This is a genomic window from Segatella copri, assembly GCF_019127135.1.
Taxonomy (GTDB): domain Bacteria; phylum Bacteroidota; class Bacteroidia; order Bacteroidales; family Bacteroidaceae; genus Prevotella.
Window position 1 is genome coordinate 57,672 of sequence record NZ_JAHOEA010000002.1, and the last position, 57,671, is coordinate 115,342.

48 protein-coding genes and 1 tRNA gene (1 of these 49 only partly in view) are annotated in these 57,671 nt (G+C 46.7%); 19 read left to right on the forward strand and 30 right to left on the reverse strand.

Annotation, left to right across the window (positions count from 1 at the left end; genetic code table 11):
• Positions 1–126 precede the first annotated feature (126 nt).
• From cydB to KSW37_RS00830, 3 genes are all read right to left on the reverse strand, one after another.
• The gene (gene cydB, locus KSW37_RS00820) at positions 127–1,263 is read right to left on the reverse strand and encodes a cytochrome d ubiquinol oxidase subunit II (RefSeq protein WP_217313068.1); all 1,137 of its coding nucleotides are present in this window, start codon (positions 1,261–1,263) and stop codon (positions 127–129) included.
• 53 nt (positions 1,264–1,316) lie between these two features.
• Positions 1,317–2,852 carry a cytochrome ubiquinol oxidase subunit I gene (locus KSW37_RS00825; protein ID WP_217313100.1) on the reverse strand — a complete coding sequence of 512 codons (1,536 nt, stop codon included), beginning with the start codon at positions 2,850–2,852 and terminating at the stop codon, positions 1,317–1,319.
• A gap of 80 nt (positions 2,853–2,932) precedes the next feature.
• A complete protein-coding gene (locus KSW37_RS00830; protein WP_228112315.1) occupies positions 2,933–3,193 on the reverse strand; it encodes a DUF4492 domain-containing protein in 261 nt (86 codons plus the stop codon).
• 422 nt (positions 3,194–3,615) lie between these two features.
• On the opposite strand from KSW37_RS00830, the gene KSW37_RS00835 reads away from it, so the two are divergent.
• Complete coding sequence (locus KSW37_RS00835; protein WP_217313067.1) at positions 3,616–3,984, forward strand: MmcQ/YjbR family DNA-binding protein; 369 nt, start codon at positions 3,616–3,618, stop codon at positions 3,982–3,984.
• Positions 3,985–3,987: 3 nt separating this feature from the next.
• Here KSW37_RS00835 and KSW37_RS00840 read toward each other — a convergent pair whose 3' ends face one another.
• Positions 3,988–4,437 carry a cupin domain-containing protein gene (locus KSW37_RS00840; protein ID WP_022121689.1) on the reverse strand — a complete coding sequence of 150 codons (450 nt, stop codon included), beginning with the start codon at positions 4,435–4,437 and terminating at the stop codon, positions 3,988–3,990.
• A gap of 344 nt (positions 4,438–4,781) precedes the next feature.
• Between KSW37_RS00840 and KSW37_RS00845 the strand changes: the two genes are divergently transcribed.
• Both KSW37_RS00845 and KSW37_RS00850 read left to right on the forward strand, forming a co-directional pair.
• Complete coding sequence (locus KSW37_RS00845) at positions 4,782–5,150, forward strand: winged helix-turn-helix transcriptional regulator (protein WP_217313066.1); 369 nt, start codon at positions 4,782–4,784, stop codon at positions 5,148–5,150.
• A gap of 187 nt (positions 5,151–5,337) precedes the next feature.
• Entirely contained in the window at positions 5,338–7,128 is a 1,791-nt protein-coding gene (locus tag KSW37_RS00850; protein ID WP_217313065.1) for a 1-deoxy-D-xylulose-5-phosphate synthase, read from the forward strand.
• Between the two features lie 172 nt (positions 7,129–7,300).
• Here KSW37_RS00850 and KSW37_RS00855 read toward each other — a convergent pair whose 3' ends face one another.
• Positions 7,301–7,879, reverse strand: coding sequence for a hypothetical protein (locus KSW37_RS00855; RefSeq protein ID WP_217313064.1), 579 nt, complete (start codon positions 7,877–7,879; stop codon positions 7,301–7,303).
• A 396-nt stretch (positions 7,880–8,275) separates the two neighbouring features.
• Here KSW37_RS00855 and KSW37_RS00860 point away from each other — a divergent pair, with 396 nt between their 5' ends.
• From KSW37_RS00860 to KSW37_RS00870, 3 genes are read left to right on the forward strand one after another with little or no spacing between them, the layout of a single operon-like run.
• Positions 8,276–9,346, forward strand: a complete 1,071-nt coding sequence (locus KSW37_RS00860) for a metallophosphoesterase (protein WP_217313063.1) — start codon at positions 8,276–8,278, stop codon at positions 9,344–9,346.
• A 41-nt stretch (positions 9,347–9,387) separates the two neighbouring features.
• Positions 9,388–12,189: a TonB-dependent receptor gene (locus KSW37_RS00865; protein WP_217313062.1), complete on the forward strand. Its 2,802-nt coding sequence runs from the start codon at positions 9,388–9,390 to the stop codon at positions 12,187–12,189.
• 33 nt (positions 12,190–12,222) lie between these two features.
• Positions 12,223–13,611, forward strand: a complete 1,389-nt coding sequence (locus KSW37_RS00870; RefSeq protein ID WP_217313061.1) for a hypothetical protein — start codon at positions 12,223–12,225, stop codon at positions 13,609–13,611.
• A 460-nt stretch (positions 13,612–14,071) separates the two neighbouring features.
• Here the strand turns inward: KSW37_RS00870 and KSW37_RS00875 are convergent, their stop codons facing one another.
• From KSW37_RS00875 to lysS, 7 genes are all read right to left on the reverse strand, one after another.
• Positions 14,072–15,274, reverse strand: coding sequence for a uracil-xanthine permease family protein (locus KSW37_RS00875; protein ID WP_117691623.1), 1,203 nt, complete (start codon positions 15,272–15,274; stop codon positions 14,072–14,074).
• Between the two features lie 15 nt (positions 15,275–15,289).
• Positions 15,290–16,498 (reverse strand): GDP-L-fucose synthase family protein, encoded by a 1,209-nt coding sequence (locus KSW37_RS00880; RefSeq protein WP_006847208.1) that lies wholly within the window; start codon positions 16,496–16,498, stop codon positions 15,290–15,292.
• 33 nt (positions 16,499–16,531) lie between these two features.
• On the reverse strand, positions 16,532–17,641 hold the full coding sequence (gene gmd / locus KSW37_RS00885; protein ID WP_217313060.1) for a GDP-mannose 4,6-dehydratase: 1,110 nt from the start codon (positions 17,639–17,641) through the stop codon (positions 16,532–16,534).
• Positions 17,642–17,705: 64 nt separating this feature from the next.
• On the reverse strand, positions 17,706–18,431 hold the full coding sequence (locus KSW37_RS00890) for an HAD family hydrolase (protein ID WP_217313059.1): 726 nt from the start codon (positions 18,429–18,431) through the stop codon (positions 17,706–17,708).
• Between the two features lie 123 nt (positions 18,432–18,554).
• Entirely contained in the window at positions 18,555–19,910 is a 1,356-nt protein-coding gene (locus tag KSW37_RS00895) for a glucose-6-phosphate isomerase (protein ID WP_217313058.1), read from the reverse strand.
• Positions 19,911–19,994: 84 nt separating this feature from the next.
• On the reverse strand, positions 19,995–20,993 hold the full coding sequence (locus tag KSW37_RS00900) for an NAD(P)H-dependent glycerol-3-phosphate dehydrogenase (protein WP_217313057.1): 999 nt from the start codon (positions 20,991–20,993) through the stop codon (positions 19,995–19,997).
• Between the two features lie 124 nt (positions 20,994–21,117).
• Positions 21,118–22,848: a lysine--tRNA ligase gene (lysS, locus tag KSW37_RS00905; protein ID WP_217313056.1), complete on the reverse strand. Its 1,731-nt coding sequence runs from the start codon at positions 22,846–22,848 to the stop codon at positions 21,118–21,120.
• A gap of 272 nt (positions 22,849–23,120) precedes the next feature.
• On the opposite strand from lysS, the gene KSW37_RS00910 reads away from it, so the two are divergent.
• From KSW37_RS00910 to menB, 4 genes are all read left to right on the forward strand, one after another.
• Positions 23,121–23,561, forward strand: a complete 441-nt coding sequence (locus KSW37_RS00910; RefSeq protein ID WP_119229393.1) for a PaaI family thioesterase — start codon at positions 23,121–23,123, stop codon at positions 23,559–23,561.
• A gap of 3 nt (positions 23,562–23,564) precedes the next feature.
• Complete coding sequence (locus KSW37_RS00915; RefSeq protein ID WP_217313055.1) at positions 23,565–24,743, forward strand: chorismate-binding protein; 1,179 nt, start codon at positions 23,565–23,567, stop codon at positions 24,741–24,743.
• Positions 24,744–24,850: 107 nt separating this feature from the next.
• Positions 24,851–26,659: a 2-succinyl-5-enolpyruvyl-6-hydroxy-3-cyclohexene-1-carboxylic-acid synthase gene (gene menD, locus KSW37_RS00920; RefSeq protein WP_217313054.1), complete on the forward strand. Its 1,809-nt coding sequence runs from the start codon at positions 24,851–24,853 to the stop codon at positions 26,657–26,659.
• Positions 26,660–26,762: 103 nt separating this feature from the next.
• Positions 26,763–27,584, forward strand: a complete 822-nt coding sequence (menB, locus tag KSW37_RS00925) for a 1,4-dihydroxy-2-naphthoyl-CoA synthase (RefSeq protein ID WP_153086387.1) — start codon at positions 26,763–26,765, stop codon at positions 27,582–27,584.
• 68 nt (positions 27,585–27,652) lie between these two features.
• On the opposite strand, the gene queF is transcribed toward menB, so the two are convergent.
• From queF to KSW37_RS00940, 3 genes are all read right to left on the reverse strand, one after another.
• Positions 27,653–28,108 (reverse strand): preQ(1) synthase, encoded by a 456-nt coding sequence (queF, locus tag KSW37_RS00930; protein ID WP_217313053.1) that lies wholly within the window; start codon positions 28,106–28,108, stop codon positions 27,653–27,655.
• A gap of 40 nt (positions 28,109–28,148) precedes the next feature.
• On the reverse strand, positions 28,149–28,841 hold the full coding sequence (locus tag KSW37_RS00935) for a queuosine precursor transporter (RefSeq protein WP_006847220.1): 693 nt from the start codon (positions 28,839–28,841) through the stop codon (positions 28,149–28,151).
• A 335-nt stretch (positions 28,842–29,176) separates the two neighbouring features.
• A complete protein-coding gene (locus tag KSW37_RS00940) occupies positions 29,177–31,423 on the reverse strand; it encodes an inorganic phosphate transporter (RefSeq protein WP_217313052.1) in 2,247 nt (748 codons plus the stop codon).
• Between the two features lie 504 nt (positions 31,424–31,927).
• On the opposite strand from KSW37_RS00940, the gene KSW37_RS00945 reads away from it, so the two are divergent.
• From KSW37_RS00945 to KSW37_RS00975, 7 genes are all read left to right on the forward strand, one after another.
• The gene (locus KSW37_RS00945) at positions 31,928–33,880 is read left to right on the forward strand and encodes a hypothetical protein (RefSeq protein ID WP_217313051.1); all 1,953 of its coding nucleotides are present in this window, start codon (positions 31,928–31,930) and stop codon (positions 33,878–33,880) included.
• A gap of 14 nt (positions 33,881–33,894) precedes the next feature.
• Positions 33,895–34,908, forward strand: coding sequence for a hypothetical protein (locus KSW37_RS00950; protein ID WP_153072725.1), 1,014 nt, complete (start codon positions 33,895–33,897; stop codon positions 34,906–34,908).
• Positions 34,909–34,919: 11 nt separating this feature from the next.
• Positions 34,920–35,360, forward strand: coding sequence for a DUF805 domain-containing protein (locus KSW37_RS00955; protein ID WP_153072726.1), 441 nt, complete (start codon positions 34,920–34,922; stop codon positions 35,358–35,360).
• A gap of 109 nt (positions 35,361–35,469) precedes the next feature.
• Positions 35,470–35,781, forward strand: coding sequence for a hypothetical protein (locus KSW37_RS00960; RefSeq protein WP_217313050.1), 312 nt, complete (start codon positions 35,470–35,472; stop codon positions 35,779–35,781).
• Positions 35,774–36,478 (forward strand): hypothetical protein, encoded by a 705-nt coding sequence (locus tag KSW37_RS00965; RefSeq protein ID WP_217313049.1) that lies wholly within the window; start codon positions 35,774–35,776, stop codon positions 36,476–36,478. The genes KSW37_RS00960 and KSW37_RS00965 overlap by 8 nt, the downstream gene beginning before the upstream one ends.
• Positions 36,478–36,627, forward strand: coding sequence for a hypothetical protein (locus tag KSW37_RS00970; protein WP_217313048.1), 150 nt, complete (start codon positions 36,478–36,480; stop codon positions 36,625–36,627). The genes KSW37_RS00965 and KSW37_RS00970 overlap by 1 nt, the downstream gene beginning before the upstream one ends.
• Positions 36,628–36,909: 282 nt before the next feature.
• On the forward strand, positions 36,910–37,608 hold the full coding sequence (locus KSW37_RS00975; RefSeq protein ID WP_118415608.1) for an HAD family hydrolase: 699 nt from the start codon (positions 36,910–36,912) through the stop codon (positions 37,606–37,608).
• Between the two features lie 999 nt (positions 37,609–38,607).
• On the opposite strand, the gene miaA is transcribed toward KSW37_RS00975, so the two are convergent.
• The 11 genes from miaA to KSW37_RS01030 form a co-directional block, all read right to left on the reverse strand.
• Complete coding sequence (gene miaA, locus KSW37_RS00980; protein WP_217313047.1) at positions 38,608–39,507, reverse strand: tRNA (adenosine(37)-N6)-dimethylallyltransferase MiaA; 900 nt, start codon at positions 39,505–39,507, stop codon at positions 38,608–38,610.
• A 99-nt stretch (positions 39,508–39,606) separates the two neighbouring features.
• The gene (gene lpxA / locus KSW37_RS00985) at positions 39,607–40,377 is read right to left on the reverse strand and encodes an acyl-ACP--UDP-N-acetylglucosamine O-acyltransferase (protein ID WP_022120462.1); all 771 of its coding nucleotides are present in this window, start codon (positions 40,375–40,377) and stop codon (positions 39,607–39,609) included.
• 15 nt (positions 40,378–40,392) lie between these two features.
• The gene (locus KSW37_RS00990) at positions 40,393–41,775 is read right to left on the reverse strand and encodes a bifunctional UDP-3-O-[3-hydroxymyristoyl] N-acetylglucosamine deacetylase/3-hydroxyacyl-ACP dehydratase (RefSeq protein WP_153080826.1); all 1,383 of its coding nucleotides are present in this window, start codon (positions 41,773–41,775) and stop codon (positions 40,393–40,395) included.
• Between the two features lie 100 nt (positions 41,776–41,875).
• Positions 41,876–42,907 carry a UDP-3-O-(3-hydroxymyristoyl)glucosamine N-acyltransferase gene (gene lpxD / locus KSW37_RS00995; RefSeq protein ID WP_153080825.1) on the reverse strand — a complete coding sequence of 344 codons (1,032 nt, stop codon included), beginning with the start codon at positions 42,905–42,907 and terminating at the stop codon, positions 41,876–41,878.
• Between the two features lie 202 nt (positions 42,908–43,109).
• The gene (pyrF, locus tag KSW37_RS01000) at positions 43,110–43,952 is read right to left on the reverse strand and encodes an orotidine-5'-phosphate decarboxylase (protein ID WP_006847232.1); all 843 of its coding nucleotides are present in this window, start codon (positions 43,950–43,952) and stop codon (positions 43,110–43,112) included.
• Between the two features lie 43 nt (positions 43,953–43,995).
• Positions 43,996–45,105 carry a peptide chain release factor 1 gene (gene prfA / locus KSW37_RS01005; RefSeq protein WP_022120458.1) on the reverse strand — a complete coding sequence of 370 codons (1,110 nt, stop codon included), beginning with the start codon at positions 45,103–45,105 and terminating at the stop codon, positions 43,996–43,998.
• A 17-nt stretch (positions 45,106–45,122) separates the two neighbouring features.
• The gene (locus KSW37_RS01010) at positions 45,123–46,271 is read right to left on the reverse strand and encodes an AIR synthase-related protein (RefSeq protein WP_203068705.1); all 1,149 of its coding nucleotides are present in this window, start codon (positions 46,269–46,271) and stop codon (positions 45,123–45,125) included.
• 59 nt (positions 46,272–46,330) lie between these two features.
• Positions 46,331–47,077, reverse strand: coding sequence for a shikimate dehydrogenase family protein (locus tag KSW37_RS01015; protein ID WP_203068690.1), 747 nt, complete (start codon positions 47,075–47,077; stop codon positions 46,331–46,333).
• 12 nt (positions 47,078–47,089) lie between these two features.
• Positions 47,090–47,824 carry a bifunctional demethylmenaquinone methyltransferase/2-methoxy-6-polyprenyl-1,4-benzoquinol methylase UbiE gene (ubiE, locus tag KSW37_RS01020; protein ID WP_022120455.1) on the reverse strand — a complete coding sequence of 245 codons (735 nt, stop codon included), beginning with the start codon at positions 47,822–47,824 and terminating at the stop codon, positions 47,090–47,092.
• Between the two features lie 11 nt (positions 47,825–47,835).
• A complete protein-coding gene (locus KSW37_RS01025) occupies positions 47,836–48,786 on the reverse strand; it encodes a phosphoribosylaminoimidazolesuccinocarboxamide synthase (RefSeq protein ID WP_022120454.1) in 951 nt (316 codons plus the stop codon).
• 79 nt (positions 48,787–48,865) lie between these two features.
• Positions 48,866–49,852, reverse strand: coding sequence for a PhoH family protein (locus KSW37_RS01030; RefSeq protein ID WP_022120453.1), 987 nt, complete (start codon positions 49,850–49,852; stop codon positions 48,866–48,868).
• Positions 49,853–50,084: 232 nt separating this feature from the next.
• On the opposite strand from KSW37_RS01030, the gene KSW37_RS01035 reads away from it, so the two are divergent.
• The gene (locus KSW37_RS01035; protein ID WP_217313046.1) at positions 50,085–50,960 is read left to right on the forward strand and encodes a DUF5715 family protein; all 876 of its coding nucleotides are present in this window, start codon (positions 50,085–50,087) and stop codon (positions 50,958–50,960) included.
• Between the two features lie 244 nt (positions 50,961–51,204).
• Here KSW37_RS01035 and KSW37_RS01040 read toward each other — a convergent pair whose 3' ends face one another.
• The 3 genes from KSW37_RS01040 to KSW37_RS01050 all read right to left on the reverse strand — a co-directional run bounded on the left by KSW37_RS01040 (position 51,205) and on the right by KSW37_RS01050 (position 54,849).
• Positions 51,205–53,460 (reverse strand): cation:proton antiporter, encoded by a 2,256-nt coding sequence (locus KSW37_RS01040; protein ID WP_217313045.1) that lies wholly within the window; start codon positions 53,458–53,460, stop codon positions 51,205–51,207.
• A 57-nt stretch (positions 53,461–53,517) separates the two neighbouring features.
• Positions 53,518–54,741 (reverse strand): peptidase T, encoded by a 1,224-nt coding sequence (gene pepT / locus KSW37_RS01045; protein WP_217313044.1) that lies wholly within the window; start codon positions 54,739–54,741, stop codon positions 53,518–53,520.
• A gap of 34 nt (positions 54,742–54,775) precedes the next feature.
• A tRNA-Arg gene (locus KSW37_RS01050) sits at positions 54,776–54,849 on the reverse strand.
• A 256-nt stretch (positions 54,850–55,105) separates the two neighbouring features.
• Here KSW37_RS01050 and asnA point away from each other — a divergent pair.
• Entirely contained in the window at positions 55,106–56,143 is a 1,038-nt protein-coding gene (gene asnA / locus KSW37_RS01055; RefSeq protein WP_217313043.1) for an aspartate--ammonia ligase, read from the forward strand.
• A gap of 819 nt (positions 56,144–56,962) precedes the next feature.
• Here asnA and KSW37_RS01060 read toward each other — a convergent pair.
• Positions 56,963–57,671: the 3' portion of a DNA polymerase III subunit gamma/tau gene (locus KSW37_RS01060; protein ID WP_217313042.1), read on the reverse strand. Its footprint extends 1,205 nt past the window's final position; the window shows 709 of its 1,914 coding nt (coding positions 1,206–1,914); the start codon falls outside the window, past its right edge; the stop codon is at positions 56,963–56,965.

The window sequence follows — 57,671 nt, forward strand, 5'->3', positions numbered from 1 at the left end:
TGAGAAATTAATATTTATTCGTTTGTACCGCTAGGCGTTAGGGAGATACGCCTAACGGACTTGCAAACCAGTATTACGGACTTATACCACAGCACCTTCTGCCTAGTTAGGGCGTGTGGCGCATATTTAATACGCTTCTCCCTGCTCTATTTCTTCCTGCGTGATGCGCTTGCGGTCGATGGCGCGCCAGGCGAAGACGATGTAGGCGAGCACGAACGGGATGAGGAGAGAAACTATCGCCATGGTGCGGAGCGTGAACTCGCTGCTACAGCTGTTGGCGAGGGTGAGCGAACTCTGAAGGTCGATGTTCGACGGATAGTAGGCGGTATTGTTCCAGCCGGCTATCAGCAGCAGAACCAGCACGGAAAGCACGGTTCCGGTGCCCGTAAACCAGATTCCCTTTCTGTACTGCACGCTCCTCGATGACTTGTAAATTCCGAAAAGCACGAGCACTATTCCTATTAATAATATTACAAGCAAGATTGGCATCTCCAGGAGATTGTGAAGATACTTCATGCTCTCTATCGTAATGCCGGAAGAAGAAGTGCTGAATCCGTCCTTTACCAGCAATCTGATGAGGAATGGCAGGAAGAACAATAGGAAGAGCAGGGCATTCCATGGCAACTGGCGGGTGCAGCGCTCCTGAATCTGCTGGTGCTCGATGTTGTTCTTGATGTAGAGCATGCCCAGAATGCGGGCTAGCATCAGTACGGCAAGTCCCAGCACCACGTTCCATGGGTCGAGTAGGGCATCAAGACCATGACTGGCGTTTGCCCATCGGCTGATAACGGGTTGCAGACTGTTGGTAATATTCCCCTTGTCTATCAGAAAATTGCTGCCGTTGAAGAAGGTGGCTACGGCTCCGCCAAGAAGCAGCGGACCCACGATGCCGTTGATGATGAGGCAGATCTGAAAGGTCTTCGGTCCTAGAAAATTACCTATCTTGTTCTGGAATTCATAGCTCACGGCTTGAATCACAAACGAGAACAGGATGATCATCCACAGCCAGTAGGCTCCGCCGAAACTGGTGCTGTAGAACAATGGGAACGAGGCGAAGAAGGCTCCGCCGAAGGTGACGAGCGTGGTGAAGGTGAACTCCCACTTTCTGCCCGTAGAGTTGATGATGAGGCGACGCTCTTCTTCCGTTTTTCCCAAACAGAAAATCAAGGTGTTGGCTCCCTGTACAAACATGAGAAACACCAGCAGGGCTCCTAATAATGATACGAGGAACCACCAGTATGATTGCAAAAATTCGTATGTCATAATGCTAATGTCATAAAGTTAATTCATAATCTTAAGTTTATCATCTTAAGTTTTTATTCATATTCCGGTCCTTTCTTAATCTGCTTCACCAGGATGCTGATTTCTACGGCGAGCATGGTGGTGAAGAGTGCCAGGAAGATGAAGAAGGTGGTGGCCACGCTGCCTGCCTCGATGTCAGAGATGGCGGCGCTTACTGGCAGCAGGTCTTGGATGGTCCAAGGCTGGCGACCGATTTCTGCTACTATCCAGCCCGATTCTGAGGCGATGTAAGCCAGCGGAATCATGATGATGGCGAAAATGAGAAACCATCGGTATTGGGCGATTTCCTTCTTATAGACCAAGAATAGGCTGAGGGCGAAGAAGAGGATGAGCAGGCAGCCTACTCCCACCATCAGGCGGAAGGCGTAGAAGCAGATCGGGATGCTCGGTACCAGTTCCTTAGCGTCCTTGATGTAACCATATCCGAAGTATTTCATGTTCTCCCTGAGGATAGGAAGCTGGTCTTGCGCCTTGGTTTCGCGATAGGTTTTCAGGGCAACAATCGCCTTCTTGCCCCGGGCAATCTTTTCCTGCACGGATGGTTCCCGGGTGCCATTCTCGTGGGTGTAACCCTTGATAATATCGTTCACGCCTGGCACGTAGCCATCGGCTGTGCGGGTGGCTAAGAACGAGAGCATGTTAGGGATGGCGATGCGCATGGCTGGCTCCTGCTCGTTTTCGTAATCGGGCTGCTGGAAGGGGTGAACGGCTGCTATCGCCGTAAGGCTCTCGCCGTTTCCACCATTATATAATGCTTCCATCGCAGCCAGTTTCATCGGCTGCACCTGTGCCACCTGATAGGCGGAGTTGTCGCCGGTCATCGCAGCCAGCAGGGTGGCGATGAGTCCTACTCCGGCACCCATCTTGATGCTCGCCTTGGCAAGTTGGGTTTCTCTCTTCTTCAGGAGATACCAGCAGCTTACGGCTACCACGAAAGTGGCGCCGATGATCCAGGATGAAGTGACGGTATGGGTGAACTTGTTGATGGCGAATGGCGAGAGTGCCACATCCATAAACGAAGTCATCTCGAAGCGCATGGTGTCGGGATTAAATTCCTGCCCTACAGGATATTGCATCCAGGCGTTGGCTACGAGAATCCACCAGGCAGAAATGGTGGCGCCAAGTCCCGTGAGCCAGGTGGAGGCAAGGTGGAAGCCTCGGCTCACCTTATCCCAGCCGAAGAACATCACGGCCACGAAGGTGCTCTCCATGAAGAATGCCAGGATGCCTTCGATGGCGAGGGGAGCGCCGAACACGTCGCCCACAAACCAGGAGTAGTTGCTCCAGTTGGTGCCGAATTCAAATTCCAGGATGATGCCTGTGGCAACGCCCATGGCGAAGTTCACGCCAAAGAGTTTTTGCCAGAAACGGGTTACGTGCTTCCAGAACGGCTTGTTGGTGCGGTAGTAGCATGTTTCGGCGATGCCCATGATTACTGCCAGTCCCAGGGTGAGCGGCACGAACAGCCAATGGTAGATGGCCGTGAGTGCGAATTGCGCCCTCGACCAGTCGATGGTGGCTGATGTAATGTCTAACAATAGATTTGTCATCATAGTTGAATGGTTTTAAAATTGTTATTATATAATGTTTTTGTATTTCTTCTGATAATATAGGATTGAAATTCAGAGTCTTATCTGTTGAGAATTTCCTTGGATACGAAGCCAGCCTTGTCTCCGTTCTTGGCATTCGTATTGATAAAATCTGGAAAGAAAAAGAGCTTGAGCACCAGGAAGATGATGGCAAGCTTGATGAGGATGACAGCCCACAACGTCTTGCCCAGGGTCATCGTCCTGAAACCATCGTAATAGAGATGGAAAATCCGGGACAGCAGTCCTTGTTTCATCGGTTTTACATCCGTTTTCATCAGGTTTTTATCCTTTTTCTTCTGCATAAGCACTCCTTCTTAAAAAATCTGCTGCAAATCTACAATAAAATTATGTAACTACCAAATGTTTTCTTGAAAAAGTTACAAAAAAAGTTGCTTTTAGATATCCCATAAGGGAGTTCTTTTAAAGTTTTTCTTTTTAATTTCATCTGTTTATCCATCAAAAAGTAATCTATCTTCTCTAAAAACTCTCGTTTTATTCCTTTATGTTAAAATCTTCTCCACAAAAATCGCCTATCTTTGCAGTCTCATTACAAGAAAAAAGTTCTAATAATCTTTGTGCTTTAAAGAGAAAACATCGTAGAATTCGTTGTGCTGGAAAATCTGATGTTTTTTTATGGAATAAGTCTTGCCGTTTCATCAGAATTTATTATCTTTGTCCCCTAAAACATAGAAAACATATTAATCAGGAATAATCAGAAGAAATAATGAATATAGAATCTGTTAGAGAGTATTGCCTCTCGCTCCCCCTCGTAACCGAGGCTTTTCCTTTTGATGAGCGGACCTTGGTGTTTCGCATTTTGGGCAAGATATTTGCCTGTGTTGACCTGGAGCGCCCCGAGTGGGTTACGATGAAATGTAATGCCGATTACGCCCTCGAACTCCGGGAAGTGCATCCCGAAATAGAAGGCGCATGGCATTGGAATAAGAAATACTGGAATCAGGTAAACCTTTATGGCACGCTGGAAGATGATTTCGTCCAGGCCCTGATTCGCCACAGCTATTCCGAAGTGGTGAAGAAGCTCAAGAAACAGGAAAGGCTTGAGCATCCTGAAATCATGGAGGTGGTGGAGTAGTTTCTACCACTCCACTTTATCGTTGAGAATCACGCCGTCGGTTGCATCTTCGGCTGTAAAGGTTTCGGCCTTATACTGCACGCAGAGCATCACGAGTGGTTCTGTACCGTTGTTGCGAACAGAGCGCTTGCCGGCTGGTGCTACTCTCACCACGCTTCCCTCCTGAATAGGGAATACCTTGCCATCTACCTGGAACTCGCCCTTGCCGCTGAGGAAGAAATACAGTTCCTCGTGGTTCTTGTGGGTGTGGAGGAATCCTGTCTCTGTGCCAGGAGCAAAGCTTTGGAATGAGAACTCACCACCAGTAGCGTTCACGCTCTGACCTCCGAATACCTTTCCGGGAATCTTAATCTCAGGACCCATCTCTAAGGTGTAATCCTTGATTTCACTCATCTTGCCAAAATCTGTGGCTGTGAAGTTTTCAGCCTTTGCAATAATCTTTGTTTCTTTCATCTTGTCTGTTATTTTTAAATGTTTATATTTCTTTTTTTATTTCACTTTATGTTATTTCTTTTTGTGAATTTGTGAATACTTCTCCTTTCAGTTTTAATTTCTGAATTGCGCTGCAAAGATACTGCAAAAAACTGGTTCCTGCAAGAGGGCACTTGGGGGTAAGATGGTTACTGGGAGGTAACTATTGCGTGGGAATGGGAGTAAGAAAAATGAAGCGTTAACTTAGATTAACTTGGTATGTTTGGTATCTTTTCGGATATTAGTTACTTTTGTAGCCTATTGCAGAATATTGTAGAGTTTTGCAGAACATTATAGATTATTGTAGAATATAAAGAAGATAGATTATGGGAAGAATGATAAAAGAAATGGTAGTACAGGACTGTCCCATCCGTAACGTTCTGGCGCGCGTTTGCGACAAGTGGTCGCTACTGGTAATCTACACCCTGAAATATCATCAGGATGGCCCCCTCCGGTTTAATGCCCTGCGTAAGCAGATTCCAGATATTTCGCAGAAAATGCTTACCAGCACGTTAAAATCGTTGGAGGTTGATGGCTACGTTACCCGCAAGGCTTATGCCGAAGTGCCGCCAAGAGTGGAGTATTCTCTCACACCCCGTGCTGAAACCCTTATTCCTATTATGGATCATCTGATAGAATGGGCGCTGGATAACATGGCTGTGATTCTGAAGGATAGGGATAAGGCAGCAGGCTGATTTCCAAGATGAGTTTTCCTGAAGAATATTCCAAGATGAGTTTTCCTGAAGAATATTCCAAGATGAGTTTTCCGGAAAATCATTCATTTTTTCTGTAGTTGGGGTAATGCGTGTTTTCGGGAATTTTCGTATCTTTGCACTCGGAAATCATGATCATCATATAATCATAACTATAAGTATAAAAAATATGTATATTGAGAAAATAAAGTCGCCAGCCGACTTGAAGAAGCTGGATTTGAAGGAACTGCAGGTGGTGGCTGATGAAACCAGACAGGCTGTGCTGAACCGTGTAAGCAAGCATGGCGGTCATGTGGGACCAAATCTCGGATTCGTGGAGGCTACCGTGGCGCTTCACTACGTTTTTAATGCGCCAAAGGATAAGCTCGTGTTTGACGTAAGCCACCAATGCTATCCGCATAAAGTACTCACCGGACGAGCTGCGGGATTCCTCGGCGATGTGGATGACATGAATGCCATTTCTGGCTATTCTTCTCCTGCCGAATGTCCGGAGTATGACAATTTCGAGGTGGGGCATACTTCCACTTCCGTGAGTCTTGCCACCGGTTTGCAGAAGGCGCGCGACGTCAAGGGTACCGATGAGAACATCATCGCCATTATCGGCGACGGATCCCTTTCTGGCGGCGAGGCTTTCGAGGGACTGGATGAGGCTTCGGAACTCGGTACGGGCATCATCATCGTGGTGAACGACAACGAAATGTCTATCGCCGAAAATCATGGCGGAATCTACAAGAACTTGCGTGCCCTGCGCCAGAGCAACGGTACCTGCGAGCACAACTGGTTCAAGGCGTGGGGCTTTGAATACAAGTATCTGGAAGAGGGTAACGACATCGAAAAACTCATCCAGGTTTTCGAGAGCGTGAAGGATACGGATAAGCCTACCGTGGTTCACATTCATACAGAGAAAGGTCATGGATTTGCGCCAGCCGTAGCCAATAAGGAGGCATGGCATTGGGGAATGCCTTTCAATCTGGAAGACGGTTCGCGACCAAGAAGGAATGCCGATGGAACCCTCCCGGAGGTTGCTCCAACAGAGGATTACGGCACTTTATTCTCCGACTGGATGCTGGGCGAGATGAAGCAGGATAAGACCCTCATCGCCGTAACCGCCGGTACTCCTACCGCAGGTGGCTTTACTGCCGATAAGCGCCAACTGGCTGGCAAGCAGCACATCGATATGGGAATCGCCGAAGAGCAGGCGGTGGCGATGATTTCGGGAATGGCAAAGGGTGGACTGCATCCGGTTTGGACCGTTTACAGCACCTTCATCCAACGTACCTACGACCAGATTGCGCAAGACCTCTGCATCAATTCCAACCCAGCCGTAATCAACGTGGTAGGAGGCGGAGTGAATTCGATGAACGACATCACCCACATCTGCCTTTTCGATATTCCGATGCTCTGCAGCATTCCGGGGCTCATCTATCTGGCTCCAACCACCTGCGAGGAGTATTTCGCCATACTCCGCTGGAGCATTCTGCAGGATAAGAAACCTATCGCCATCCGCGTGCCAAGCAATGGCGTGGTTCATACGTCAGAAGCTGTTGATGCTGAGTATGGTTACGAGGCAAAGTATAAGGTGATGCACCAGGGCGAGAAGGTGGCAGTCATCGCCGCCGGTTCGTTCTATCAGAAGGGCGAGAATGTAGTCCGCCTGTTGGCTGATAAGGGCATCGATGCTACGCTCATCAATCCCCGTTATCTGAATGAGGTGGATGCCGAAGTGCTGGATAGCCTGAAGGCAAACCATCAGTTGGTGGTAACCTTGGAGGATGGTTCGAAGGATGGCGGATTCGGCGAGCGTATCGCCTCTTACTATGGCACTTCAGAAATGAAGGTGATGGTGGGCGGCATCAGGAAGGGACTCTACGACAGATACGATGTGCAGCAGTTGCTTTCGGATAATCGCCTGCTCGATGAGCAGATTGTGGAAGACGTTTTGTTAGTGATTAATGATTAGTAATTAATGATTGGTAATTAATTATTCATGATTAGTTATTAGTTAGTCGGCATAGTTAGTTTTTATTTAACGAGAAATCCAAGCCGGAGAATGAACTCTAGCTTGGATTTCTTCTGTTTTATCATCGAATGTTTGTCTTAATCTCATCTTAATCTTCATCCCAGTCATTATCTCAATCATCGTCATCGTCATCATCGTCATCATCCCAATCTCTATCGTGCTTCCACTTCTTCTTGTCGTGCTTCCACTTCTTGTCGTGCTTGTGATGCTTGTGATGCTTGTGATGCTTGTCCGGCTTTCCTGGTCCATAAGTTACATGGGTTCCGCCTGGCCACCCCGGTCTTCCGTAGCTGCACTCAGGGCGAGGGCGGCGCTTGTCGTGTCCCCAGTTATGCTTTGGATACTTGGTGTAAATATGGTGAACATACACATGATTCTGCCAGCCGATAGGGCGATAGAAATAGTAAGAGTCCTTGAATCTTTTCCATTGTCTGGCGGTCATCATGCGCTTGAGCTGCTTGTTGCGATAATGCCAGCCGTAGGCATCAATGTCGCGATAGCTGCGGATGCCATTGAGATAATTGAGATTGATGTTCAGGATGCTGTTGCGCTGAACGCTGCTCAATCCCAGTTCCACCACCATCTTATCTGTGATAAAACGGGCTTCTGCCTGAATATTTGTCAGTCTCTGAGCATTCATAGATGTAATCATCATCCATATTGCTACCAATGTCATAATCATTCTTTTCATAACTATCTTCTCTTTAAAGGGTTATTACTGCATTTATTTTACTTGAAGAGGCTACTTGGTGCCGCAATCAACTTTTTGATGGTGCAAAGAAAGTGCAAACGAGCACAATGAAAGCTTGCTTTCAAATTGTCGAGTGCAGCCTTTCTTCTAACGTAGTGCAAAGATAGAGAGAATAGCTGAAAACAACAAGGGGAAAACCATAATCTGATGTATGATTTTCCCTAAAAGCATCGGGGGAAACTCCCGTAATAAGATTGTAGTATCTTTTATCTGCTAATTAAAATCCTTGTAACCTCTTTGACACAAAATACCCCTACCTTTGCACCCGAAATTTAACAGGTATTACCTCGAAAGGGGAAATCTTTAATAAAAGTATTATAGTCAGATAAAGAAAAAATGGAAAAGAAAGTATCGGGTAAGCATAGCAGCATGAATGGCTTTGCTATGATGAAAGGTAGAGTAGTTACTGTAGTTTTGGCTTCGGCTTTATTGTTGGGCGGAAGCTTGACTGCACAGGCTCAAAACGCAGCATTAACAACCTGTTCTCAGAGTGCAGCAACCGCAATTCCGCAGAATCCAAACTGGAAGGCGAATGCTGCCGAATGGCAGAAACTGAAGGGCGAAATCACCCTCTACATGACCAATGACATGGGCCGCAACGGCTACTACGACCAGAAGCCTATCGCCGAACTGATGGGCGAGATGGCGGGCACGGTAGATCCGGAATGCGTACTTGCCGTGGGCGACATCCACCATTTCAATGGCGTGGCTTCCACCCAGGACCCTCTGTGGCTTACCAATTACGAATGGGTTTATTCTCATCCCGACCTGATGCTCAACTGGTTCCCGGTTTGCGGAAACCATGAGTATCGTGGTAATACTCAGGCTTTTATGGAATACGGAAAGGTGAGCCGCCGCTGGATGATGCCTGCCAAATATTACACCAAGGTATTCGACCACAAGGGAACCACCGTGCGCGTCATCTTCCTCGACACCACACCCCTCATCGATTCTTACCGCAAGAATCAGGAAATCTATCCTGATGCCTGCAAGCAGGATGCAGAGGCTCAGCTTTCATGGCTCGACGAAACCCTGAAGAATGCCAAGGAAGACTGGGTCATCGTGGTAGGCCATCATCCTATCTACGCCTACACCACGAAGAAGGAGAATGAGCGCCTCGACATGCAGAAGCGCCTTCTGCCTATCCTCCATAAATATAATAATGTGGCGATTTATGCCTGCGGTCACATCCACAACTTCCAGCATATCCAGAAGAAGGGCGACAACATCGACTACGTAGTCAATTCCTCTTCATCTCTGGCTCGTCCTGTGAAGCCTATTGATGGCACCGTGTTCTGTAGTCCAGCCGATGGTTTCTCTGTATTTACAGCAGATAAGAAGCAGCTCAGAATGTCGATGATAGACAAGGATGGAAAAATCATCCACACGATTACAAAAAGTAAGTGAAGAGTGAAGAACGAAGAGTGAAGAATTCAATAGCGATATAGATGAAAAGATTTTTATTGAGTGCGGCGCTTCTTGCCGCAGCGACTACCGCCATCCAGGCACATACGCTGGATGGTATAGTCAAGGATAACAAAACGGGCGAACCCCTCATCGGAACCGTAATCCGAGTAAAGGAACTGCCCAACGTGAGTACCACCACCGGACTTGATGGTACTTTCACCCTGCATGAATTGCCTGATAAAGGCAAGTTTACCATCATCGTTTCCTACATGTCGTACAAGACCAGGGAGATGGTAGTGGATGTGGCTAAGAAAGACAAGGTGGATATTCCGATGGATGAAGACCAGAAGCAGTTGGGCGAAGTGGTGGTTACCGGTCATCGTGAATACCGCAGCGACCGCAGCGCCATAGAAACCGTGAAGAATGCCGGCAATGTGCTCAACGTGATGAGCCAGCAGAGCATCCAGCTTTCGCCTGATGTCAACGTGGCGAGCGTTCTGCAGCGTGTATCGGGTGTAACCATGGAGCGTGATGCATCGGGCGAGGCTTCCTACGCTATCCTCCGAGGCATGGACAAGCGCTACAACTACACCCTGGTGAACGGCGTGAAGATTCCTAGTCCGGATGATAAAAACCGTTACATCCCATTGAATATCTTCCCTTCAGATCTGATGGACCGCCTCGTGGTTTCCAAGTCTCTTACTGCTGATATGGAAGGCGATGCAGCCGGCGGCGTGGTGGATATGGTGATGAAGGATGCCCCATCCCACTTTCAGATTCAGGCGAATGCAGCCATCGGAGCAAGTGATTATTTCTGGAAGAATGGCAGAGATTATCTTACCAGCAACCGCTCTGATTATACAAAGAAATCTCCTTACGAGGCTTTCGGAAAAGACTACAAGGCGCAGATGAGCGATTTCAAGAACGGTCCTGTTCAGTTGAAGAGCCATTCTCTTCCTGCTCCTAACTTCATAGGAGGTCTGAGCATCGGCAACCGCTTCTGGAACGACCGCCTGGGCGTGATGCTTGCCGGAAGCGTTCAGAATGTTTTCCGTGGTACAGAGCGCACCTACAATTCCGTAAAGATGGCTTCGGGCGAGCAGGCCATGTACATTTCCAATCTGCAGCATCGCTACTATAGCATCCACGACCTTACTGCGGGTGCTCATGCCAAGTTCGACTTAACCCTGCCTGGCCACAAGCTGGAATGGTACAACATGTATGTGCGCACCAATTCCAAGGGTACCAGATACAACAATAGCGTCAATACTGAATACATCGGAGCCGACAGCTACACGCAGGATGATGAGGTGCGCTCTCTTTCAACCACCCAGAGCATCTTCGCCACCAACCTGAAGGGTACGCATCATCTTACCAAGGATTTTACCGTAGATTGGTCGGGCGTGTTCTCGCAGGCTAAGGAGGAAGATCCGGATAGAACCTACGTTACCCTGACGAATACCGTGAGCAGAAAAGCCGAGAATGGCAGCGATGTCGTTTCGGGGTCCATCTGGGAAGGCGACAAGAACATCACCAAGACCCTGCCTAAGAGTGCCGAACGCCGATTCCAGCACAACAAGGATACCGACTGGGCGGGTTACATCAACCTCTCTTACGATACCCATTTTGCCAACTCTGTGGAGGCTCTCTGGAAGGCGGGCGCACAGTATCGCAGAAAGGAGCGCAGCAACAGATATTATTCTTACATCTTCAATCCTGCCGACATCTCGCAGCGATTGGATGGCAATGGAATAGACCAGTTTGCTCACATCGATTGGGTTTGCAAGACTCCTTATTCTCAGGCTTCTCAGCTCAACTACGATTCCAAGGAGCACATCGGCGGAGCCTACGCCATGGTAACCCTGAAGAGCGAGGTGGGCGAACTGAATGCCGGTTTCCGAGCCGAGCACACCAACCAGATTTACACCATGCTCCAGCATTTCCGCAACATGGGACAGGTGGGCGAGCAGAGCTACTGGGATTATCTGCCATCGGCATCCATCAAGTGGACGCCAACCAGGAAGATGAACGTGCGTCTCTCTTACTATCGCTCCATCAACCGTCCGGGCTTCTACGAGATAGTGCCTTATCAGATTCAGGGCGAGGAGTATCAGGAAAAGGGTAATCCAAACCTGAAGCGTGCCCGCATCGACAACATCGACCTGCGCTGGGAGTGGTTCCCAAGCAAGACCGAACAGATTCTTGCCGGCGTATTCTATAAGTATCTGAAAGACCCTATAGAGCAGGTGTTCGTAACATCGGATGGCAAGATTGGCGCCGGAACCGATGCCTACTACATGCCGGATAACCTGGGTAATGCCAAGAACATGGGCTTCGAAATTGATGTGATCAAGTACATCCGCCACTTCGGAGTAAAGGCGAATTATACTTACACCCATTCTGAAATCACCACCTCGAAGCGTGAGTACCAGGAGGGTAGTGCTGAGTATAAGACGGGTGTGACCCAGACCCGTCCGCTGGTTAACCAGGCCCCTCATACCGCCAACATCTCCTTATTATATAAGGATACGGAGAATGGCTGGAATGCGCAGCTGGCCTCTTCCTTCACGGGCACCAAGCTTGCCCTGGTTTCTCCCTTCAAGGATGCCGACCAGTGGGACAAGGCGATGTTCGGTCTCGACCTGAGTGCCGAGAAGCAATTCAAGAACGGCATCTCCATCTTCTTCAAGGCAAACAATCTGCTCGATGCCAAGCGTGAGAGATACTTGAAGACCGTGAACAAAAGCAACCTGGAGTATGAGGGACAGAAGAGCGATAAGACCATCGTCGGTACTTATAAGTACGGCAGAACTTTCCTGCTGGGAGTAAGATACAAGTTATAAAGGTAAAAAGGTAAAAAAGTAAAAAGGTAAAAAATGAAAAAGATAAATACTTTTGCTGCTTTGCTGTTGATGGCAGCAGCTGCAATGTTCTCTACATCTTGCGAGAACGATAATATCAATCCATACGATTACGTGAATAATGGCGGTAATGGAAGTAATGAGAACCAGGGTTCTGAAAATACCTTTACAACGAAGGTGGCAGAATATCCTGCCGGTTCTGTGGTTTGGACCAAGGATACTACCCTGAGCCAGAGCGTTGAGATTCCTGTAGGAGCATCGCTCTACATTGAGCCGGGCGTAACCGTTACCTGCAAATCAGAGGTTCAGGTGCCGGTAGAAATCGTGGTATTGGGCAATCTCTATTGCATGGGAACTGCCGAAAAACCGGTAGTCTTTACTTCTGATACCAGGAAGCCTGCTGATTGGGGCGGTATCATCTGCGGATATAATTCAGAGGAGGTGGTGCTCAACCACGTGGATGTGGCCTATGCCGGTGCTACTCCTACCGAGAGTTCAGCTTCTTTCCAGAACAAGCTTTTCAAGACCACCATCGATGGCGGTGTGCCAGCCTTTCACTTCTGTAATGTAAACGGCAAGTTTGTGATGGCAAACAGTTTCTTCCATGACAACTACAACGACCAGACTTACTTTACCGGTGGTAACGGCGTGATTATCAACAATATCTTTGCCGATAGCGGAAATGCAGCCGATGGCGGTGAGGCCATCAACGTAAAGGCAGGTTGCAAGATTGATGTAGCCAACAACATCATCTACAACGCCTGCACCAACGCCTTCAAGCTTTCGAATGCCGGCAATAGCGAGGTGATTCCTCTCTCAGAGATGACCGCCTATAACAACACTATCATCAACTGCGGCTGGCGCCGTTCCAAGAACAAGAAGGGTGGTTCTGTCTGGGTAGAGAAGGCTGCGAAGCCAATCTTCGTGAACAATCTCATCTACGACTCCCGTTTCGGCATGAAGCAGCCAAAGAAGGATGGTGCAGATATGGAGCACAGTCGTCTTACACCAAATTACTACTTTGCATCTACAGAGACAGGCGTAGCACAGATGGCGGAGGATGCAGAACTCGGCATCTGGTTTGATACCGATATCAAGAGCAGCGTGGCTGGTCAGCTCAATCCACTCTTCAAAAACTTCAAGCAGAGCGAGAAGATGAATATCAACTGCGAGATTGATAAAGTGGAGAATGGTGCTCCATTAGCATTCGACAAGAGTTGGAATTTCGATTATCAGGCAGGCAGTCCTGCTCTTTCTGGTGGTGTAACCGATTTTACCCGCCTCTTCCCGCAAGGTCTACCATTCTTCGGTATGAAGCAGGTGAATTTCCTGGATAAGAATAACGACCAGAACTATTACTTCGCCGCCCCATTGCCAAGCGCAAGATTCGGAGCGAGATTGTAAAAAGCTATTATATATCATAGCGCGATTAAATAAAAAGAGGATGCGTGCAGGCGACAGAGATGTAGCTTGCACGCTTTTCTTGTATAATCGGTTTAGTTCAAGATAGAAACAACGTCTTTTCTTCATCTCTCTTATCTCCTTTCTTCCTTCTTCCTGTATTAATAATGTGTTAATCTCGGGAAAAGTCTTGGTTGATTATAGGATAAAAAGTTCTTTAACCTTATTGAAATCTCCGTTCATAGACGTTGAACCGCGGTTCAGCGTCTATGAACGGCGGTTCAATGTCTTTGAACGGACATTCAACGTCTATGAACGGAGATTTTATCTAAGTATAAATGTTTCTTTTCTTAGTTGAAAGAACAGTTTTAGTAGGTTAAAACCCTTGTTTTACCCCTCTTCTTACTCTAATAAAAAAGCAAAAGCTTTGAAAACGAGATTGTTTTCAAAGCTTTTTCCTTATTTATGCCTCTTTCTTCTTCGTCTTAGGAAGAACGAGGTTGAGAACTACGCCGATGACGGCGGAGAGACCGATGCCGGAAATGGCGAAGGAACCGGATGAGAGAACGGCGCCACCCAAGCCCATCGTCAGCATCACAGAGATGATGATGACATTGCGGGTTTCATTCATGTCTACCTTGTTCTGCATCAGATTCTGAACGCCCACACTTGCGATGGTTCCGAAAAGCAGCAGCATGATGCCACCTAAAACCGCCTGAGGAATGCTCTGCAACAAAGCACTCAACTTGCCCACGATAGAGAAACAGATGGCGGTGGCTGCGGATATGCGAATCACGGCAGGACTCGTTACCTTGGTGATAGACATCGCACCTGTTACCTCTGAATAAGTGGTCTCAGGAGGTCCGCCCAGAAAGGCAGAACAGAGACATGCCAGTCCATCGCCCAACATCGTGCGGTGCAATCCCGGATCTGCCACGAAATCCTTCTTGGCTACGGCACTCACCACATATACATCGCCGATATGCTCCAGCACCGGAGCTATCGCCACGGGCAACATATAGAGGAATGGAGCCCAGGAGAAATGGGTGATGGTATCGAAGGATACAGGACAGGAGAACCATGATGCCGCTGCCACGCCCGAGAAATCTACCTCGCCCATGCAGATGGCGATGACATAGCCTACGATAACCCCCGAAATGATAGGAACCAGCTTCATCAAGCCCTTGCAGAAGGTAAGCACCAGAATAGCGGTGATGAGCGATGCAAAGGCGAGAATCCAGTTGGTCTTTGCCATATCCACAGCGCTGCCCGAAAGGGAGAGACCGATGAGGATGATGGCGGGACCGATGACTACCGGAGGAAAAATCCTGTCCAGCAGTTTCTTGCCCTGCCATTTCACTAGGGCGCTCATGACGAAATACACCAGAGAAACGCTGGTTAGTCCGGCGATTGTTCCCGGCAGTCCCCATTGCTTGGTAGCAGCGATGATAGGGGCGATAAAGGCGAAGGAACTGCCTAGGAAAATAGGCACCTTACCCTTGGTGATGAAGTGAAAAAGAAAGGTTCCTACACCAGCGGTGAAGAGAGCCGTTGCCGGATCGATGCCTATCAGAAGAGGCACCAGAACCGTTGCACCGAAAGCCACAAACAGGAATTGTACTCCCACCAGGGTTTTCTTGGTCATAGAAAGTTGTTCTGTATCCATAGTCGATATTCTTCTTTAGTCTTTCAGACTCTCCTGATACCAGTCGAAGAGTTTCTTTACACCATCCTCAATCTCTACCTTATGCGTCCAGCCGAGGCTGTGGAGCTTATCTACAGAGATGAGCTTGCGCATGGTTCCATCTGGCTTGCTGGCGTCAAACTCTACCTCGCCTTCGAAACCTACAGCCTTTACTACAAGCTCTGAAAGTTCACGGATGGTGAGCTCCTTGCCGGTACCCACGTTGATGTGACAGTTGCGAATCTCACCGAGAGATGGGATAGCGCCGCCACGGCCCTCAGAGTTGTTTCTATCCACAGCACCATCTACCTTGGCACCATAGAATACTGAACTGTACTTCTCAATACCGATGATGTCCTTGAAATCTACATTCAGGAGCACATGAACGCTGGCATCTGCCATATCCTCGCTCCAGAGGAATTCACGCAATGGCTTGCCGGTTCCCCAAAGCACTACCTTGTTGTCGTAGATGCCGTAGAACTCCAGCGCCTTCAGAATGCGCTCGTGAGAGTTGCTGCCGTCTACATTACCCTCGCCGATGATTTCGCGGAGCTTATCAGTAGGGTTGATAGGACGCTTGTTCATATCTACCTCGATGCTGTGCCAGTCGCCATCGTGGATAAGCTTGGCAAGATAAATCTTGCGCATCATCGCAGGCATTACATGGCTGTTCTCCAAGTGGAAGTTATCGTTAGGACCATAGAGGTTGGTTGGCATCACAGCGATATAGTTGGTACCATACTGAAGATTGTAGCTCTCGCACATCTTCAGTCCGGCAATCTTGGCGATGGCATATTCCTCGTTGGTATATTCCAGCGGAGAAGTAAGGAGCACATCTTCACTCATTGGCTGTGGTGCATTCTTTGGATAGATGCAGGTAGAGCCCAGGAAGAGGAGTTTCTTTACGCCATGAGAATAGGCGTTGCTGATTACGTTGCATTGCATCTTCATGTTCTGCATGATGAAGTCTGCACGATACAATGAATTCGCCATGATACCGCCCACGAAGGCAGCAGCCAGAACTACTGCATCTGGCTTCTCCTCATCAAAGAACTTCTCTACTGCATACTGGTCGGTCAAGTCGAGTTCTTTGTGAGAACGACCTACCAGATTGTTATAGCCTCTCTTCTTGAGGTTATTCCAAATAGCAGAACCCACGAGTCCGTGGTGTCCTGCAATATAAATTTTAGAATCTTTTGATAACATTGATTATTATTGTAAACTATCAACTGTTAACTATTACTTAACAATACCCTTCTCCAAGTATTCTGCAAGATTGCAGCGAACCTTCTGACCGGCATCCTCAGCAGCTACCTTAGCCATATCGCTCTCTACCATGATCTTTACGAGATCCTCGAACGATGTGGTGTTAGGATTCCAGTTGAGCTTGGCCTTAGCCTTTGTTGGGTCACCCCAGAGGTTTACCACGTCGGTAGGACGGTAGAAATCAGGAGAAACCTCAACAAGTGTCTTGCCGATGAGTTCCTCAGGACCCTCAACGCAGATACCCTTCTCGTTCTCTTCCTTGCCTTCCCACTTCAGTTCGATTCCTACATAGTGGAAGGCCAGCTGGGCGAACTCACGCACAGAGTGCTGCTTACCTGTTGCAATCACGAAGTCCTCTGGCTTCTCAGCCTGGAGAATCAGCCACATACACTCTACATAATCCTTGGCATAACCCCAGTCGCGGAGTGAATCCAGGTTACCGAGATAAAGCTTGTCTTGCTTGCCCTGCTTGATGCGGGCAGCAGCCAAAGTAATCTTGCGGGTAACGAAAGTCTCACCACGACGCTCACTCTCATGATTGAAGAGGATACCTGAGCAGCAGAACATGTTGTATGCCTCACGGTACTCCTTGACAATCCAGAAACCATACTGCTTGGCAACAGCGTATGGAGAATAAGGGTGGAATGGAGTGTTCTCGTTCTGAGGAACCTCTTCTACCTTACCGTAAAGCTCTGAAGTTGAAGCCTGATACATGCGGCAGGTCTTCTCCAAACCACACTGGCGGATAGCCTCCAGGATACGGAGTACACCGGTGGCATCTACGTCGGCAGTAAACTCAGGAGAGTCGAAGCTCACCTGTACATGGCTCTGAGCTGCAAGATTATAAACTTCTGTTGGCTTCACCTTGTTCATTACCTGGATGATACTCATAGAGTCACCGAGGTCGGCATAGTGAAGGTGGAAGTTTGGCTGACCTTCCAAGTGAGCGATACGCTCACGGAAATCAGTAGATGAACGACGGATTGTTCCGTGGACATCATACCCTTTTTCCAATAATAATTCAGCCAAGTATGAACCATCCTGGCCTGTGATACCTGTAATTAAAGCTACTTTTTTGTTCATGTTATTATATATTTTTATAATGGGTTTCTTATCGAAAAGTCTGAATTCATGTAAATGATTCTGATTAATCCTTAGCAATCAGGTTTTCGAAGTCATCACAGAATTCTGTCATTCGGTGATAGAGTAGATTGCAACCTTTATTTGATAATTCATCATCTGGTAGTGGACCGCTGTTGATAGCCACCGTAAAGATGTTGGCAGCCACGCCGGCACGTACGCCCAAGGGAGCATTCTCTACCACGATGCCTTCCCAGGGTTTCAGATTACCTGCTTTCTGCAATCCCATGAGATATGGGTCAGGATTAGGCTTTCCGCGCTTCACATCATAAGCAGTTACGATATGTGTTTCATCCAGAAAATCGCCGAAGTCGTTGAGCAGTCGCATGATGAGCGGGCGCTGTCCGCTTCCGGTTACCACTCCCACTTGCATGCCGGCCTCTTTAATCTTCTGCATGATTTCCTTTACGCCAGGGAATATTTCGGCAGTAGGCATGGAATGGAAGATTTCAGTCTTGACATCATACATCTTCTGTGCTTTGTCCAGCGTGATGTCGATGCCCTTCTGCTTCTTCACCATCATCTGGATGGTGTCAATGCCTCTAGCTCCTTCTGTAGCATAAGCGTCGGCTGCAGTCATGTGGATATCAAACTGCTTCATTGATTCCTGCCATGCCACAGCATGATTAGGCATGCTGTTGTATAGCACGCCATCCATATCAAAAAGCACGGCTCTAGGGGTAAATTCCCCAAAGCCGTGTTCTTTCAAGTATTTCGAAATAATTTCCTTCATCAACCTTTGTGTTTTAATGTTAAGTGTTTAATGTTAAATGTTAAGTTGTCTAACGGAGCAATTTCTTTGCCCGGTATTAATGGCGCTAGCCCTAATTTAACATTTAACACTTAACATTTAGCTTTACTCATTCTTCAAGCGCTCCTGGATAGCTTTGCTCTCTGCCTCGTAACCTGGCTTGTTGAGCAATGCAAACATATTCTTCTTGTATGCCTCTACACCAGGCTGGTTGAATGGGTTTACCTCTTCCAAGAGACCGCTGATACCGCAAGCCTTCTCGAAGAAATAAATCAGCTGACCGAGGTAGTAAGCGTTCAACTCTGGTACGTTAACCAGGATGTTAGGAACACCACCATCAACGTGAGCCAGACGTGTACCGAGCTCTGCCATCTTGTTTACCTCATCAACACGCTTGCCCTCGAGGAAGTTCAAACCATCGAGGTTTTCATCATCGTGAGGGAAGAGCAGCTTCTCGTTAGGAGTCTCAACGCTGATAACTGTCTCGAAGATAGAGCGCTCGCCCTGCTGAATCCACTGACCCATAGAGTGAAGGTCGGTAGTGAAGTCGCAAGCTGCTGGGAAGATACCCTTCTGGTCCTTACCCTCGCTCTCACCATAGAGCTGCTTCCACCACTCTGCGAAGTAGTGAAGTTTAGGCTGGAAGTTGCATACAATCTCAATCTTCTTGCCAGCCTGTGTATAGAGAGCCTGACGTGTAGCTGCATAGATAGCAGCAGGATTCTCCTCGAAAGCTACGTCCTTGCCGCAAGCCTTCTCCATATCAGCAGCACCGGCAACGAGCTGCTTTACATCGAAACCAGCTACTGCGATAGGCAACAAACCTACTGGAGTCAAAACAGAGAAACGGCCACCTACATTGTCAGGGATGATGAAGCTCTTGTAGCCCTCCTTGTCAGCACAAGTACGTGCAGCACCCTTCTTGGCGTCGGTAACAGCTACGATAACCTCCTTAGCCTCTTCCTTACCGCGCTGATCCTCGCACTGCTTCTTCAAGAGACGGAAAGCAAGAGCAGTCTCAGTAGTGGTACCAGACTTAGAGATATTGATGACACCAAACTTCTTGTCCTTCAAGAAAGAAGTCAACTCGAAGAGGTAGTCCTCACCGATATTGTTACCTGCGAAGAGGATAGTAGGGTTCTTCTTGTCGTTTACGAGCCAAGCGAAAGAGTTGCCGAGGCCTTCAATAACGGCGCGAGCACCGAGGTAGCTACCACCGATACCTGCAACTACAACAACCTCACACTTTTCGCGCAAAGTGTTGGCAACAGCCTGAATCTCATCGAGGAACTCAGGAGTGATAGAAGATGGCAAATGTAACCATCCCAAGAAATCGTTACCTTCACAAGTGCCGTTCTCAAGAGCTTCCTGAGCGGCCTTAACCTTAGGCTCGTAAGCCTTTACTGCACCTTCTGCGAGGAATGATGCAGCCTTTGTAATGTTTAAGCTGATACTTTTCATTTTTTCTTTTAATATCTAAATGAATGTGTTAATGTTACTACTTGAAGACAAGCTCTTCTACCGAAACCGACGGATAGGATGTGGCTATCTGAACGAATCGGTCAAGAGTTTGATTTCGATTTGCGGACTGATGCGCTCGTACAATATATTATATACAGCATCAAGAATCGGCATGTTGACGTGCATGTGGCGGTTGATTTCCTTCATACACTTGGTGCCGAAATATCCTTCGGCAATCATCTCCATCTCTATCTGCGCACTCTTCACGCTGTAGCCCTTGCCTATCATGGTACCGAAGGTTCGGTTGCGGGAAAAGTTACTGTAGCCTGTTACGAGCAAGTCGCCCAGATAAACTGAGTCGTACATGCTTCGGTCGATAGGGTGGACGGCTGTCAGGAAGCGGTGCATTTCCTGAACGGCATTCGACATGAGTACTGCCTGGAAATTGTCACCATACTTCAGTCCGCCACAGATACCTGCTGCGATGGCGTATACGTTCTTCAGAACCGAAGAGTATTCGATGCCGATGACATCGCTCGAAGTCTTGGTCTTGATGAATTCACTCGCCAGACAATCGTTGGCGAAGGCACGCGCCTTTTCGGTATCGCTACAGCCCACGGTGAGATAGCTCAGTCGCTCCAGTGCCACCTCCTCGGCATGAGAAGGACCGCCGATGCAGGCGAGGTTCTCGTAAGGCACATCGTAAACCTGATGGAAATACTCTGAGCACACGAGGTTTTCATCAGGCACGATACCTTTAATGGCTGTGATGATGAACTTATCGCTGAGTCGGGTCTTGAGCTTTTTGAGATGATTCTTCAGATAAGGCGATGGGGTGACGAACACGAGTGTATCGTAATTCTGCACTATCTTGTTGATGTCGGAAGAGAAGAAGATTTCTTCCACATTGAATCGTGCCGACATCAGATAGGCAGGGTTGTGCCCCATGCGCTTGAAGTCCTCGATGCGGTCGTCGCGACGCATATACCAGCCTATGTGATGAGTATGCCCCACCACAATCTTGGCAATGGCTGTAGCCCAGCTACCGCCGCCAATAATCGCTATTTTACCGCAGTTATACACTTCGAATGATTTTATAATTAATAATTAATAATGTATAATGAGGCTTTCGCCTTTGTTTGTAGGTATAATGTATAACTAATAAAAAGCCGGAGCTCTTTATTAATTATACATTATTAATTATACATTAAGCATTTGCTGCATCAATCCATCCCTGGATGTCATCAACAGAAGGCTTCTCGTAGCCGAGCTTGTACTTCTTGTTGATTTCTCCAATCTTCTGCTGCAAGCCTTGTGCTTTTTCTTCACGGATATCAGAGATGAGGTTGAAGCCTGCCTTGCGGAGCACGTATGCCCAATCCTCTGGCACGCCAATCTCTGCCCATTCCTTGATGGTGCTCTGTGGCATCTTCTTCTCTGGCTTCATCTGTGGGAAGAACAGTACCTCCTGAATGAAGGTCTTGCCTGTCATCAGCATTACCAAACGGTCGATACCGATACCGATACCTGATGTTGGAGGCATACCATACTGGAGGGCACGGAGGAAGTCCTGATCGATGATCATCGCCTCATCATCTCCCTTGTCGGCAAGCTTCATCTGGTCGATGAAACGCTCTTCCTGGTCGATTGGGTCGTTGAGCTCAGAGTATGCATTGGCAAGCTCCTTACCGTTAACCATCAGCTCGAAACGCTCGGTCAAGCCTGGCTTAGAACGGTGCATCTTGGTCAATGGAGACATCTCTACAGGATAGTCGGTGATGAAGGTTGGCTGGAGGAAGGTTCCCTCGCAGAACTCGCCGAAGAGCTCGTCAATCAACTTACCCTTACCCATAGTCTCATCTACATCCATGCCCTTCTCCTTGCAGAATGCGCGGATCTCTTCCTCGGTCTTGCCGTTGCAGTCGAAACCGGTCTTCTCCTTGATGGCATCGAGGATAGGCAGACGGCGATATGGAGCCTTGAAGCTGATGATGTTGCCATCAATCTCGCGCTCTGGCTTGCCGTTTACGGCGATACAGATAGTTTCGAGCAACTTCTCTGTGAAAGCCATCATCCAGTTGTAGTCCTTGTACTGAACATAAAGCTCCATACAGGTAAACTCAGGGTTGTGGTTACGGTCCATACCCTCGTTGCGGAAGTTCTTGCCGATTTCATAAACACCCTCGAAACCACCTACGATGAGGCGCTTCAGGTAGAGCTCGGTAGCGATACGCATGTACATATCCTGGTCGAGCGCATTGAAGTGGGTGATGAATGGACGGGCAGAAGCACCACCGGCAATGCTCTGAAGGGTAGGAGTCTCTACCTCTGTATAACCAGCGTTGTCGAGTACGCTGCGCAGAGTGCGGAGCACGGTAGCACGCTGCAGGAAGGTCTCCTTTACGCCATCATTAACGATGAGGTCAACGTAGCGCTGGCGGTAACGCAACTCAGGATCATCGAACTTGTCGTAAGCCACGCCATCCTTGTACTTCACGATAGGGAGTGGTTTCAAGCTCTTAGAGAGCAGGCACAATTCCTTGGCGTGAACAGATATCTCGCCAGTCTGTGTACGGAATACAAAACCCTTTATACCGATAAAGTCACCGATATCGAGGAGTTTCTTGAAAACAGTATTATAAAGGTCCTTGTTCTCGTCTGGACAAATCTCGTCGCGGGCGATATAGACCTGGATTCTTCCCTTTGAGTCCTGCAACTCAGCAAAGCTGGCTTTACCCATCACGCGGCGACCCATCATACGTCCGGCGATAACAACCTGGCGTGGCTCGTCCTCGTCCTTGAATTCAGCTTTGATATCAGTGCTGAATGCATTGGTTGGAAACTCTGCTGCTGGGTATGGGTCGATGCCCATCTCGCGCAATGTCTGAAGACTCTGTCTGCGAACGATTTCCTGTTCGCTAAGCTCTAAAATGTTCATATTCTATTCAGATATATCTTTTATTTTCTTATTTTTGGTGCAAAAATACAAAATAAATCTGAACTATATGCCGTTTTTTATGTTTTTTATTATTAAAGAAAGGAAAAGGTATGTAAAGTTTGCCCTTCATCAAATAAAAAGTGCGATAAATTTTGTTTTCTCTGAAGAAAGTCTTACCTTTGCGTTGAATTTACTAGAAACATACTTTGGAGCGAGGAGGAAACGAATGGCTCTGAATCAATAACAAAATACGAGAAATAGGAGAAAATAAGATGAACATAGATGAATTAGTAAAAAGAATCAGCAAGACTGATGGATTATCCAAGACGCTTGGAATGCATTTTATTTCTACCCCTGAGCCTGATACGCTTCAGGCAACGATGAAGGTAGATGAGCGTAATCGCCAACCTTTCGGTTTCTTGAGTGGAGGTGCTTCTTTGGCTCTTGCCGAGAATGTGGCGGGTATCGGTTCCCTGGCGCTCTGTCCGGGACAGATTGCCGTGGGCATCAACGTGAGCGGTACTCATGTCCAGGCGGTCAGCGAGGGCGATACGGTTACTGCCTTTGGCAAGATTGTGCACAAGGGCAGAACCTTGCATACCTGGCAGGTGGATATCAAGAATACGGCTGGTGAGGTAATCTGTACCGTACAGGTAACCAACTATGTGTTCACTCCCAAAAAAGATAATCCGAAAAAAGGGGGCAGAAACTAAGGTATGATAGCTTTTGCGTATTATCGTCTGCCTTATCTGCACCATGCTACCTATGTGGCTCAGCATGAGGGAGAACCTGAGGTGCTCTCTTCTGTGGCAGAACTGAATGGTAAGGAAGGTTTCGTGATTGCTCCTTTCGCGCCGTCCTGCAAATGTCCTGTGGTGCTGATGCATCCGGATGAATGTAAACTGATCTCTACCGAGGGGGCTGAAAATGCATCGCGATGCGGTACTTCCTACGTCGGGATGCAGCAGAATTTACATCGTGACGCAGCAGAATCTACGTCGGGACATAATTTTGAAGCCTATGCAAGGGAGTTTGAATGCTTTCACCGGCAGCTCTCTGAAGGTAAATTCAGCAAGATTGTTCTTGCGAGAAAACTGCGTATTCAGAGTCATCGGCAGCCTTTTGAATCTGTCTTGACTTCAGTTGTGCAAGATGCCGGCAAGACTTTAGCTGTGCAGAATACAGCCAATGCTTCAGTTGTGCAGGATGCAGACTCTTTAAAGGCTCTGTTTCTGAAGACCTGCCGGATGTATCCCCGTCTTTTTGTAGCCTTGGTTTATACACCCAAATCGGGTATATGGCTGATGGCTACCCCTGAAATACTGCTTAAAGGTGAACAGAATCAGATGGTAACCATGTCGCTGGCAGGCACCCAGAAGGCAGAACCTTCCAAGACCGTAGCCGATTATCCGGTAGAAGGGGTAGAATGGTCGGAGAAGAACAGAGAGGAACAGCAGTATGTAACCGATTATATCGAGGATTGCATCAAGGCCTTTTCGGATGATTATCAGAAGAAGGGACCTTATACCACGATGGCTGCTAATCTCTATCATCTCCGTACCGACATCGCTTTCCGTCTGCATGATACGGGGCGTTTGGGCGATGTGCTCGATGCCTTATATCCTACGCCTGCCGTCTGTGGAATACCGAAGGATGAAGCTCGCCGGTTTATCCTCCAGCATGAACATCAGTCGCGCAAATACTACAGTGGTTTTGTTGGACCGATTTCGCCGAAAGGAAAGACGCATCTCTATGTTTCCCTGCGCTGCATGAACATCCTGGATGACGGTTCCTGCGAACTCTATGCCGGAGGCGGATTGCTGAAGGAGAGCGAGATGGAGAAGGAGTGGAAGGAAACTGAAGCTAAGATGCTGACCATCCTGTCGGTCCTGTAAAGGTCTTGCAGAGAAATGATAGGGATTCATTCTGATTTTATAATACTAAAAGACAAAGGTTCTTCAAGAATCTGAAAACATAAAAATAACCTAAAAATTTAGGTGAAATGTATAGCAATAAAGAAAACGTCAATATTTTGACAAGCTTACTGGTAGCGCATGGTGTTCGCCATGCTGTGGTGTGTCCGGGCAGCAGAAATGCAGCCATAGTTCATAATCTCAACGAGTGTGAAGACATCACTTGCTATCCTGTAACCGATGAACGTAGCGCCGGCTTCCAAGCTCTTGGACTTTCTATGGCTGAAGGTTATCAGCCTGTCGTAGTGTGTGTGACTTCAGGTTCTGCATTGCTCAATCTTTATCCGGCAGTAGCTGAGGCTTATTATCAGCAAATCCCGCTCATAGTGATTTCTGCCGACAGACCGGCACAGTGGATCAACCAGTTGGATGGTCAGACGCTTCCTCAGCCTGATGCTTTGGGGCAGATGGTAAGAAAAGCGGTATCTCTGCCAGAAGTGTTAGAAGGTGAGCAGCAGGAAGAGATGCATTGGTATTGCAACCGGTTGGTCAACGAAGCGCTGTTGAAAAGCATGGGGCGGGTAAAGGGACCTGTACACATCAATGTACCTATCTCTGAGCCTTTCTATTCGTTTACGAAAGAAGCTTTGCCCGTTGAGCGCAAGATAGAGGTTGCTTACTGCAGGGCAAATATTGACACATTTGATGAGACCCCTTTTGAATGTGTGTTAAAAGCCAAACGTCCATTGTTGGTAATAGGACAGTTGGACAATACCGAAAAATATGTAGACTTGTTGGCTTATATTGACCGAATGCCTATATTATGGGAATCTCTGGCAATGCCACCTTATCTATATAAGGTTCAGGAAGAACTGGGAGAAGATTGGAATAAAACCACCTTGTATGGCGCTTTCGAGAATTTGCTGGATGAAATAAAGGACGATGAAAGATTCCGTCCTGACCTGGTGATTTATATAGGTGGACATATTGTGAGCAAGAAGCTGAAATCTTATCTGCGTTCGCTTAAAGGAGTTGAGCAGATAAGAATTTCGCAAGAGGCTGATATCGAAGATACGTTCATGCATCTTACTAAAGTGATGGATTTGCCAAACAGTGATGCTATGTCATGGTTGGGTAATTTTGGCTGGCACAACCACTGGGAGGATTATCGCAAATTGTGGATGGATGCGTTGGCTAAAAGCTATGAACGCAAAGAGAACTTCAAGCCTGAGTTCAGCAGTCTGGCTACCGTAAAGGAATTCTTCAGCCAGCTTCAGAAGGTTGAGCCTCAGGATTTCAAAGCGTTCACCTTAGGCGGTAAAGATGCTCAGGACGATGGTATCTATGACCGCAAATTCGATACATTCCTTCCAGGTATGATGAGCAGCGTCTTCTCGGGCAACAGTTCTGCCATCCGGTTGATGAATCAGTATGCCGACCGTCATGTTTACTGCAATCGTGGTGTGAACGGCATAGAAGGTTCTCTTTCTACGGCTGTAGGTTTCTCAATGTGCAAGAATGGGGCTGATAAGCATGTATACTGCGTTCTCGGCGACCTGAGTTTCTTCTATGACCAGAATGCGCTCTGGAATAGAAATCTGAACGGCAAGCTCCGTATCATCGTGCTCAATAATGGTGGCGGTGCCATCTTTGGCAAGTTCCAGGGATTAAAGGAGAGTCAGGCTCGCGAAGAAATGGTAATGGCAAAGCATCATGCAACGGCTGAAGGAATCTGTAGTCAGAATGACGTAAAGTATCTTGCAGCTCATACGATGGTAGAGATGGAACAGGGCATCAGCCAATTGATTCATGCCGAGAGCGAGCGCCCGATGCTCCTGGAGATTTTCACCGATATGGATGTAGATAACGAGATGCTGGAAGCCATCCAGAAGTGCTGATAGATGACTTATAAGAAACTATAACTGATAGTTCTGTCAAAAAAATAAGATAGTAAGTAATCATAAAGTTCAAAGTTCAAAATTCAAAGTTCAAAGTAATAAAATGAGAGAATGGAAAAAGATAGAAGGTTTTGATTTCAAGGAAATCATCTTCGAGGAGTATAATCATATCGCTAAGATTACCATCAACCGTGAGCGCTATCGTAATGCTTTCACACCGTTGACCACTTGGGAGATGGCGCAGGCATTCAACTATTGCCGCGACTGTCTGGATATCCGTGTGGTCATCCTGACGGGTGCTGGTGATAAGGCATTCTGTGCAGGTGGCGACATGCATGTAAAGGGCCGCGGCGGTTATGTTGGTAATGATGGTGTACCTCGCTTGAATGTGCTTGATGTACAGATGCAGATTCGTCGTTTGCCAAAGCCGGTCATCGCTATGGTAAATGGTTATGCCATCGGTGGCGGACATGTGCTTCATGTGATGTGCGACCTGACTATTGCTTCAGAGAATGCTATCTTCGGACAGACCGGTCCTAAGGTGGGAAGTTTTGATGCCGGTTTCGGTTCTTCTTATCTGGCACGAATGGTGGGACAAAAGAAGGCACGCGAAATCTGGTTCCTCTGCAAGCAGTATTCTGCCAAGGAGGCTGAACAGATGGGAATGGTTAATAAGGTAGTGCCTCTCGACCAGTTGGAAGATACCTGTGTAGAGTGGGCTGAAATCATGATGGAGCGTTCGCCTCTGGCACTCCGTATGATCAAGGCTGGCTTGAATGCCGAACTGGATGGTCAGGCTGGTATTCAGGAGTTGGCTGGCGATGCCACCATGCTCTATTATACGATGGATGAGGCCCAGGAGGGCGGCAAGGCGTTCCTTGAGAAGCGCAAGCCTCGCTTCGAGGATTATCCTCAGTTCCCATAATTTCATCAGCTATAAACAATAAAAACCTCGGAAGAAGCATAAAAGCAATCTTCCGAGGTTTCTTGTTTTTATTCGTGAGTAGCGAATCTCTGTTCTGCCAGTTTCTCGTATTTGGTGCCTGGCTTGCCATAGTTGGCATACGGCCAGATGCTGATGCCGCCACGAGGAGTAAAGATGCCTGTCACCTCTATATATTTAGGGTCCATCAGCTTGATGAGATCCTTCATGATGATGTTCACGCAGTCTTCATGGAAGTCGCCATGATTGCGGAAACTGAAGAGATAAAGTTTCAGACTCTTGCTCTCTACCATCTTTACGTCAGGAATATAGCTGATGCGAATCTCTGCGAAATCTGGCTGACCCGTAATAGGGCAGAGCGATGTAAACTCAGGGCAGTTGAAACGTACCCAGTAATCATTGCCAGGATGCTTGTTCACGAAAGTTTCGAGCACCTCTGGCGCATAATCCATTTTATATGTAGTCTTGGCACCTAATGCCTGAAGACCGTCTTCTTTTCTATCCACGCTTGGTAATGTTTTAATGTTTGATATTTACTGATGTCTTTTAGCCGAGGCTGAAGATCTTGAATACATTGTAGGAGATGTTGTTGTCGTATACATCTTCACCTTCATGCTTCTTCACGTATTTCACTACACGGATGGTCAGAGGCAATACCACAATCTCGTAGGCTGTCTTCAGTATCACCTGCCAGAGCATGAGCCAAGGCAATTCTGATGCAGGCACCACACCGCCCAGGGCAAGTGGGAAGAAGATAAGACTGTCGCAACTCTCACCTGCAATGGTACTGAGGATGGCACGGGCAGAGAAATGCTTGCCACCATCGCGGATTTTCATCACGCTCATTACATAAGCATTGGCAAACGAACCGATGATGAAGGCTACGAAAGAGGCTGCTGCAATGCGGGGTGCCAGACCGAAGATGGCATGAAAACCGGCATCGTTGGTCCAATAAGGTGCTGCTGGAATCACATCGCAGATAGCACCCAGCGCCACGAAGAAGAAGTTCATCGCAAAGCCGGTCCATATCAACAGACGCGCTTTCTGATAGCCCCATACTTCGCATACCACATCATTGATGATGTAGCTTACAGGGAATACGATGAGTCCACCGGTAAGGGAAACTGGCCCGAAGGCGATTTGCTTTGTTTCGAGTACGTTTGCTGCAATCAGGCAAACGCAGAAGAGGATGCTGAAAAGCATAAACAGCACGCTCACTTGAGTTTTTTTCTTGTCCATTTTCTTGTTTTTTACGAGGTTTACCAAGCACTCGGGTTATTGAATATGATGATTCTTTTCTGAAATCGGCTGCAAAATTACAACATTTCTTCCTAATAGCCAAATATTTGGGCAAAAAAAATGGCTCCAAATACTAATCACTAGCACTTGGAGCCCTTATCTAACTAAAAACCTAAAACTTTCTAAAACTAAACCTAACAATCTTAACCTATGAGAAACTAACCTTTTCAGATTATATTGTGATAGCGAAATAACACTCTTGTTATCCGCTGTCATCTGTCATCATGCAACAGATATACCAAAAAGTAGTTTCGTGACAAGATGTCAGTGTTTTTTTACTTTTCCATAAACTTCTTTGCAGCTCTTAACTGATGTCTCATCACACTCAGGAATTCCTGACTCTCCTGCAGTACGTTGAGATAAACCAGAGAAATCTGCATCAGCGTATTGTCAGTCATGTGCTGGATGCGGTCGATATGCTTCTTGCGGAGAACAGAAAGTTCGTCTTTGCAGGCATCTGCCTCGGCAAGAATCTCGCGATAACTGTCATATCTGCCGGTCTCTATCAGTTCGCAGCTCATGCGCATCAGGTCGTTGATCTTCTGGCGTACAGGAGCAAACTCCTTGATGTATTCAGCAGGAAGCGGATTGAAGTTGTTGTCAACATGTTCCTTGATTGGGTCGAGCATACGGCGCAGAGAGTAGATAAACTGCTGGTTGCTGTTGGCGCCCAGATGGAACCAGGTGTTGCGCTCGATGGCAATCTCGATAGGCGATTTCTTCAAACCGAGCATCTCCTGACGGCGGAACTTCTTCAGCATATCCTGTTCCTTCTTCAGATCCTTGTTGGCATGACGAAGGTCGCGGGTATTCTCGTTGGCAAGACCATCCATAATCAGGTTGAACTCGTTCAGGGCGAAGTGGCAGACGTAAGACTGGGTGCGTGAAACCTGACGGCGAAGCAAATCCCATACAATCTCCGGGTCGCGTGAACGCATCATCAGCTGGAAGGTACTGCTCTTGCCCTCTTCCTTAGCCTTCTTGTTATACTGGATGTTGCTGCGGATGAGCAGGTAGATAACCAAGCCCATGAAGCAAGCCTGGATGCCCACACCACCAAAGTGCATGATGATACAAACAATGGCACAGGCTGCGAAAGCTACACCGGCTGTGATGAACCAACCACCGATTACACTCAATACACCTGTTACACGGAATACGGCACTCTCGCGGCTCCATGCTCTATCAGCAAGTGAAGAACCCATAGCCACCATGAAGGTAACGTAGGTGGTAGAGAGAGGCAACTTGAGGTTGGTACCGATGGTGATTAGCATGGAAGCAAGTACCAGGTTAACGGCTGCACGAACCACGTCGAAAGCTGCACTCTCCTCGAGTTCAACATCATTCTTGTCGAAACGGCTGTTGATCCAGTTCATCAGTGCCTTTGGCATAAACTTCTTCAACCATGAATCTGTAGCCTGGCAGTTGCGTACAATCACGCGGGCTGCAGAAGAACTGCCGAACATCTCATCGCCCTCGTCCTGACGGCTCAAGTCAACAGAAGTCTTGATTACGTTCTGTGCCTTCTTGGATGTCGCCATGGCGATAATCATCACGGCACCGGCAGCAAGCAGGAAGCCAGGAGTGGTCTTGGCGCTCTCCATCAATGAAGTCATCATAAACTGGTCTGGCGCTGCACCATTGGCATTTGCCATATAGTCCTGATAAGAAGAGAGACCAGCCAGAGGCACACCGATGAAGTTCACCAGGTCGTTACCAGCGAAAGCCATAGCCAGGGCGAAAGTACCCATCAGCACCGTAAACTTGAAGATGTTGACACGGCAGAGATGCAGGAATTCCATCACAACAGCAGACACCACGAAGGTGATGCAGATGAGGAAACCGAGATTCTGGTCGATGTAATCGCGTACCTCAGCAGGCAAGTAAGGACTCTTGCCCAAACCCTTCATAAAGATGAAGTAAGAGAGGGCTGTAAAGGCGATACCGCCGAAGATGGCGATGCTGTAGCGGCTGTGCTTGCGGTAGTTGAAGGTGAAGATTATACGGGAAAGCCACATCACGAAAGCACCAAACACGAAGGCGATGATGACAGATGAGAAGATACCCATGATTACCTCCAATGCCTTGTTGCTGTTGAGCAATACGCCATAGTTGAGGCTGTCGTCGCCATACATCTTCTGAGTTGCGAGGATGAAAGCACCACCCAGCAGCTCGAATACCAGAGAGACGGTAGTAGATGTCGGCATACCTAAGGTGTTGAACACATCCAGGATGATGACATCAGTCACCATGACCGCCAGGAAGAGCGTCATCACTTCTTCGAAGGTGAAGTGGTCTGGACTCATGATACCATGTCGGGCTATATCCATCATTCCCGATGACATGATGGCTCCGAGAACAACACCGCAGGATGCGATAATCAATACGGTGCGAAATTTAGCCACCTTAGCTCCGATGGCAGATTGCAGGAAGTTGACAGCATCGTTGCTGACTCCTACGAAGAGATCGAACACTGCTAAACAGAGCAGGAAGATCACAATACATAAATAAATTGTACCCATATATTTTACTATTGTTTATATACCTTATTATATAGGGGAATCTCAACATAGCTAGATACATTTCTCCCCTTGCTTTTCCGGGTGCAAAGGTACGAGTACAATGTTACAGGTGATTTAAACAGGTGTTACAATATTGTTAAGATGTTGTTGTGCTGGCGATTGAATAAGAAAGTTGCCACCGAAAACAAAGAAAAGAGCGAAAATGTTTGGAAGTTACGGAAGTTTTTTATATTTTTGCAGACGGATAGGGTGCATTCCCTTTCCACTGATTTTTGAGATTTAAGAAGCGTTATGCTTATCATGATGTCGGAAACCTAGGAAATTTCCAAGATGTTCGTGTGGTGGCATAGTGGTTCTCACGCATAGCGTGGGCTGCTATTGTTGCATCTATGAACATGGGCTTTCCTAGGGCCTCCGATAGAAGATGTGGGCATTGCAGTTCACGCTTCTCTGTTTAACAAAAAGACCTAATAGGACTGAAAAGGTAATAAGGAGCTATTGGTGATGCTTAATATACTAAAAGGGAATATTCAATCCCCTGAAAGAAAAAAAACTGGAAAGAGGGCTTTTTCTGGAATTTTCATCGTTGTCGTATTATTGGTAATATCTGTTAGTGCTATAGTGTATATAGCAATACCTTCTGCAAGTTTGAAAGAACAAATTGATCTCAAAAAACATAATATTGAGTTTTTTGACAACTTGGAAAAAGAGCAAATATCAGCATTGAAAATACGAAGTCTATTCAAAAACAGAGTAACCAAGGACAATTCTGATTTCTTGCGTGAGATAGGCCCTATTCCTAATGGTAAGTTTTTGTCTTCTTTTTCTGAGGTAGGTGAAGGAAAATATGAATATAGGCAAAAATATGTAGCATATAGAGATAGATTGGTTTATTATACCGTAAATATTCCAAGAAGAGATTATTTCGGTAATATAGAGTACGATGAAGAAGAGAGAACAAAATTTGTAAAAGAACCATATTGGGATTATAAGATCACGAAAATTCCATTTGAATATTCTTACTCTTTAGTTACTTTTGACATGTCAGAATCAATTTCGGCTAATGCAACCGATTCTGTTTATGAAAAGCAAACTCTTCTATTTGCAAAAGAGCTGGAAGTATATAAGCACTATATGTTTTCACCAGCGCAGAGAAAAATTGTCTATGATAATGATTGGGCCACTTTTTATGGTAAGATTTTACCAACTAACAGAAAAGCTATTGCTTATTCGACTAAAGATCAAGAAGGTAAACCTGTTTTGAGAAGCATATTCTTTGCTAATAGAAAAGCTTATATGCTTGAAGTCCATAGTGAACATCAGTTGGAGGAAAAGTCACAGTGGATAATGAAAGGTTTTACTACGTTTTATCTTGGAGATTTTAATGACAGTGTGAATGGCAAACTCTTGTTGATTGTTCTAGGTGCTTTTATCTTTTTAGTTCTTATTCTTATTTGTCTTCTTATGCCAATGCATTTGTTAAGAACTAATACTATATTGTCAAGGCAAAAATGCATCTTGTGCCGTTGTATGTTGGTATTGGGCATATTGGATATGCTATGTGTCTTTACTGAGATTTATGGTATATGTATAGGCGTGTTTATGCAAGATTTTTATTGGTGGTGTATGTTCTGTCTATTCTTGGGCGCAACTATCACAAGTGTTTTTACTATAATATACGGTAAGAGTAGAGCAGAAAACACATTTGATTATTTGGTACCGAAGAGTGTAAAGAAATATTTGTATAATAGACATGTTACAGATGCAGAATATAAAAGCATTGTAGTCTTTTTGGTATATCCACTTTTTGTGTTGGGTAGTTCACCATTAGGCATAGGTGTACTCATTTATATATTACCTGTTTCGTTAATAACTTTGTTGTTGATGGAAATACGCAATTTCTCTAATTGGAGTCATGGAGATATACATAAAGATGGAAATGAGTTGAAAGGGGATGGCTTGGGTATATTCAAGGATTATTATTTGTTGTTGAATATAGACAGATCTGCCTCTGAGGAGGACATAGATAAGGCATTTAATAAAGCTATGACTAAATATAATTCCGGTATAGATTATAGTTTGTATGGTGAAACTTATAAACATAATATTCAGGAAGCTTATCGTGTGCTAAGTTCAACCAATCGGCTAAAACCAGAATATGATAGAGAGTTTGATGCTTATCGTGCATCAAATGACTCTGAGTATCTGTATTCTGATGAAAGAACAAAGCGTGATATAATGTTGGTACAGAAAGAACTTGGAGGTACTCTATTAGCTTCGAAAAAATATGATACTTGTGCTAAGGTACATAACTTGGTAATTCGTGCTGTCGTTATTTATGGTGTCTTTTTGGCAATAGTGTCTTCCATTCTTTTTGTACCAGTAAAGAAACATACAACTTTTGGTGATGTCTATTGGGAAAGTTTATGGGATAAAGTGAGATTTATTGATGACTAAAATATGTAAAAGTTATGAGACAGTTTTTAATGTTTACATTTTTAATGGTTTCCATACGTACTGCTTATGCGGAGGATAATTCTCCTGCATATTTTGGCGCTGTTTCGATAGTGGTTACAATTATGTTGGTATTATTGTGTATTTGGTTACTTAATTCCCATAATGTAACAAGAAAAGTAAAGTTGAGTATTCTCGGAGTAGGTATTGGAGTTTTTGGTTTAGTTCAAATGTTATTGTCTTTTGGTATGGAGTCTTATAGACGTAGTCTTCTTCCTCCTGATGATCCTGAGGTTGTGCTTGCGGTAGAAGAAATTAATGAGCAGATGCCTTTGAAACTAACGGATGGTATGACTCTTAGAAGTGTGGATTTGAAAGACTCTACAGTCGTTAGTACTTTGGAAATTGACGAAACGAAATATCCTTTTGAGGACTTTTTGCAGAATAAAGAACAGAAGAAGCGAATTATGATGGCAAACGTAGCAAAGAGTTCTCCTTTTAAGTCTTGCAGCTATGTGGATATTGCCAACAAAGGATATTCTGTAGCAATGTTGGTAAAGGGAATGCAATCTCATCGAGAAATAAAGTTTATTCTTACACCAAAGGAAGTAAAAAATGCTCAAAATCAACCAAAGCCAACGCCAAGAGAAGAACTGGATTTGTATTTGAATGAACTTAATAAGAATATCCTTGTTGATCTTGAAGATGGGCTGCTGTCTGCTCATGCAAGGATACAAGGACAAATTTGTGTTGTTGTCTATACCATAGATGAGAATAAGCTTGATATTTCAGGGTTTGAAAAAAGTAAAGAGTCTATGAGGGTAGAACTCAAAAATGAGTTTATGGTCAAGGGTGATTTGATAAAGTTAGCTTCCCTTCTTGCTCCTTTGGGTATGTCATTTAGAATTTGCTATGTTGGTAACTTGTCTAAAAAACAAGTGTCAATTGATATTTCTTCTTCATATATCCAAGAAGTTCTTGATAATGCAGTAGCTAAGATAATTAAATCACAAAATAAGCAAACAGAATAAAATATACGGTTATGACATTTTTCAATTCAATTAAAATGTGTTACATGAAGTCTTTTGATTTTAAGGGAAGAGCTTCAAAGAGTGAGTATTGGTGGTTCTGGCTGGTTCAGGTACCTATTACTTTTATAGCATTGGGGGCTTGGAACTCCGAAAAGTTTGATGTACTGTCTGGAGTGTTTTTAGGAATTACTATAGCCTCTATTCCTGCTAACCTTTCTTCTATGGTACGTAGATTTCATGATGCGGGATTAAGTACTAAGCAATGTCTAAAGAAATTGTCTTATGCGGTAGCCCCATTCCTTTTTGCTGTCAATTTAATGACAAAGATCGATCCTTTTTCTTCTTTTGCTGTAGTACTCTTAATAGCATTATTATTTTCGGCAGTCTCATTTTTCCTGTTGTTCATCATATTGATAGGAGACAGTGTATATGAAGATGAAGAAGAGGAATAAGGGATAAAGTCGTTCGCAAGCCTTGCGAATAAAAAAAGCAAGGCTTGCTGATACAACTTATCGATTTTTTGTTTAATTTTGCAATCGATATTAATAATGCTACTATAATATGGGAAATGATACAGAAAATATAAAGATATTATGCATCGGTGTCGGTGGGGCTGGCACTAATGTAATCAATCGTATGAAGGATATTGGTATTCCGAATGCAGAGTTTCTGACATTTGGAGGATATCGCTATGACTATAGCCATCCCGAAATTCCTCATTATAATCTTATAGAAGTCAATGAAATAGATAGCTTGCCTAATGGTTCTGGGCCAAAGGTCTTTGAAAGGTTGGCTAATAATGTTGCCGATGATATAAAGGAAGTTCTTTTGTATCATTTAAACTCTCGTAAGTTAGAAAATGAGAGTGTGTAAATATTGGATAGTTGTACTGCTACAGCTGTGCTTTCTTTCTATCAGCTGTGGAGAAAAGGGGGCAAAACAAGTTGCTCCTGCTCAAGATCATGCCTTTTTTAAATATGAAAATGATGAAGATGGAAAGTATTCGCAAGCGATGATAGCACAAATCATCAAACATTTTCATCTGCCAAATAATACTGTTGTAACAGATGAGGATGTTGATGCAATCTTGTTGAGAAGCGTTGATGGGGGAGATAGAATTTATGGCGGTGACGTAGTTACCATTTGGAAGTATTATAAGAAGCAGAATGATATTCAAGAAATAGTTACGGCGCATCCTATGGCAGATTTGTTATGGTATAATCCGGATAAAAAACATGGTGTAACGATAGGGCTAGATTCTGTTTTTGTGGCAAGTGAAGCCATGCTTGTCCCTCTAAATCCTGATGTGGTAGTTGTAAATGGAACAACAGACAAGATGAATACAATTTATACTTTTATAGTAGATAAGGATGCGGGAAAGGCGATATTGTTACCATCAAATCGTGGCTGCGTAGGCTTTACATCTGAAGATGGATTACCAATCTGCCAGTCTTGTCGTCATTATTCTGATACTAGGTTTGGTAGGTATTCTGTAGTGTCTGTTTATGATTTGGATGGAAAACTCGTCAAGGAAATGTCGTTTGAAGATTATAAAAAAGATGAGAAGTAATGACATATTCAATAGAAGAGAATCATCATTCGGGATTGGAGTTGTATTTCATGCCTCGTTTCTTTGTCTATAATCCTTGTCGCCGCCTGCAAGATGGCGAGGATGTTTCCTTCTCTGTTCCTTGGTGGTATCATCTTTATATCTTATAAGAAAGAGTATCCATGCAAGAAAGCCGCATATAAGCTGAGTGACATGTGCACATCAGTTGATATGCGACTGACGAATCTATATTCTCTGAAGACATATCCTAAATACTCCAACGATTTTTATTATATATCTAAAAGAGTAGTTTACAGGGTATTTCATATTGTTGCTTTATTTGAATTTTGGGCAAAGTTACGAAAAATATTGGTATATGCAAAAGAAAGCAGAATAATTTGTTTTCCTTTTCGGATAAAAACATTAACTTTGCAACTAAAAAAATGAAAAGTATGGAAAAGCTGAAGAATATCAAGGCGATAGCCTTCGATGCCGATGATACGCTCTGGGCATTACAAAACTATTTCGAGGACGTGGAGCATGAGTATTGCGAGCTGCTTGCGGAATATGGAAAGGAAAAGGATATTTCTGCTGCTCTCTTCGAGACGGAGAGTAAAAATATGGCTGATTTGGGATATGGCTGCAAGGCTTTCACCATATCCCTGGTAGAGAATGCGGTGAAGGTGAGTCATGGTAAGGTGGAGGCGAATGTCATCGCCCAAATTGTGGACTTGGGTAAGAGTCTCCTGCATCTTGATGCCAAGCCTTTGGAAGGGGTAGAGAAAACCTTGGCTTGTTTCCGTGAGATGAAGAAATATAAGCTGGCAGTCTTCACCAAGGGTGAGTTGATGGATCAGGAGAATAAGTTGTGGCGTTCGGGTCTGCAGCGGTATTTTGATGTGGTGACTATCGTGAGCGACAAGACGCCCAAGGCTTATCATCGTCTCTGCAGGGAACTGGATGTAACTCCCGACGAGCTGGTGATGGTGGGTAACAGTTTCAAGAGTGATATTGCTCCGGCATTAAAAATCGGAGCTTCGGCTGTCCATATCCCTTTTCATACCACATGGGCGCATGAAAAGACAGAGGAATTTGAACATCCCAAGCTCCGTCGTATTTCAAGATTCGAGGAACTTCTCGATATCTTATAACTCATATTTTATTCTTCTCCTTCTTCATCTTTCAGTGATACCAAAGTCTCAACGAATGGACTGTGCCGAATGCCTCATCCTTCGGCACCTTCTTCAAGAAGCATACCGGATTATCGCCAAAGAATTACCGCATGGGGGTGGAGTAGCTTAATTTGTAAATGCTTTATACTTTTTTGCATGCGAAATTAAAATTTCTCCCCAAAAAAATGCTGGTTTCGAAGAATCTTCGTACCTTTGCATTCGCTAGAACCCGCCAAGCCTCTCAACGATGCTCAAATGTGCGGGTCGTTTTATTTTTATACATTTTCCTAGCTGAGATTCTCGTATTTTCAAACGATTCTTATTTCTTTGTGAATATTGAAAATATGGAAGAAAATGGTAATATGTTAATAATCAAGGAATTATGGATTTGTTGGTTAATAGCGCTAAAATAGGAATTCTATAGTTGTACGACTATAACCCCTATAGTTGTACAACTATAACTCTACAGTTGTACGACTATAGCCTATATAGTCGTACGACTACAACTTTATAGTTGTACAACTATAGGGTATTCGCTTAATTAGAAACAAAAAATAGAGAATTCGAGATGCCCAAAACTCCCTATTTTCGTTGCTAGATTCCAAGTTTACCAGTATGCAAAATTTGGTTATAAATATTGACAGAAATACCCTTTTTGGCAGGGGAAGATTACTTCTGCTCTAAATGAAATAGGCTTCAATGGCGAATGAAGCCTATTTCAATCGCACATGAAGCCTGTTTCGATAGCACATGAAGCTTATTTCATTTTTACCTCCAATTATTTAGAATTCTGCATCAAACAAGACGCTGATTTTATAAGGTATGAAGAAAATCATCAAAGAACACGAGCATTTTGAAAAGTTCATGGGCTATAAAGCACCAGAATTCAAATCTGATTCCGGAGAATTCCATGTAATATTATGGAATCTCAACTATATTTCTAACAACAAAAATGAATATGCTATCGGGCGATTATGTCTATATCTCTTCATCGATAAATCGGATGATTTCATCTTGCTGGTCGGGATGATACCAGTGAATTTCTGCATCTCGCTTAAACCAGGTGAGCTGCTTGCGCATGTATTCACGGCTATGCGACTGTATCTGGCGGATGGCTTCATCCTTATCAATCTCGCCATCGAAATAGGCAAACATTTCCTTGTAGCCCACGGTTCTCAAGGCAGTGAGGCCCTTGTGTGGATATACGCTGCGTGCTTCTGCCTCCAGACCTTCCTCCATCATCAGCAACACACGCAGGTTGATGCGGTCGTAGAGTTCAGTTCTGTCGCGGTTCAGACCTATCTTGATGATGCGGAAAGGGCGCTGCTTCTTTTCGGCTGTGCGGAAAGAAGTATAAGTCTTGCCGGTCTGATGGCAGATTTCCAGGGCATGAACCACGCGGCGTGGATTCTTCCTGTCTACTATCGCCCAGTGCTCCGGATCCATCTTGTGAAGTTCTTCTACCAGTGCCTCCAGCCCTTCCTCTTCCAGACGCTGTTTCATCCAAGTGCGTATGTCGTCACGAACAGTAGGGATGTCGTCGATTCCTTTGCATACAGCATCGATATACATCATGCTGCCACCTGTAAGCAGAGCCACATCGTGGTTCTTGAAGATGTCTTCCTGCAGGAGATTCATCACATCAGCCTCATATTGGGCAGCGCTGTAATAATCTTCGATGTGGTGGTTTCCTACGAAATAATGCTTTACCCGCTGCTGCTGTTCGGCAGTAGGGGCTGCGGTTCCGATAGGGAGTTCGGCGAAGATCTGGCGGGAGTCGGCATTGATAATAGGTATAGCGAGATGCTCTGCCAGTGAAAGGCAAAGCTCCGTTTTACCTACACCGGTAGGACCTAAGACCACAATCAATGTTTTCATATATCATTCTTTATATTCAAGAAAAAAGCATCCTTGCTCGTTTCATAAACCTATGCAAGGATGCTCTTTTTACCTTTTTACTTTTTTACCCTTTTACTTTTATCGGATAATGCCTCGCTGAGAACTCTCTACGAAGTCGATAATATACTGAATCTCCTTGGTAACCTCAAGATTCTTCTTGATTTCCTCGATACCTTCCTTCAATATGCCCTTGCTGTAGAGCAGGCGGTAAGCCTCATGAATGTTCTGGATGGTCTCATTGCTGAAACCGCGACGGCGCAGACCGATGAGGTTGATGCTGCAGTAGCGGGTTGGCTCCTTGCCGGCAATGATGTATGGAGGAATATCCTGAGAGAAACGGCAACCGCCCTGGATCATCACGTAACCTGCGATATGGCAGAACTGGTGAACGAGAACGTTGGCGCTGACGATGGCGTTGTCATCTACTACCACCTCACCGGCAAACTTGGTAGAGTTGCCGATAATCAAGCCGCTGCCAAGCACGCAGTCGTGAGCCACGTGAACGGTCTCCATCAGGAGGTTATTGCTGCCTACTACGGTCTTGCCCTTAGAGGCTGTACCACGAGAGATAGTAACGTTCTCACGGATACTGTTGTTATCGCCAACCTCGCATGTTGTCTGCTCGCCCTTGAACTTCAAATCCTGAGGCTTGGTAGAGATGCTGGCACCTGGGAAGAACTCATTGTTGTTTCCGATGCGGGCACCTACATGGATGGTGACGCTGTTCTGTAATACGTTGTTATCGCCCAAAACGGTATCCTTATCAATATAGCAGAAAGGGCCGATGATGTTGTTATCACCGAGTTTTGCCTCTGGGTGAACGAACGCTAATGGACTAATCTGATTCATATTTCTATTTTATTATTACTTGTTCTTAACAATCTGTGCAGTGAAAGTAGCTTCTGCCACCACCTGGTCGCCTACGAACATATAGCCCTTCATAGAGCTGATGCCATGACGTACAGGTGCGAGGAGTTCTACACGGAAGAGGAGGGTATCGCCCGGAACCACCTTCTTGCGGAACTTCACATCATCGAGCTTCATGAAGTAAGTACTCCAGCGCTCAGGCTCCTCCAACTGGTTGAGGACGAGCAGACCGCCACACTGTGCCATAGCCTCTACCTGGAGAACCCCCGGCATAACCGGCTCCTCAGGGAAGTGACCGGTGAAGAATGGCTCGTTGCTGGTTACATTCTTTACGCCCACGATGCTGTTAGGACCCATAGCAATGACCTTATCGACCAACTGCATAGGGTAGCGGTGAGGCAGGAGCTGACGGATGCGGATATTATCCATGATTGGCTCCTCGTTAGGATTGTAGATAGGAGCCTGAATCTCGTGCTTGCGAATCTCCTTGCGCATGAGGCGGGCGAACTTGTTGTTTACGGTATGGCCAGGACGGGTAGCGATGATGCGGCCCTTGATAGGCTTGCCGATGAGTGCCATATCGCCGATGATGTCGAGCAGCTTATGACGTGTACACTCGTTTTCCCACTGCAATGGGCGGTGCTGTATATAACCCAACTTGTTGGCATCCATGTGAGGCACCTTGAGATGGTCGGCGAGCTGGTCGAGCTGAGCCTGTTCTACCTGGCGCTCGTAGATAACGATGGCATTGTCCAGGTCACCACCCTTGATGAGGTTAGCCTGGAGCAGAGGCATGATATCGCGTACGAAAACGAAGGTACGGGCTGAAGCAATCTCCTCTGCGTATGTCTCCATCTTATCGAGGGTAGCAAACTGGCTGTTGATGAATTTGCTCTCGAAAGAACACATGGCTGTGATGCTGAAGTCCTCGTCTGGAAGAATGGTGATAACAGACCCGTTATTATCTTTCACCTCAATCTTATGACGGATGATATAGTAATCTTTCTCTGCATTCTGTTCCTGGATGCCTACGCTCTGAATCTTCTCTACATAAGGAGCAGCAGAACCGTCGAGGATAGGGAACTCAGGACCATTTACCTGGATGAGACAGTTGTCGATGCCGAGGGCATAGAGTGCTGACATACCATGCTCGATGGTAGAAACGCGGATGTCGCCCTTACCGAGTACGGTACCGCGCTGTGTTTCAACAACGTTTTCAGCTACAGCCTGGATGACAGGCTCGCCTTCAAGGTCGATGCGCTGTATTTTATAACCGGTGTTCTCTGGTGCTGGATTGAATGTTACGGTGAGGCTCAAGCCTGTATGCAAACCCTTTCCGCAAAGAGAGAAGCTACCTTTCAGTGTCTTCTGTTTTGACATAACGATTTATTTTAATGTTAGGTGTTAAATGTTAAGTGTTAACTTGTTGGGGCATTCGCTCATTTAACATTTAACACTTCACATTTAACATTGAAAAAAATTACTTTTTCTTTAATTCTTCAATCTGCTTCTTCAGGTCGTTGAGTTCCTTGTACATGTCAGGCAAACGACGGAAGATGGCCTGTGACTTGAAGTAAGCGCGCTGCTCCATAGGAGGAGTTCCGATGAGCTGCTGGCCGCTCTTGAGGCTGCCAGGAACACCGCTCTGGGCACCGAGGAACACCTTGTCGCCGATAGTGATGTGGCCGGCAATACCCACCTGTCCGCCAAACATACACCATTCGCCTACCTTCGTACTGCCTGCTACACCTACCTGAGAAGACATCACGGTGTTGGCACCGATGTCGGTATTGTGGGCAATCTGTACGAGGTTGTCGAGTTTCACGCCCTTGCGTACGTAGGTAGAACCCATTGTAGAACGGTCAACACAAGTGTTGGCACCAATCTCTACATCGTCTTCGATGGTAACGATACCAATCTGAGGAATCTTGTCGTATCCTTCAGGACCAGGAGCGAATCCGAATCCGTCGGCACCGATCACACAACCTGCATGAAGCGTAACGTTGTTGCCTAACTTACAACCGTGATATACGGTAACGTTCGGATAGATGAGTGCATTCTTGCCAATCTTCACACCCTCTCCGATGTAGGCATGAGGATAAATCTGGCTACCTTCGCCTACCTCTGCACCATCGCTGATATATGCGAATGCACCTACATATACGCCTTCAGCCACCTTAGCCTTTGGAGAAACGAAAGCCAGCGGATCGATGCCGGTCTTCTTAGGCTTCATAGATTCGTACATCTGCAGGAGCTTAGCCACACACTCGTATGCATTCTTCACACGGATGAGGGTAGTGCTGACAGGATGTTCCAATTCTACGGTCTCATCAATGAGTACGATGCTTGACTTGGTTTCGTAAACATAATGAGTGTATTTAGGGTTAGAAAGGAACGAGATGGCGCCTTCCTTACCTTCTTCGATTTTTGCGAAGGTGTTGACTATTGCGTTCTCATCACCTTCCACACGGCCCTGAACGAACTGGGCTATTTGTTGAGCGGTAAATTCCATAATTTATCTGTCTTCTAGTTTGTTTATTTAGGTTCCCAAGGCATCATTACCTTTAGGTAACCGCAATTTTGTTTGCAAAAATAGCAAAAAAGATTTAGATTCTCGACTTTATTTTGTAATATTTTGCTTTTTCGCCCCATAAAAGGGTATTTTTTAGGCGCAAAGCCTCTTTTTTAAGATACTTTGCGCCTAAATTGAGTTTTTATAACTTAGCAAGTTCTGCTGCCATTTCAGCCTGCAACTCCTTAGCTTTCTGACCTGCTACCTCAGCAAAGTCATCGCCGTTGCTGGCATAGATGATGCCGCGGGAAGAGTTTACGAGCAAGCCGCAATCCTTGATGATGCCATACTTGCAAACCTCCTGCAGGCTGCCGCCCTGTGCACCTACGCCCGGTACGAGGAGGAAGTGGTTAGGAGCCACCTTGCGGATGTCTTCGAACATCTTGCCCTGTGTAGCGCCTACTACGTACATCATGTTCTCATCGTTGCCCCATTCCTGGCTCTTCTTGAGAACCTTCTCGAAGAGGCGCTCGCCCTCCTTATCCTCGGTGAGCTGGAAGTCGTGACTACCCTTGTTGCTGGTCAGTGCCAGGAGGATAACCCACTTGCCGTCATACTCGAGGAATGGCTTGACAGAATCCTCGCCCATATAAGGAGCAACGGTTACTGAGTCGATATTGTATTCCTCGAAGAATGTCTGGGCATACATCTTGCTGGTGTTGCCGATATCGCCGCGCTTGGCATCTGCGATGATGAAGTGGTTAGGGTAGTGGCTGTGGAGATACTTGATGGTGTTTTCGAAGGCAATCATGCCATCGATGCCGCGGCTCTCATAGAAAGCCAGGTTTGGCTTGTAAGCCACACAGTAAGGGGCTGTTGCGTCGATGATAGCCTTGTTGAATCTGAATATCATCTCAGCTTCTGCGCCCTGGATGTCTTCACTCTCGGTGATGCACTTAGGCAACTTGTTGATATCTGTGTCAAGACCTACGCACAAGAAACTCTTCTTGGCGAAAATCTGCTCTACGAGTTCTTTTCTGTTCATTTCTTTAAATTATTTTGGGGGCAAATGTTTGCTCCACACGCGTTTATAATTCTGTTTCTTTCAGCTTCTCAGCGTTCTCGGCTACGGTCAGGGCATCAATCATGTCCTGAATATCACCTGCCAGGAAACCGTTGAGGTCGTGAGTGGTGTAACCGATACGGTGGTCGGTAACACGGCCCTGTGGGAAGTTGTAGGTACGGATTTTCGCACTGCGGTCGCCGGTAGAAACGAGGCTCTTGCGGCGGCTGGCGATATCATCTACATACTTCTGATGCTCACGGTCGTGGATGAAGGTATAGAGGCGGCTCAAGGCACGCTCCTTGTTCTTTGGCTGGTCACGGGTCTCGGTACACTCGATGAGGATTTCCTCTACCTCGCCTGTGTTAGGGTTCTTCCAAGGATAGCGGAGACGTACACCAGACTCCACCTTGTTCACGTTCTGACCACCGGCACCTGAGCTTCGGAAGGTATCCCACTTGATGTCACCTTCGTTGATGTTCACCTCAAACTTGTCTGCCTCTGGCAATACAGCCACGGTAGCAGCTGAGGTGTGCATACGGCCCTGTGTTTCAGTAGCAGGCACACGCTGAACACGGTGAACACCTGATTCATACTTCAATGTGCCGTAAACGTCAGTACCGCTCACGGCGAAGTCTATTTCCTTGTATCCACCTACTGCGCCTTCAGAAACAGAAGTCACGCTGACGGTCCATCCCTTAGATTCGCAGAATTTCTTATACATATTAAATAGGTCGCCTGCAAAGAGGGCAGCCTCGTCGCCTCCGGCACCGCCTCGGATTTCCATCTGTACGTTCTTAGCGTCTTCTGGGTCCTTAGGTACCAGCGCAATCTTGATTTCTTCTTCGAGTTTAGGCTGCAGCGCCTCGTTCTCGTTGAGTTCTTCGCGAGCCATCTCCTTCATTTCCGGATCGCTCTCGTTGGCAAGGATATCCTTTGCCTCTTTGATGCTGTTCAGGCAGTTGATGTATCGCTTGCGTGCGTCCATGATATCACCCAGGTCTTTCCATTCCTTGGTGAGCTTCACGTAGCGTGTCTGGTCGGCGATGACATCAGGGTCGGTAATGAGGGTGCTTACTTCCTCGTATCGGCTCTCTAAGCCTTCTAGCTTCTGTAATATGTTGTTATTATCCATTAATTTTAATTCTATTTTTAGTATTCGAATGTTCCGAATTCGCTCTTGATGGTCAGGCTGCGCTTGCCTTCCTCGATATGGCCCACAATCTGGGCATCGATGTTGAAGCTCTTGCTGATGGCGATAACCTTCTCGGCAACCTCAGGACGAACGTAGATCTCCATACGGTGACCCATGTTGAATACCTGATACATCTCCTTCCAGTCGGTCTCTGAACAGTCGTGGATTGCCTTGAAGAGTGGAGGCACTGGGAACATGTTGTCCTTCACTACCTTGCAGTTCTCGCCTACGAAGTGAAGAACCTTGGTCTGTGCACCACCGGTGCAGTGAACCATACCGTGAACCTCTGGGCGGAGCTCATCGAGAATCTTCTTGATGACAGGAGCGTAGGTACGGGTAGGAGAGAGAACCAACTCGCCGGCATTGACAGGTGAACCTTCTACTTCATCAGTCAACTTATACTTACCGCTGTAAACCAACTCGTCTGGCACGGCGTGGTCGTAGCTTTCAGGATAGTTCTCTGCGAGATACTTGGCGAATACATCGTGGCGGGCAGAAGTAAGTCCGTTGCTGCCCATACCGCCGTTGTACTTCTTCTCGTAAGTAGCCTGACCTGTAGAAGAAAGACCTACGATAACATCGCCTGGACGGATGTTGGCGTTGTTGATGACATCGCTGCGCTTCATGCGGCAGGTAACGGTAGAGTCAACGATGATGGTACGAACCAGGTCGCCTACATCGGCAGTCTCACCGCCTGTAGGATAGATGCCGATACCCATCTCGCGCATCTCGTGGAGCAGGTCGTCAGTACCATTGATGATAGCAGAGATAACCTCGCCTGGGATGAGCATCTTGTTGCGGCCGATGGTAGAGCTTACGAGGATGTTGTCTACGGCGCCCACGCAGAGCAGGTCGTCTGTATTCATCACGATAGCATCCTGAGCGATACCCTTCCATACAGAGAGGTCGCCAGTCTCCTTCCAGTACATGTAGGCCAAGCTAGACTTGGTACCTGCACCGTCGGCATGCATAATGTTACAATACTCTGGGTCGCCGCCCAAGATATCAGGTATAATCTTGCAGAAAGCCTGTGGGAAGATACCCTTGTCGATGTTCTTGATAGCGTTGTGAACATCTTCCTTTGCTGCGCTAACACCGCGCATCATATATCTATTGTTACTCATATTCTTACTTTGAACTTTGATCTTTGAACTTTATGATATGCTTATTTTTCCTGGTGCCAAAAGTCCCAGCTGGCGAAAGCCTGGAGAAGTAGCATCTCCAAGCCATTCTTTACTGTGGCTCCATGTTCTTTGCCCTTCTTCATGAAGAGGGTTTCGTCGGGATTGTAGATGAGGTCGTAGAGCAGGGTGTGGCTGTCCATTGCCTCGTAAGGCAGCTCAGGGCACTCGTCTACGTGTGGATACATGCCCACTGGGGTGCAGTTAACGATAACATTATACTCCTGGATGACCTCAGGGGTGATTTTTTCGTACTGGATTGTACCCGGACGCTCGTATCGACTCACGAAGACCGTCTCCAGTCCGAGCGATTTCAGACCGAAGTTGATAGCCTTTGAAGCTCCGCCAGTGCCCAGGATGAGTGCCTTCTTATGATAAGGCTCGATATAAGGTTCGATGCTCTTGGTAAAACCGATGACATCGCTGTTGTATCCTTTCAGATAAACATCTTCACCTCTGTGCTCCACCTTGATCACGTTGACGGCTCCGATAGCATTCGCCTCAGGGCTTACCACGTCGAGATAGCTGATCACTTTCTCCTTGTAAGGAATGGTGACGTTGAGACCCTTAAGTTCTGGATTTGAGTCGAGAATCTCGGTAAGATTTTCGATAGAAGGTATCTCGAAGTTGATGTATTGGGCATCGATGCCCTCGTTCTCAAACTTTTCGTTGAAATAGTTCTTTGAGAACGAATGCCCCAGAGGGTAACCTATGAGTCCATACTTGTCCATAATATTTTTATTTTATTTGGTTGCGAAATAGAGTGTGCAGATGCCGAAGGTGAGTCGCTTGAACTCTGCCTTTGAGAATCCTGCCTTTTTGAACACCTCCATCATTACCTCGCCCTGAGGGAATGCCTCGATGGTCTTGTTGAGATAACTGTAGGCACTCTGGTCTTTGCTGATGAGTTTACCATACATCGGCAAGACGGTGTTGCTGTAGATGCTGAACAGCTGCTTCATCGGGAAGCTGACCGGTGTGGTGAGCTCTACGATGCAGAGATGTCCGCCCTTTTTCAGTACCCGGCACATTTCCTTCAGTCCCTGGTCCAGGTTCTGGAAGTTCCTGATGCCGAAGGCTGCGGTTACTGCATCAAAGCTCTCGTCCTGGAACGAGAGGTTGAGGCAGTCTTCCTTGGCAAAGGAGATGGTGTTTTCCAGTCCCAGTTGCCTTACTTTCTGTCTGCCTATCTCCATCATGCCTTCCGAGATGTCTGCTCCGATCAGCTGGTCGGGATGTAGCATCTGTGCGGCTAGGATGGCGAAATCGCCGGTACCGGTAGCGATGTCGAGCATTTTTTTAGGAGAGAAGGGCGCAAGACGCCTGATTGCCTTCTTGCGCCATCCCTTATCGATATCCCACGAGAGACGGTGGTTCAGGGTATCGTAGGTAGGGGCGATGTTGTCGAACATCTCCTCTACCAGCTTGCCCTTGTCTCCTGTGCCCTCGTAGGGCTTTATCTGTTCTTGCTTATACATTTATATATAGTTTACTTGTGTGCAGCAAGCCACTCGCTTACGTTCTTCTCGATGCGGGCAGCGATGTCGCCTTCCTCAGCAGCCTTGTCGAACTTCTCGCCGGTGATGTGCTCGTAGAGTTCGATGTAGCGGTCTGATACGCTCTCTGCATACTCGTCGGTAATCTCTGGCATAGTCTGGCCTGGCTCGTTCATGAAGTTGTGCTCGATAAGCCACTGACGAACGAACTCCTTAGAGAGCTGGCGCTGTGGTTCACCCTTCTCAAACTTCTCCTCGTAACCATCAGCATAGAAGTAGCGGCTAGAGTCTGGAGTGTGGATCTCGTCGATGAGATAAACCTTGCCGTCGCGCTTGCCGAACTCGTACTTGGTATCTACGAGAATCAATCCCTGCTTGGCAGCGATTTCCTGACCGCGGGCGAAGATACGGCGTGTGTAGTCCTCCATCACAGCGTAATCCTCAGCACTAACAATGCCCTGGGCGATGATTTCTTCCTTAGAAATGTTCATGTCGTGACCTTCGTCAGCCTTTGTAGTAGGAGTGATGATAGGCTCTGGGAAACGCTGGTTCTCGCGCATACCGTCAGGCAACTTCACACCGCAAATCTCGCGGCAGCCCTTCTGATAGTCGCGCCATGCACTACCGGTGAGGATAGAACGGATGATCATCTCCACGCGGAAACCTTCGCACTTCAAACCTACGGTAACCATTGGGTCTGGAGTAGCCAACTTCCAGTTTGGACAGATGTCTGTAGTAGTGTCCAAGAACTTAGCTGCAATCTGATTGAGCACCTGTCCCTTGAAAGGGATACCCTTAGGCAGAACAACGTCGAACGCTGAGATTCTGTCGGTAGCGACCATCACGAGGAGGTCGTCGTTAATGTCATACACATCACGTACTTTACCGTGGTAAACACTCTTCTGTCCATCAAAATGGAAATCTGTCTTTGTTAATGCTTTCATTTTACTTTGAACTTTGAATTTTGAACTTTGAACTTTATGATATGCCTTGAGTAATCATTCAGTTCATTCTTCATTCTGATTATTTTGAATTATCTTTTTCTGCTTTCTGAGCTTCCCGTGCTTCCGCTCTCTCCTTGTCATACTTGTCGTATGCGTTTACGATGCGGGTTACGAGTTTGTGGCGCACGATATCCTTCTGTCCCAGCTTCACCACTCCGATACCTTCCACACCGTCCAGAATCTTGAGCGCCTCTTTCAGTCCGCTTCGCTGTTCGCGTGGCAGGTCAATCTGTGTCAGGTCGCCGGTGATAATCATCTTGGTGTTCATGCCCATACGGGTGAGGAACATGCGAATCTGTTGGGAGGTAGTGTTCTGTGCCTCGTCGAGGATGACTACGGCATCGCTGAGTGTGCGTCCGCGCATAAAGGCGAGCGGAGCAATCTGGATAATGTGCTTTTCCATCATATCCTGCAGCTTTACGGCAGGTATCATGTCTTCCAGCGCATCGTAGAGCGGTTGGAGGTATGGGTCAATTTTGTCTTTCATATCGCCAGGCAGGAAACCGAGTTTTTCGCCGGCTTCTACGGCTGGTCGCGAGAGGATGATTTTCTTGATGGCTTTCTCCTTGAGGGCCTTTACGGCAAGGGCGATGCTGAGGTAGGTCTTACCGGTACCGGCTGGTCCTACGGCAAATACCATGTCGTTCTTTTCGTAAGCATCTATCAGCTGCTGCTGGTTTTCGCTGCGGCTCTTGATAGGTCGGCCGCTGATGCTGTATACCAGCACGCCTTTCACGCTGTCCGCCTTGGTCTGTTTTCCTTTCACGATGTCCAGGATGTCTTCATCATTGAGCATGTTGTATTTAAGCAAGTGCTTGCGCATCTGCTCAATATCCTCTTCCACCTTTGCCATTTCCTCCTCGTCGCCGAGCACACGAATCACGTTGTCGCGTGCCACGATACGCAACTTAGGATACAGCGATTTAATCATCTGCAGGTGGGCATTGTTCACACCGTAGAACATCACTGGATCGATATCTTCGAGTACAATATGTTTCTCTATCAAAATGTCTTAATTCTATAAAGTTTAAACTATCCTATCTAATATTTTGTTATATAACGCTGCAAAATTACTACTTTTCCATGAAATGAGCAAATTTCGGCGAATAAAACATTCTTTAAATATTAAAAAAGCTATTTTTTCGAGAGTTTTTGTTACCTTTGCAGCTAAATTTGGCGATACGGCTCCCGTTTTGCCTGAAGAATATAGAATATTATTTCGTGAAAATAAGATAATTATGAAGATTAGTAAGAATAGATATTTACAGGGTTTTGGTATTGTGGTTTTGCTTTTGGCGCTGGTGAGAGTCATCTTCCCGGGGGTGGCAAAACCGAAAACGGCGGCTGCTGATGCGGCTGATTCTACATTGGTGGCTGCGAAGGATTCGGCTGCTTCTGATGCTTCTTCTGCTGAGATTTCTGATGCTCCCGCTGGTGCTGATGGAAATGTGGCTGAGGACCTGAAGAAGGATGAACTCTCTGTTATGCCTGATACGGCACAGAGCGGCAAGCCTTCTATCTTCTTCGACAAGGATGGCAAGGAGGTGAAGCATCGCATCTTCTCGGTGCCTCATTTCGGTAATACTTTCCCCGACCAGCAGGATGTGCAGATTCTGGCGGCTACAAAGCACGGCGTGAAACCGGTGCAGAACCGTCTGGAGGCGGAGAACAGCAAGGGCAAGCTGGTGTATGTGGGCAGCAATCCTTTCTTTTATGTCGACAAGCTGAACAACAGCATTCCTTACCTGGTGCCTCGTGCCTCTGTGCTGCTCCAGGATATTGGCCGTGCCTATTTCGATTCGTTGCAGATCAAGGGCATTCCGCTGCATAAGATTATCGTGACGAGCATTCTGCGTACCAAGGATGATGTGGCGAAACTGCGTACCCGAAACGGTAATGCTACCGAGAATTCGTGCCATCTTTATGGTACTACCTTCGATATCTGTTACAACCGCTATAAGCAGATTCAGACCCGTGAACAGCCTCGCCGCCAGGTGCAGAATGATACTCTGAAATGGGTGTTCTCCGAGGTGCTCCGCGATTTCCGCAACAAGAACCGCTGCTATATCAAATATGAGGTGAAGCAGGGCTGCTTCCATATCACAGTGAAGTAATCTGGTTGTTCCCGGCACGCCCTGAAAGGGCAGAAGCTCCTAGCCCAGGGCAGCGCCCTGGGTATAAAATATAATAATAAACATGCGCCCTGTAAGGGCAAAAGCTTTAAAATACTTAGTGATAATAAAGCTTTTGCCCTTACAGGGCGTCTTGCTGACTGCTACTATACCCAGGGCGCTGCCCTGGGCTAGGAGCTTCTGCCCTTTCAGGGCGTATGGAGCTTATTTACGAAAGTTCTTTTATTTAATTCTTGATTCTCTTCAAATCTGCTTCTTCTCCCACTATCCAGATGATGTCTCCCTTCTTGAAGACTCGGGTAGGGGATACGTGCGTCAGATTCTCACGACCTTCTTCCAGTCCTACCACCATACAGTTGTATTTATCCCTTATTCCGCTTTCTATCAGCGTCTTTCCCAGGAATTCGCTGCCGCCGCTGATGATGAGCTGGCTGAGTTTCATTTCGCGCTTTTCTATTTCAGCCTCCTCAGGCAGTAGGTCGCTCTGCAGGGCGGTATTGAATTTCTGCAGCTGGTCGTCGTTGCCGATTACCTGCAGCTTGTCGCCCGGAAAGATGATCATGTCGCCGTTCGGGATGTTCAGGCGGTGGGAACCGCGGCGAATGCTGCTCATGTCAACACCGAAACGCTGGCGCAGATGCAGCTCTCTCAGCGATTTGCCAGTCCAACTGCTATCTTCAGGCACTTCAAATTCGCTGATGTGGATATCCCGGTCTAGCAGCCTGCCCTCGTAGAGCGGCCGCTTTTCGCCGTTCACCTGAGCCGCAATATCGCGCGAACGCAGGTTGTGGACGAAGACGCGCTCCATCACGATGCTACGCTTCTTGATGCGGCGGGAGGTCAGCATCAGCATCACCACGGCGGCACCGATGCAGACAATCAGCGCATTGGTAAAGCGCGAGAGGAAATTGATGATATAGAAGATGAAAGCCAGTGCTATCATGAAGCGCACGAACACCGTAAAGAGCAGCGGCACGCGGTTGATGCTGCTCTCCACCCAGAGGCGTTTCCACTCGGCACTGTGGTTCTTCTTCATCACGATGGCGCGCAGGAACGGTGAGATGAACAGGACGGTGAGCAGACCGGTGATGGCGTTGGCATACCAGTGGAGATGCCAGCCGGGCAGCAGATTGCGCATCAGCGGCAGCACGAAGGTGAACATCAGGGCGATGACGGCTGCCGAGAGGATAGAGTAGGCGGTGGTGTTGACCAGCATCTGTCGGATCAGCGATTTCCACTTGCTCTGTTGCTGCGTCTGGGGATGACTCATCGCAAAATGGTTCAGAATATGGATGAGTTTGTCGGGCAGATGTTTCTCCATTACCTGATAGGTAGGTGTGGCAAGACGAATCATATAAGGTGTAAGGAAGGTGGTGATGACGCTCACCGCTACCACTACCGGATAGAGGAACTTGCTGATGACGCCGAGCGACAGACCCAGCGAGGCGATGATGAAAGAAAACTCACCAATCTGAGCCATCGAGAAACCGCAGCGCATCGCCGACTTCAGCGACTCGCCTCCGAGCATGAATCCGAAGGTGCCGAATATCGCCTGACCTACCAGTATCGTGCCCACCAGGGCGAGGATAGGAACGGCATATTCTATCAGAATCTTCGGGTCTACGAGCATACCTACCGATACGAAGAAGATGGCTCCGAAGAGATTCTTTACCGGTTCTACGAGTTTGATAATCTTCTCTGCCTCAATGGTTTCTGCCAGTATGCTGCCCATGACGAAGGCTCCGAAGGCGCTGCTGAACCCCACCTTGGTGCTCAGTACCGCCATGCCGCAGCACAGACCCAGCGAAACGATGAGCAGGGTTTCGGCATTGATAAGTTTCCTTACCGAACGCAGAAACCACGGAATGGCGAAGATGCCCACGATAAACCATACGCCCAGGAAGAAGCCTATCTTCACGATAGAGGCAAGCATCTGCCCGCCGTCGGGACTGCTTCCGCTCGCTATCGCCGACAGCATCACCATCATCACGATAGCCAGGATATCTTCCAGTATCAGCACGCTCATCACCATCGATGCAAACTTCTGGGTGCGCAGCCGCATATCATCGAATGCCTTATATATAATAGTGGTGGAGCTCATGGCGAGCATACCGCCCAGGAAGATGCAGTCCATCCTTCCCCAGCCGAAGCCGTGGCCTACGCTGATGCCCAGCATCATCATGCAGAACACGATAACCACTGTGGCGATGATGGGAGAAGCGCCCATCTTCACGATTTTCTTGAACGAGAAGTCGAGACCGAGCGAGAAGAGGGTGAAGATGACACCGATGTCGGCCCAGGTCTGGATATCCGTCTCGTCGACTACCGACATGGTGTAGGGCATGTGTGGCGAAACCAGGAATCCCGCCATGATGTATCCCAGCACCAGCGGCTGCTTGAGCCTTTTGAAGATGAGGGTTACGATGCCTGCCACCATCAGGATGAGGGCGAGGTCTTTTACTAAAAATGGAATTTCAGCCATATTTTTCTGTTTATGAAAAAGGGGAATTTAGATGTGTCTAAATTCCCCATATCTGTATTAATCATTAAATTCTTCTGTGATTTCCGCTATCTTCACGATGGTCTTCACTACCTTCTCCATTACCTGGATGCTCACAAACTCGTGAGGACCGTGGAAGTTGACACCGCCGGCGAAGATGTTCGGACAAGGCAGACCCTTGAAGCTCAGCTGGGCTCCGTCGGTACCGCCGCGGATAGGCTCTACACGAGGTGGAACGCCGCTCTCCTGCATCGCTCTGAGCACGATGTCAATGACGTGCATGTTAGGATCAATCTTCTCCTTCATATTATAGTACTGGTCGTAGATAACCGCCTTTACGGTTCCGTCGCCATACTTCTCGTTCATCTTGTTCACGCAGTCCTCGATGAAGTCCTTGCGGCTTTCAAACCTGTTGCGGTCGTGATCGCGGATGATGTAGCTGAGTTTTGCCTCCTCGCAGCGGCTCTCGATGCCGATGAGGTGGTAGAAGCCCTGGTAGCCTTCAGTCTGCTCAGGAGTCTCGTTCTCAGGAATCATGTTCTGGAATTCCACAGCCAGTCGGCTTGCATTCACCATCTTGCCCTTGGCATAGCCTGTATGAACGCTCACGCCCTTGATGATGATTTTAGCTCCGGCAGCATTGAAGTTCTCATATTCCAGGTCGCCCAGGTCGCCGCCATCTACGGTGTACGCCCAGTCGCAGCCAAACTTCTCTACATCGAAATGATGCGCACCCATACCGATTTCCTCGTCAGGATTGAAACCTACGCGGATATCTCCGTGCTTGATTTCGTCATGGTCGCGCAGATAGCACATAGCCTGTACGATTTCAGCGATGCCCGCCTTGTCGTCGGCACCCAGCAGGGTAGTACCGTCTGTCACGATGATATCCTCTCCCTTGTGAGCCTTCAACTCAGGGAAAGTCTCAACGCTTGAGATGATGCCCGGGCTCAGCTCGATGTCGTTGCCGTCATAGTTTTTGATGACGCGCGCCTTAACATCCTTTCCGCTGGCATCAGGCGATGTATCCATGTGTGAAATAAATCCGATGGTAGGAGTCTTTTTCTTGGTATTGCTCTTCAGGGTGGCATAGATATAGCCCATGTCATCCATTTCGACATCGCTCAGTCCTTCGTCCTCAAGTTCCTTTTTCAGGTACTTGGCAAATTCGAGCTGTTTTGCCGTACTAGGCACGCTGGTCGATTCTTCGCTCGACTGTGTGTCGAATTTCGTATAGTTTATAAATCGTTCTACTAAATCCATGTTTTCAATTATTAATCATTTTGTTGTTTCGGGGTGATCTCGGTGGGATTCAAACCCACGACCTTCAGAACCGGAATCTGACGCTCTATTCAGCTAAGCTACGAGACCCTCTTTCTGACGCCCGTTTCTCCGGTTGTATGACATCGAAACGGAAGTCGACTGCAAAATTACTGCTTTTATTTGAAATAACCAAATATTTGGGGCAGATTTTTTCATATATATAATGTGTATTTGTGAATTGTTCTACAAAATGCTACTAAAAAACTTAAAAATGCTATCATTTTGCGAAAAAATACGGAAAAATGCTTGCAGATTAATTATTATTTTGTACCTTTGCAGCGCAAATACTAAATATGAAATAAAAATGAGCAATTTGATAAAACCTGAAGGGTACAAGGCGCTGCTGGATATGCGCCAGACCGAAATGGGTATTAAAATGATAAAAGAATTCTTCCAGCAAAACCTGAGCACCGAGCTCCGTCTGCGTCGCGTTACCGCTCCGCTCTTCGTATTGAAGGGTTTGGGTATCAATGATGACCTGAACGGCGTAGAGCGCCCTGTAAGTTTCCCTATCAAGGATTTGGGTGATGCCCAGGCTGAGGTGGTTCATTCTCTTGCCAAATGGAAGCGACTGACGCTTGCCGAGTATGAGATTGAGCCTGCTTATGGCGTATATACCGATATGAATGCCATCCGTGCTGACGAAGAATTGGATAATCTTCATTCGCTCTATGTTGACCAGTGGGACTGGGAGGCTGTGATTACCAAGGAAGACCGTACCATCGCCTTCCTCGAGAATATCGTGCGCCGCATCTATGGTGCCATCCTGCGTACCGAGTTCCTGGCTTGCGAGCATTATCCTCAGCTGAAGCCTTTCCTGCCTAAGGATATTCATTTTATTCATGCGCAGGATTTGCTCGATATGTATCCAGACCTTTCTCCTAAGGAGCGCGAGGATGAAATCTGCAAGAAGTATGGCGCTGTATTTGTAGAGGGCATCGGAGGCAAGTTGAGCGATGGCAAGAAGCATGATGGCCGAGCTCCTGACTATGATGACTGGAGCACCGTGGCTGAGAACGGCAAGGTGGGACTGAATGGTGATATCCTTATCTGGTATCCTGTTCTGGGTCGCAGTTTCGAGCTCAGTTCTATGGGTATCCGTGTTGACAAGGAGAGTCTGCTGCGTCAGCTTAAGCTGGAGGGCAAGGAGGATAGAGAGAAGCTTTACTTCCATCAGCAGCTCCTGAACGACAAGTTGCCTCTGAGCATTGGTGGCGGTATCGGTCAGAGCCGTCTGTGTATGGTATTGCTTCATAAGGCTCACATTGGTGAAATCCAGGCTAGCATCTGGCCTGAGGAGATGCGCAAGGAGGCTGAGGAAGCGGGCATGAACCTCATTTAAGCCTTTCTGCCGGTGCGTCATGGTGTATACTGTGATGTGCTCATATTCAGTTGATCTTTTTAAGATAATAATAATTTGCTTACGAAGGCTCCCGGTGCTTTTCTGCATCGGGGGCTTTTTTTGTTTTATACCTTGAGGCTGTGTTTTACAGCCTCAAGGTTTGACGTTGTGTTTCGCAACGTCAAACCTTGCTTTTCGCAGGGTGTAAAACCTTGATGTCGCGTTTCGCGACATCAAGGTCTGCGCTTCATGAAAAAAAATGAATACGGTGCAAAAGTACTACAAAATTTCTGAACCGCCAAATTTCACCCTGCAGAGTTATGTTAAACCGATTTTAACATTCCGGCTTTCGTAGTTAAACAAAAAAAGTCGTAGAGTTGCGGGGGAGAAAACTATATTTTGTAAAATGTTTCTCTGTGTGTTTTGAGCAAGAGAACAATGAGATGCTATAAGAAAAGCCATTTCTTCTGACTACTTCCTTTTTACCCAGAAAGCGTTACAGTGTGACAGTTGTGACAGTTGTGACAGTTTTCAGCGCCTACCCCTCCTTCCCTTTCTTTAGAGGTAAATTATTATATATATAATATATATAATAATTTAAATATATATACTTATAATTTGATAGCTGCAAACTTGCAATATACCCCCTCCGCTGAAAACTGTCACAACTGTCACAACTGTCACACGGTAACGCCTTAGATCTTTTCTCTTCTATATCTCTTAAAGTGCCAGGCTTCTGATATTTGTAAAACAATTTTCTCCACTCCGTATAGGTTGTCCTACATGGAGTGGAGAATTTCGTATCGTGTGAAGTGTCTTTTACGTCATAACCAGATCCAGGTCCTTTGTGAGTTTTTTCATCGCAGGGTTCTTCTCCATAAGAAGTTCCAGAACTTCATTCTTGGTCAGAATCTTGCCCATCTCTTCCTGTTCGGCAAGGCGGTAGTTGATGGTCAGCTCGCTGTTGTGCAGACCTAGGACGAAAGTCTTGAGAATACGGTTCTTGATGTTCAAAACCTCATCCAGCAAGAGCTGGTTGTTGATGATAACCTCAATCTGCGGATAGTTGGTTATCTTCGGTACGATACTCTTCATTCGGTTGGCTAAGCCTATGAAATCCAACTTGTTCTGCATTCTCATGCACATACTGAACCATGTTGCTTCCACCTGCTCCTGGGTGAACTCGTTCTGGTCGCCCGTGATGGTTGCTTTTTCCTCATTGGCATCATCATACGGACTGTGCTGGCGGCGCAGGTTCTCGTCCCTCTTCTTCAGGTTAGAGAAGGTCATGCCGATGCCGCCCAGGTTGAGATTCTTGAGTCGTGGCTTATGAGGCGATGCTGCATCAACAGCTCCGGCAGAGGCAGAACCTTCTGAAGAGACTGGTGCGGATGCGGTGGCAGATGTAGAATAAGATGCAGCATTGGAAGCTGCAGAAGTGGCTGCTGAGGCTCCGGAAGAAGGCACAGCAGTAGCTGTAGCAGCAGACGCTCCCGGCTGTGATGGCCGGTTTTCGCTGCTGCCAGAA

What these genes read in the sequence shown, in the direction of transcription:
- KSW37_RS00880 (WP_006847208.1), bottom strand. Translation starts at nt 16,498, where the DNA reads ATGTTATCAAAAGATTCTAAAATTTATATTGCAGGACACCACGGACTC.
- KSW37_RS00875 (WP_117691623.1), bottom strand. Translation starts at nt 15,274, where the DNA reads ATGGATACAGAACAACTTTCTATGACCAAGAAAACCCTGGTGGGAGTA.
- KSW37_RS00960 (WP_217313050.1), top strand. Translation starts at nt 35,470, where the DNA reads ATGGGAAATGATACAGAAAATATAAAGATATTATGCATCGGTGTCGGT.
- KSW37_RS00945 (WP_217313051.1), top strand. Translation starts at nt 31,928, where the DNA reads ATGCTTAATATACTAAAAGGGAATATTCAATCCCCTGAAAGAAAAAAA.
- KSW37_RS00970 (WP_217313048.1), top strand. Translation starts at nt 36,478, where the DNA reads ATGACATATTCAATAGAAGAGAATCATCATTCGGGATTGGAGTTGTAT.
- KSW37_RS00910 (WP_119229393.1), top strand. Translation starts at nt 23,121, where the DNA reads ATGAACATAGATGAATTAGTAAAAAGAATCAGCAAGACTGATGGATTA.
- KSW37_RS01025 (WP_022120454.1), bottom strand. Translation starts at nt 48,786, where the DNA reads ATGAAAGCATTAACAAAGACAGATTTCCATTTTGATGGACAGAAGAGT.
- KSW37_RS01015 (WP_203068690.1), bottom strand. Translation starts at nt 47,077, where the DNA reads ATGGACAAGTATGGACTCATAGGTTACCCTCTGGGGCATTCGTTCTCA.
- KSW37_RS01010 (WP_203068705.1), bottom strand. Translation starts at nt 46,271, where the DNA reads ATGATGCGCGGTGTTAGCGCAGCAAAGGAAGATGTTCACAACGCTATC.
- KSW37_RS00855 (WP_217313064.1), bottom strand. Translation starts at nt 7,879, where the DNA reads ATGAAAAGAATGATTATGACATTGGTAGCAATATGGATGATGATTACA.
- KSW37_RS00950 (WP_153072725.1), top strand. Translation starts at nt 33,895, where the DNA reads ATGAGACAGTTTTTAATGTTTACATTTTTAATGGTTTCCATACGTACT.
- KSW37_RS00870 (WP_217313061.1), top strand. Translation starts at nt 12,223, where the DNA reads ATGAAAAAGATAAATACTTTTGCTGCTTTGCTGTTGATGGCAGCAGCT.
- KSW37_RS00835 (WP_217313067.1), top strand. Translation starts at nt 3,616, where the DNA reads ATGAATATAGAATCTGTTAGAGAGTATTGCCTCTCGCTCCCCCTCGTA.
- KSW37_RS00830 (WP_228112315.1), bottom strand. Translation starts at nt 3,193, where the DNA reads ATGCAGAAGAAAAAGGATAAAAACCTGATGAAAACGGATGTAAAACCG.
- KSW37_RS00915 (WP_217313055.1), top strand. Translation starts at nt 23,565, where the DNA reads ATGATAGCTTTTGCGTATTATCGTCTGCCTTATCTGCACCATGCTACC.
- cydB (WP_217313068.1), bottom strand. Translation starts at nt 1,263, where the DNA reads ATGACATACGAATTTTTGCAATCATACTGGTGGTTCCTCGTATCATTA.
- KSW37_RS00850 (WP_217313065.1), top strand. Translation starts at nt 5,338, where the DNA reads ATGTATATTGAGAAAATAAAGTCGCCAGCCGACTTGAAGAAGCTGGAT.
- miaA (WP_217313047.1), bottom strand. Translation starts at nt 39,507, where the DNA reads ATGAAAACATTGATTGTGGTCTTAGGTCCTACCGGTGTAGGTAAAACG.
- KSW37_RS00865 (WP_217313062.1), top strand. Translation starts at nt 9,388, where the DNA reads ATGAAAAGATTTTTATTGAGTGCGGCGCTTCTTGCCGCAGCGACTACC.
- KSW37_RS00840 (WP_022121689.1), bottom strand. Translation starts at nt 4,437, where the DNA reads ATGAAAGAAACAAAGATTATTGCAAAGGCTGAAAACTTCACAGCCACA.
- ubiE (WP_022120455.1), bottom strand. Translation starts at nt 47,824, where the DNA reads ATGTATAAGCAAGAACAGATAAAGCCCTACGAGGGCACAGGAGACAAG.
- KSW37_RS00975 (WP_118415608.1), top strand. Translation starts at nt 36,910, where the DNA reads ATGGAAAAGCTGAAGAATATCAAGGCGATAGCCTTCGATGCCGATGAT.
- KSW37_RS00825 (WP_217313100.1), bottom strand. Translation starts at nt 2,852, where the DNA reads ATGACAAATCTATTGTTAGACATTACATCAGCCACCATCGACTGGTCG.
- KSW37_RS00935 (WP_006847220.1), bottom strand. Translation starts at nt 28,841, where the DNA reads ATGGACAAGAAAAAAACTCAAGTGAGCGTGCTGTTTATGCTTTTCAGC.
- menD (WP_217313054.1), top strand. Translation starts at nt 24,851, where the DNA reads ATGTATAGCAATAAAGAAAACGTCAATATTTTGACAAGCTTACTGGTA.
- asnA (WP_217313043.1), top strand. Translation starts at nt 55,106, where the DNA reads ATGAGCAATTTGATAAAACCTGAAGGGTACAAGGCGCTGCTGGATATG.
- KSW37_RS00895 (WP_217313058.1), bottom strand. Translation starts at nt 19,910, where the DNA reads ATGAAAAGTATCAGCTTAAACATTACAAAGGCTGCATCATTCCTCGCA.
- prfA (WP_022120458.1), bottom strand. Translation starts at nt 45,105, where the DNA reads ATGGATAATAACAACATATTACAGAAGCTAGAAGGCTTAGAGAGCCGA.
- lpxA (WP_022120462.1), bottom strand. Translation starts at nt 40,377, where the DNA reads ATGAATCAGATTAGTCCATTAGCGTTCGTTCACCCAGAGGCAAAACTC.
- pyrF (WP_006847232.1), bottom strand. Translation starts at nt 43,952, where the DNA reads ATGAACAGAAAAGAACTCGTAGAGCAGATTTTCGCCAAGAAGAGTTTC.
- KSW37_RS00890 (WP_217313059.1), bottom strand. Translation starts at nt 18,431, where the DNA reads ATGAAGGAAATTATTTCGAAATACTTGAAAGAACACGGCTTTGGGGAA.
- KSW37_RS00860 (WP_217313063.1), top strand. Translation starts at nt 8,276, where the DNA reads ATGGAAAAGAAAGTATCGGGTAAGCATAGCAGCATGAATGGCTTTGCT.
- pepT (WP_217313044.1), bottom strand. Translation starts at nt 54,741, where the DNA reads ATGGATTTAGTAGAACGATTTATAAACTATACGAAATTCGACACACAG.
- KSW37_RS00940 (WP_217313052.1), bottom strand. Translation starts at nt 31,423, where the DNA reads ATGGGTACAATTTATTTATGTATTGTGATCTTCCTGCTCTGTTTAGCA.
- KSW37_RS00955 (WP_153072726.1), top strand. Translation starts at nt 34,920, where the DNA reads ATGACATTTTTCAATTCAATTAAAATGTGTTACATGAAGTCTTTTGAT.
- KSW37_RS01040 (WP_217313045.1), bottom strand. Translation starts at nt 53,460, where the DNA reads ATGGCTGAAATTCCATTTTTAGTAAAAGACCTCGCCCTCATCCTGATG.
- lysS (WP_217313056.1), bottom strand. Translation starts at nt 22,848, where the DNA reads ATGAACATTTTAGAGCTTAGCGAACAGGAAATCGTTCGCAGACAGAGT.
- gmd (WP_217313060.1), bottom strand. Translation starts at nt 17,641, where the DNA reads ATGAACAAAAAAGTAGCTTTAATTACAGGTATCACAGGCCAGGATGGT.
- lpxD (WP_153080825.1), bottom strand. Translation starts at nt 42,907, where the DNA reads ATGGAATTTACCGCTCAACAAATAGCCCAGTTCGTTCAGGGCCGTGTG.
- KSW37_RS01035 (WP_217313046.1), top strand. Translation starts at nt 50,085, where the DNA reads ATGAAGATTAGTAAGAATAGATATTTACAGGGTTTTGGTATTGTGGTT.
- menB (WP_153086387.1), top strand. Translation starts at nt 26,763, where the DNA reads ATGAGAGAATGGAAAAAGATAGAAGGTTTTGATTTCAAGGAAATCATC.
- KSW37_RS00990 (WP_153080826.1), bottom strand. Translation starts at nt 41,775, where the DNA reads ATGTCAAAACAGAAGACACTGAAAGGTAGCTTCTCTCTTTGCGGAAAG.
- KSW37_RS00845 (WP_217313066.1), top strand. Translation starts at nt 4,782, where the DNA reads ATGGGAAGAATGATAAAAGAAATGGTAGTACAGGACTGTCCCATCCGT.